Below are 48,256 nucleotides of genomic sequence, written 5' to 3' on the forward strand. Positions count from 1 at the left end.
CCGCCGGGGCCGATTCACCGAAGGTGTCGATGCCGACCACGGCGCCTTCCAGGCCGACGTACTTGTACCAGAAATCGGTGACGCCGGCCTCGATGGCCACGCGCGGTACGCCCTTGGTCAGGACGCTGGCCTTGTAGGCTGCGTCCTGGCGGTCAAATACTTCCGTCGCGGGCATGGAGACCACGCGCACGGCGATGCCCTCGGCGGCCAGCGCGCTGGCGGCGGCCACGGCCAGTTCCACCTCGGAACCGGTGGCGATCAGGATGGCTTGGGCGTCGGCCACGTCGTTCAGCACATAGCCGCCGCGCGCGATGTTGGCGATCACGGATTCCGAACGCTCCTGGTATGGCAGGTTCTGGCGCGAGAAGATCAGCGTGCTCGGACCGTTCTTGCGCTTGATGGACTCGCCCCAGGCGACCATCGACTCGACGGTGTCGCACGGACGCCAGTTGTCCAGGCCCGGGATCAGGCGCAGCGACGAGACGTGTTCGACGGATTGGTGGGTCGGGCCGTCCTCGCCCAGGCCGATGGAGTCGTGGGTGAACACGAACAGCGAACGCTGTTTCATCAGCGCGGCCATGCGCAGCGCGTTGCGGCTGTAGTCAGAGAAGGTCAGGAAGGTGGCGCCGAACGGGATGTAGCCGCCGTGCAGGGCGACGCCGTTCATGATGGCGGCCATGCCGAACTCGCGCACGCCGTAGTTGATGTGGTTGCCCGGCTTGCCGGAACGAACGGCGATGCATTCCTTCCAGTTGGTCAGGTTGGAGCCGGTCAGGTCGGCCGAGCCGCCCAGGAATTCCGGCAGGATCGGGGCCAGGGCCTGGATCGCGTTCTGGCTGGCCTTGCGGGTGGCGATGGTTTCCTTCTTCTCGACGCAGGCGGCGATGGCCGCCTGCAGCGCCTGGTCGAAGTTGCCCGGCAGTTCACCGGCCATGCGGCGCGCCAGTTCGGCCGCCTCGGCCGGGAACTGCGCCTGGTAGCCTTCCAGCTTGGCGGTCCACTCGGCCTCGTGCCTGGCGCCCGCCTCCTTGGCGTCCCAGGCGGCGTACACGCCTTCCGGCACTTCGAACGGGGCGGCGTCCCAGCCGATGTACTCGCGCACGGCCGCGACTTCCTTGTCGCCCAGCGCGGCGCCGTGCACCTTGTCGCCGCCCTGCAGGTTGGGCGAACCCTTGCCGATCACGGTCTTGCAGCAGATCAGGGTCGGCTTGTCGGCCTGTTTCGCGGCGGCGATGGCGGCGGCCACGGCGGCCACGTCATGGCCGTCCACGTCGCGGATCACGTTCCAGCCGTAGGCCTCGAAGCGTTTCGGGGTGTCGTCGGTGAACCAGCCCTCGACCTTGCCGTCGATGGAGATGCCGTTGTCGTCGTACAGGGCGATCAGTTTTTTCAGGCCCAGGGTGCCGGCCAGCGCGCACACCTCGTGCGAAATGCCCTCCATCAGGCAGCCGTCGCCGACGAAGGCGTAAGTGTAGTGGTCGACGATGTCGAAGCCCGGCTTGTTGAACTCGGACGCCAGCAGCCACTCGGCCAGCGCCATGCCGACCGCGTTGGCGATGCCCTGGCCCAGCGGGCCGGTGGTGGTTTCCACGCCCGGCGTGATGTCCACTTCGGGGTGGCCCGGGGTTTTCGAGTGCATCTGGCGGAAGGACTGGATGTCGTCCATCGTCACCGCGTAGCCGGCCAGGTGCAGCAGCGCGTAGTGCAGCATGGAGCCGTGGCCGTTGGACAGCAGGAAGCGGTCGCGGTTCACCCATTTCGGATTGGTCGGGTTGTGGCGGTGATGACCGCTCCACAGCGCCACGGCGATCTCGGCCATGCCCATCGGCATGCCTGGGTGGCCGGAGTTGGCCTTTTGTACAGCGTCCATTGCCAGTGCGCGGATCGCGTTGGCCATTTGAGTGGTGGGGAGCGTAGTCGTCATCGTGGTGATTGCGGAAGGTTTGGAATCGGTTGCAACGGGGTTAGGGCCGGCTTGCTAGAACCAAGTATTTTACCAGACCATCGGCCCGGAGCTTAAAATTGCGCTAGAAAACCAACCAAGCGCCACCGTTCCAGGACCACCATGCCCCGTTTTTACTGCCCCGCCCCGCTCGCCATCGGCCTGACCATCGACCTGCCGGAGGCGGTCGCCCACCACGCGCACGTGGTGCGGCTGGCGCCGGGCGACACGGTCACGCTGTTCAACGGCGAGGGCGGCGAGTACACGGCGGTGCTGGCCACGGTGGATAAACGGCGCGCCAGCGCGGAGGTCAAGGCCCACACGGCGCGCGACGCGGAGTTGCCCTACGCCATCACCCTGGCCCAGGGCTTGCCCGAGGGCACCAAAATGGACTGGATCATCGAAAAGGCGGTGGAACTGGGCGTGGCGGCGGTGCAGCCGCTGGCGGCGCGGCGCTGCGTGGTGCGGCTGTCGGGCGAGCGGGCCGAGAAGAAGCTGGCGCACTGGCGGGGCGTGATCGTGGCAGCCAGCGAGCAAAGCGGGCGCAACCGGCTGGCGCACCTGGCGCCGGTGGAGGACTTCAAGGACTGGATAGTCCAGCAGGACCTGCACAAGCGCGTGATCCTGACGCCGCGCGCCGGCGAGTCGCTGGCCGACTGGGCGCGCCACCAGCCGCCGCAGGCGCTGACCATCATGGTCGGGCCGGAGGGCGGCTTCAGCGCGGAGGAGGAGGACATGGCGCTGGCCCACGGCGCCCTCGCCCTGGCCATGGGCCCGCGCATCCTGCGCACCGAAACGGCCGCGCTGGCGGCGCTGGCGGCCCTGAACGCGGCCTGGGGCGGCATGTGATCCTGGGTTAAAATACGCGGTTTTTCACCCCTGCCCGATAACTACCGGCACTGGAACCCACATGCTACGACTGAACGAAGTAAAACTCCCGCTCGACCATACTCCCGAACAATTGACCGCCGCCATCCTGGCGCGCCTGGGCGTGGGCCCGGAACAGATGACGGGCTACACCGTCTTCAAGCGCAGCTACGACGCGCGCAAGAAATCCGCCATCGTCCTGATCTACTCGATCGACGCGGAAACCACCGACGACGCCGGCATCCTGGCGCGCAACCAGCGCGACACCCATTTGATGCCGTCGCCGGACACCAGCTATAAATTCGTCGCCCGGAACGTCAACGCCGACGGCGCCCAGCCGCGCCCGGTGGTGATCGGCATGGGTCCCTGCGGCCTGTTCGCCGCGCTGATCCTGGCGCAGATGGGCCTGAAACCCATCGTGCTGGAGCGCGGCAAGATGGTGCGCGAGCGCACCAAGGACACCTTCGGCTTCTGGCGCAAGCGCGAGCTGAACCCCGAGTCGAACGTGCAGTTCGGCGAGGGCGGCGCCGGCACCTTCTCGGACGGCAAGCTGTACAGCCAGATCAAGGACCCCAAGCACTACGGCCGCAAGGTGCTGACCGAGTTCGTCAAGGCCGGCGCGCCGGAGGAGATCATTTACGTCAGCAAGCCGCACATCGGCACCTTCCGCCTGGTGAAAATGGTGGAGGCGATGCGCGAGGAGATCGTGTCGCTGGGCGGCGAGATCCGCTTCGAGCAGCGCGTGGCCGACGTCGAGATCGAGGAGCGCGACGGCCAGCGCCAGGTGCGCGGCCTGCTGCTGGCCAGCGGCGAGCGCCTGGCCACCAACCACGTGGTGCTGGCCATCGGCCACAGCGCGCGCGACACCTTCGAGATGCTGTACCAACGCGGCGTGTACATCGAGGCGAAACCGTTCTCGATCGGCTTCCGCGTCGAGCACCCGCAGTCGCTGATCGACCAGTGCCGCTTCGGCCCCAACGCCGGCCACCCCATCCTGGGCGCGGCCGACTACAAGCTGGTGCACCACGCCTCCAACGGCCGCGCCGTGTACAGCTTCTGCATGTGCCCGGGCGGCACGGTGGTGGCGGCCGCGTCCGAGCCGGGCCGCGTGGTCACCAACGGCATGAGCCAGTATTCGCGCAACGAGCGCAACGCCAACAGCGCCATCGTGGTCAACATCTCGCCCGAGGAGGACTATCCGGGCCACCCGCTGGCCGGCATCGAGTTCCAGCGCCGGCTGGAGGAGAAGGCGTTCGAGCTGGGCGGCGGCAACTACAACGCGCCGGGCCAACTGATGGGCGACTTCGTCGCCGGCCGGCCGTCGACCGCGTTCGGCGCGGTGGTGCCGTCGTACAAGCCGCAGGTGACGCTGACCGACCTGGCCACCATCCTGCCCGAATTCGCCGTGACGGCGCTGCGCGAGGCCTTCCCGGCGTTCGACAAGCAGGTCAAGGGCTACTTCAAGGCCGACGCGGTGCTGACCGGGCTGGAGACGCGCACCTCGTCGCCGATCCGCATCAAGCGCCGCGACGACGACTTCCAGAGCCTGAACACGCGCGGGCTGTTCCCGGCCGGCGAGGGCGCGGGCTACGCCGGCGGCATCCTGTCGGCGGGCGTGGACGGCATCAAGGTGGCCGAGGCGGTGGCGCTGTCGATGGCGGCCGCCGGGAAATAAAAAGTCAGTCCCGCCGCAGCGGCAGCTTGATGTGGAAGCGGCAGCCCCGCTCCACGGCCGCGTCCACCGCGACGTGGCCGCCCATCTGGTGCACGATGGTGTAGACGATGTGCATGCCCAGCCCCGAGCCGCCCTGCCCCCGCTTGGTGGTGAAGAAGGGTTCGAACACGCGCTCGCGCACGCCGGGCGCCAGGCCGACGCCGTCGTCGGCGAAATCCATCAGCAGCCACGGCTGGCCGTCCACGTCGGCGACGCGGGCGCCCACCGTCACCAGGCCCGGCCCGCCGTCCGGGTAGCCGTGCTTGGCCGAATTCATCAGCAAGTTGGACAGGATTTGCGACAGCTTGCCGGCCGGCAGGCGCGGCCGCAGCAGCGGATCGATGTCCAGCGCCACGCCGATGGTTCCCTTGCGCAGTGCCGGGCTGTGCGCCGACACCACGCCTTGCACGTAGTCGTGCAGCGCCAGTTCCGTGACGTGCTCGGCGCCCTGGTCCACCGCCAACTGCTTGAAGTTGCCGATCAATTCGGCCGCGCGCGCCAGGTTCTGCTCGATCAGCGAGGCCGCGCCCTGCAGGCGCGTGGCCAGCGCCACCATGTCCGAACGGCTCACCTTGGGGCTGTTCAAGGTGGCTATCATCTGCCGCGCGAAGTCGGCCATGCCGGAGGCGGCCGTCACCGCCACGCCGATCGGCGTGTTGACCTCGTGCGCCACGCCGGCCACCAGCGCGCCCAGCGCCGCCATCTTTTCCTGCTCCACCATGCTGGCCTGCGCCGCGCGCAGCGCCTCGGTGCGCTGCTGCACCTTCAGCTCCAGCAGCGCCTCCCGGTCCTGGTGCTGCAGCTCTGCCGCGCAGCGCGAGGCGAAGATGGACAGCAGCGACAAGGCCAGCAGCCGCTTGTTCTCGGCCATGGGCTTGGTGTCGATGGCCGACAGGATGCCCAGCGTCTTGCCCTCGGTGTCGATCATCGGCATGCCGATGTAGCTCTCGGCGCGCATGTCGACCAGCAGCGTGTCCCGCGGATAGTCGGCCTGGATGCCGCAGGCGTGGAAGCACATGGTCTGGTCCGTCACGTCCTGGCAGGGGGTGTGCATCAGGCTGTATTCCATGTTGTCGATGTGCCGGTCGCCGGCCCACACGGCCAGCGTGCGGATGCCCTCGCCGCCGTCGGCCATGGCGATCACGCGGCCGGCGATCACGTAGGTGACGTCCAGCACCTCGGCCAGGTCCCGCACCAGCATGCGCATGAACTCGTCGCCGCGCAGGCGCGAGGTGGACGCGGTGATGGAGCGCAGCGCCGCTTCCGCCAGCAGGCGGCCATCGTGTTCGTCGAATACGGCGGGACTGCTCATGGCGTCTCCAGACTGGCAAGGGGCAAGCGGGGCAAGGGGCGCGGCGGCGGCTACTCGTAAAGCCGGCGCAGTTCGGCCTCCCGCGCCAGCAGCAGCAACGCCAGCGCGGGGTCGAAGCGCTTGCCGCTCTCCGCGCGCACCTGCTCGAGCGCGTGCTCCAGCGGCCAGGCGGGACGGTAGCAGCGCGGGCTGACCATGGCGTCGACGAAATCGGCCAGCGCCACGATGCGGCCGGCCATGCTGATGCGCTCGCCGCTCAGGCCGCGCGGATAGCCGGCGCCATCCCAGCGCTCGTGGTGCTCGTGGGCGATGGCGGCGGCCAGCTTGAGCACCGGCTGGGGCGAACCGGCCAGCATGGCGCGCCCGGCCTCGCAGTGCCGGCGCATGACGCCCCATTGCGCGTCGTCCAGCGGGCCCGGCGTGTTGAGCACGTCGTCGGGCACGGCGGCGTGGCCGACGTCGTGCAGCGGCGCCGCCAGGCGCAGCCGCCGCGCGGCGCCCGGCGCCAGCCGCGCCGCGTCCGCCAGCATGGCGGAGATCGCGCCGACCCGCCGCACGTGGGCGCCCGGCGCCGCCGAGCGGCGCTCGAGCGCCTCGCCCAGGATGGCGACCGTGGCCTCCTGGGTGGCGGCGATCTCCTCGCGCTGCAGCAGCTTCTCGTAGGTGATGGCGACATTGGCCGAGAACATGCCCAGCAATTCGCGCTCCTCCTCGCCGATCGGCTCGGAGAACGCCATGTACAGCAGGCATTCGTTGTCCTCGCGGGTGCGGTAGTAGCAGGCGTAATGGCGGTCGCCATGGTGGTCGCGCCGCTCGCGCATGCAGCGGATGAAGGCTTGGCGCACCGGCAGCGGCAAACGGTCCAGCGTTTCGTCCACCCGCAGGGCGGCGTAGGCCGGCGTCACGGCCAGCACCCTCAGGCCGGCGTCGGTGCGGGCGGCGGCGTAGGCGTCGACGCCGCCGCGGACGTCGCCGCCGCCCTGGCGGCTGGCGCACACGCCCTCGCCGTCGTGGCCCAGCAGCGCGCTGGCCTGCTCCAGCACGGCCGAGCAAAAGCCGCGCAGGTTGTCCGAGTCGCACACCTGGGTGATGGCGTCGATCGAGCGGCGCAGGCCGGCGCGCGCGCGCTCGAGCCGCGTCAGGTCGCGGTAGGCGCGCAGCGCCGAATAGAACACGGTGCTCAGCTTGGCATGCGTGAGGTCGGTCTTTTCGCGGTAGTCGTTGATGTCGTAGGTCTTGAGCACGTAGGCCTGCGGCGCCTGGCCCGGCTGCCCGGTGCGCAGCACGATGCGCACCATGCCGTTGCCCAGTTCCTCGCGGATGTGCTTGACGAGGTCCAGGCCGGCGTGCTCGCTCTCCATCACCACGTCCAGCAGGATCAGCGCGAACTGGTTGGGGCGGGACAGCGCGGCGCGCGCCTCGGCGGCGCTGTAGCAGTGGGTGAAGCGCAGCGGCCGGCCGTCGAAGGTGAAATCGGACATCACCAGCTGCGTCACCTGGTGCACCGACACCTCGTCGTCGACGACCAGGACCTGCCAGGCCGGCGAAGGGGCGGGCGCGCCGGCGGGCGCGGCGTCGTCCTCGAACAGCATGTCGTCGTCTTCGGTCATGGTGCTACCTCTTGGGGGCACTCTTATGGGCATCCTTAGCATGGATTGTACATCCAGCCATTGTCCAGGATCACATGTCCGACGCAAGATTTAATTGCTCCGCGACATGACGGGGGCAGGCTCACAGCCAGCCGGCGCGGCGGAAGCGGCGGTACAGGTAGGCGCAGACGGTGGCCATCAGGCCCAGCGCCGCCGGATAGCCGTACCGCGAATCGAGCTCCGGCATGAACTTGAAGTTCATGCCCCAGATGCCGGCGAAGGCCGTCATCACGGCGAAAATCGCGGCCCAGGCGGCCAGGCGCTTGTTGACCTCGCCGTCGTCGATGGCCACCATCGACAGGTGCACCTGGATCGCGGTGGCGATGGTGTCGCGGATGGTGTCCAGGCTGGCGTTGATGCGGTGCAGGTGGTCGTGCACGTCGCGGAAGTATTCCTGGGTGCCGGCGCAGACGGCGGGCACGCGGCCGCCGTGCAGCTTGCCGATCGCGTCCAGCAGCGGCGCCACCGCGTGGCGCAGCGTCATCGCCTTGCGCTTGAGCGCGTACAGGCGGGCCACGTTGGCGCGCTTGGCGGTCTCGTTGAAGATGCTGTCCTCGATCCGTTCCAGTTCGGTTTCCATCTCGTCGACGATGGGGAAGTAGCGGTCGACCACGGCGTCCATCAGCGCGTACAGCACGAAGGCCGGGCCCTGCTTGAGCAGGTGCGGCTCGCGCTCGGCGCGCGCGCGCACGCCGAGGAAGTCGCGCGCGCTGTGCTGGCGGTTCGACAGCACGTAGTTGGGGCCGACGAAGATGTCGACCTCGCCGACCACCAGCTCGTCGCCGTGCTGCTCGACGGTCTTGACCACCGCGAACAGCGAGTCGCCGTATTCCTCGATCTTGGGCCGCTGGTGGCCGCGGCAGGCGTCCTCGATGGACAGGTCGTGCAGGCCGAACTCCTCCTGCATCTTGGCCAGTTCGGCGGCGTCGCCGTCGCGCAGGGCGACCCAGACAAAGCAATCGCCGCGGGCGATGTAGTCGCTGATGTCCTCGACTTCGACATCGGCCATCTTGCGGCCATCCTGGTAGGCGACACAGTTGATCAGCATAAGCGTTCCCGGCGGTAAAGCCGAGAGCTTAGCACGCCGGCCGCCGCCCGGCCGGCCGCTAGTGGGTCACTAGTCGTCCTTGGCGCCGTCGATGCCGAGCTCGGCGATCTTGCGCGTGATGGTGTTGCGGCCTATGCCCAGGCGCACCGCCGCGTCGTTCTTGCGGCCGTGCGTGTGCTTCAAGGCGGTGCGGATCAGCGCCGATTCGAATTGCCGGCCCAGCACGTCCATCACGTCCTGCTGGCCGCCGGCCAGCATGCCGGCCGCCTGCAGTTCCAGCAGCGCCAGCCAGCCGTCCGGACCGCCGGCCGCCGGCGGCGCCTCGCCGACCGGCAGCGTCACCACGGTGCCGTGGTGCGACAGGCTGCTGTGCTCACTGGCGTGGTAGGCCAGCGAGGCCGGCACGCCCTGGCTGGACGCGCCGTTGGCGTGGCCGCCGCCCTGCTCCTGGGTCAGTTCCAGCGGCAAGTCCTTCACCTCGACGGTCTGGCCGGGGGCCATCACGGTGATCCAGTTGCACAGGTTTTCCAGCTGGCGCACATTGCCGGGCAACTCCAGGCCGCACAGGAAGTGCAGCGCCGCGTCGCTCATGCGCTTGGCCTCCACGCCCAGCTGCTTGGCGCTCTGCACCAAAAAGTGGCGCACCAAAATGGGGATATCCTCGCGCCGCTCCCTCAAACTGGGCAGACGCAGGCGGATCACGTTCAGGCGGTGATACAAATCCTCGCGGAACAGGCCGTCGCGCACGCGCTGCTCCAGATTCTGGTGCGTCGCCGTGATCACGCGCACGTTGGCCTTCATCGGCTGGTGCCCGCCGACGCGGTAGAAATGGCCGTCCGACAGCACCCGCAGCAGCCGCGTCTGCAGGTCGAAGGGCATGTCGCCGATCTCGTCGAGGAACAGGGTGCCGTTCTCGGCCTGCTCGAAGCGGCCGCGGCGGGTGGTCTGGGCGCCGGTGAAGGCGCCGCGCTCGTGGCCGAACAGTTCGGATTCGAGCAGGTCCTTGGGGATGGCCGCCGTGTTCAGCGCGATGAAGGGCTGGGACGCGCGCGGGCTGTGCTTGTGCAGCGCGCGCGCCACCAGTTCCTTGCCGGTGCCGGACTCGCCGGTGATGAGCACCGTGACGTTCGATTGCGACAGGCGGCCGATGGCGCGGAACACCTCCTGCATGGCCGGCGCCTGGCCCAGGATCTCCGGGGTTTCCGCCGGGCCCGATTCCACGCTGGCCTCGCGCAGGCTCTCGTCCAGCGCGCGCCGGATCAGCTCCACGGCCTTGTCGATGTCGAACGGCTTGGCCAGGTATTCGAAGGCGCCGCCCTGGAAGGCCGCCACGGCCGAATCCAGGTCGGAAAACGCGGTGATGATGATGACCGGCAGGCCGGGAAAGCGCGACTTCACCAGCTGCAGCAAATCGAGGCCGGAGTCGCCCGGCATGCGGATGTCGGACACCAGCACCTGCGGCGTCTCGTGGTCCAGCGCGGCGATGGCGTCGCGCGCGTTGGCGAAACTCTTGGTGGCGAGGTTTTCCCGCGCCAGCGCCTTGCCCAGTACCCAGCGAATCGATTCGTCGTCGTCTACTATCCAGATTGGCTTCATGTGTTCTCTTTGGTCCCGCAATGTGGATCTCTCAAGGGATCCGTCCCACGGATGGCGCCGAAGCCATTCATGGCAGCGGCAGCAATATCCTGAAGTCCGTAAATCCAGGCCGGCTCTCGCACTCGATCACACCCAGGTGCTGCTGCACGAAGGTCTGCGCCAGCGTCAACCCCAGGCCGCTGCCGCCCTCCCGCCCCGACACCAGCGGATAGAAGATACGGTCGCGGATCTGGGGCGAGATGCCCGGTCCATTGTCGATGATATGCAAGTCTAATGCCAGGTTGTAGCGGACCTTGGCCAGCGTCACCTGGCGCGCCACGCGGGTCTTCAAAATCAGCTCGGCGTCGCCCTGGACGATGCGTTCGGACAGGGCCTGCGCGGCGTTGTGCGCGATGTTGAGCACGGTCTGGATCAGCTGCTCCTTGTCGCCGCGGAACTCGGGAATGGAGGCGTCGTAGTCGCGCCGGATGCTGATCCCGACGGGGAACTCGGCCAGGATCAGGCTGCGCACGCGCTCGCACACCTCGTGGATGTTGACGTCGCCGACGATGTGCGGGCGGCGGTGCGGCGCCAGCAGGCGGTCGACCAGGGTCTGCAGCCGGTCCGCCTCCTTGATGATGACCTGGGTGTATTCGCGCAGCTCGGCCAGGTGCAGCGGCGGCAGCTCCATCTCCAGCAGCTGGGCCGCGCCGCGGATGCCGCCCAGCGGGTTCTTGATCTCGTGCGCCAGGTTGCGGATCAGCTCCTTGTTGACCTGGCTTTGGTCGAGGATGCGCTCCTCGCGGTCCAGCTTGAGCTGCTGCACGTTCTCGCGCAGCTCGATCAGCACGGCGCCGGGCGGCTCGTCCAGCGCCGACACCATGCTGTCGACCTGCAGCGGGTCCTTGCCGGCGCGCTCCAGGGTCAAGTCCTGGCGCAGGTCGGAGAACTTGTGCTCGCGCGCCTGCGCGATGATGTGCTGCAGCTCGTCCGGGTTGGTGAACAGCGCCGACAGCTTCTGGCGCGCCAGCGCCTTGAGCGAGCTCTCCAGCAGGTTCTCGGCGGCCGCGTTGATGTAGGTGATGTGGCCGTCGGCGTCCAGCAGGATCACGGCCGAGGCCAGCAATTCCATGCCGGCCAGCGATTGCGGCCGCACGATGGCGGCGGCCGCGCGGGCGATGTTGGTGACGAGGCTCATGGGCACTCCCCCTTAGATGGCAATCCGTGGGACCGCCCCTGGGTCAGCGGATGTTGGCGATCTCGCGCTTCAGGGCTTCCACATTCTTTTCCGAGCGGCTGATGCTGTCTTTCAGGTTGGCCACGCGTTCCTGGTATTTCGCGTAATTGCGCTCGTCGCCGCGCCGCTCGGGCTCGCCGCCGTTGAACTCGCGCTTGAGCTCGGTCAGCCTGGCCTGCTCGCCACTCAGCTCGTCCTGCAGGATCTGGCGCCGGTCGTTGTCGCGCGCCTTCTGCTCGCCGCTGTCGACGCGCGGGAAATCGCCCGGCGTGGCGGCCGGCGCGGGCGCCGGCGCGCGCGGGCGCTGGGCGCCCTCGACCCGTCTCGGCGCGGGCGCCGGGATCGCGCCCGGGATGTCCAGCGGCTTGCAGCCGGCGTGCTTCCGGGTGTCGGTCAATTCCTTGTGGCCGCCGGCGTCCACGCACAGGTAGATCTGCTGCGCCTGCGCCGTCGCCATCCCCGCGGCCCCGCTCGCGGCGAGCGTCAACGCTCGCAAAAAATTCCAGGTAGTCATGCCCCGACTATACAACATCCGCCAAAAAAAACGCGAGGAGAGCCGGGCTGTCCTCGCGTTCGGTGGTGCGCCGGTTGGCACCGGCGCAGTCGCTATTACAGCGAGTAGTACATGTCGAATTCGACCGGGTGCGTGGTTTGACGCATACGGGTGACTTCGGTCATTTTCAGTTCCAGGTAGGCGTCGATCATGGAATCGGTGAACACGCCGCCGCGGGTCAGGAACTCGCGGTCCTTGTTCAGCGCGTCCAGGGCCTCTTCCAGCGATGCGCAGACGGTCGGGATCAGCGCGTCTTCTTCCGGCGGCAGGTGGTACAGGTCTTTCGACGCGGCTTCGCCCGGGTGGATCTTGTTCTGCACGCCGTCCAGGCCGGCCATCATCAGCGCGGCGAAGCACAGGTACGGGTTCGCCAGCGGGTCGGGGAAGCGGGTTTCGATACGGCGGCCTTTTGGATTGGCCACGTGTGGAATACGGATCGAAGCCGAGCGGTTGCGGGCCGAGTAGGCCAGTTTCACCGGCGCCTCGTAGCCTGGAACCAGACGCTTGTACGAGTTGGTGCCTGGGTTGGTGATCGCGTTCAGCGCCTTGGCGTGCTTGATGATGCCGCCGATGTAGTACAGCGCGAAGTCGGACAGGCCGGCATAGCCGTCGCCGGCGAACAGGTTTTTGCCGTCTTTCCAGATCGACTGGTGCACGTGCATGCCGGAACCGTTGTCGCCAACGATGGGCTTGGGCATGAAGGTGGCGGTTTTGCCATAGCTGTGGGCCACGTTCCAGACCACGTATTTCAGGTTCTGGGTCCAGTCGGCGCGCTCGACCAAGGTCGAGAACTTGGTGCCGATTTCATTCTGGCCGGCGCCGGCCACTTCGTGGTGGTGCACTTCGACCGGGATGCCCAGCGATTCCAGGATCAGGCACATTTCCGAACGCATGTCCTGGAAGGAGTCCACTGGTGGCACTGGGAAGTAGCCGCCCTTGACGGTTGGACGGTGGCCGCTGTTGCCGCCTTCGATGTCCTTGTCGGTCGACCAGGAGGCTTCGTCGGAATCGATCTTGACCGACGCGCCGGACATGTCGATTTTCCACTTGACGGAGTCGAAGATGAAGAACTCTGGCTCGGGGCCGAAGTAGGCGGTGTCGCCCAGGCCGGACGATTTCAGGTAGGCCTCGGCGCGCTTGGCGATGGAGCGCGGGTCACGGTCGTAGCCCTTGCCGTCCGACGGTTCGATCACGTCGCACTGCATGAACAGCGTGGTTTCTTCCATGAACGGGTCGATGTTCGCGGTCGCTGGGTCCGGCAGCAGGATCATGTCCGAAGCTTCGATACCTTTCCAGCCGGCGATCGAGGAGCCGTCGAAAGCGTGACCGGATTCGAACTTGTCGATGTCGAAGTGCGACACGGGCACGGTCACGTGCTGTTCTTTACCACGGGTATCAGCGAAGCGGAAATCAACGAATTTGACTTCGTTGTCTTTAACCATTTTCAAGACTTCTGCGGCGGTCAATGCCATGCGTATCTCCTAGTGAAAAAGTGGGTCAGCCCACGCTATCGGTAGTGCGTGCGACTAGAAACTCGTGGAACTATAAAGCAGGAAGCGTGCCAACACAAAAGGAATTTCCTTATGCAACATGTTTCTTTCATTGTGCAGGCAACTGATCCTAAAATCGTTCGGGCCCCAAAACGCACTGTTTTTGCGCAATCTCAACACGGCACCAAAAAGGTGCAACCATTAAATTACGCACTTGTTTGGTGCTTTTTTGGGAATCCCCGGAAAAACGCATCACATTGGTGCAACGGCCCGGTGCGAACGATTCGGGCTACTATAATAAACGCAATATTGACACCTGGAGTGGGAAAAATCGCCATGAGCACCATTAATGACATCCTGGACCGCGCGCGCGGCCGCGACACCTCCCTGCCCTACGCCGGCGCCGTGACGCCACAGGAGGCGTTTGCACTGCTGCAGGCCGATCACGGCGTGAAGCTGATCGACGTGCGCACCAATGCGGAGCGCGACTGGGTGGGCCGGGTGGCGATCCCGGAAACCCAGCATGGCGCGGTGCAGTGGAGCACGTATCCGGGCGGCGTGCCCAATCCGCAGTTCGTCGAGCAGCTGGCGGCGGCGGCCGGCAAGGACCAGGTGCTGCTGTTCCTGTGCCGTTCCGGCGTGCGCTCGCGCCACGCGGCCAAACTGGCCACCGAGCACGGCTATACGCAGTGCTACGACATCCTGGAGGGATTCGAGGGGGACAAGGACGCCGACGGCCATCGCAAGACCGTCGGCGGCTGGTGCAAGGCCGGGCTGCCGTGGACGGGGGCGTGACCCCCGTCCACGCCGGACGGCGGCCAAGGGGACAGACCCGCGATCACCGACGCTGACTCTGGCGTCAGCTTGTGGCGCGGAGGGTCTGTCCCCGGTTTGGCGATTACAGCGCGTAGTTCAGGCGCGCGTAGACGTAGCGGCCGGAACGGCCGAACGGCGAGTAGTTCGAGTACGGCGCGTTGCCGGTGGTGTTCAGCGCCGCCGGGTAGGAGTCCGGATACTGGTCGAACAGGTTGTCCGCCCCCACCGCCAGCGACAGCTTTTTGGTGAACGCGTAGCGTCCCTCCAGGTCCACCAGCGTCTTGGCGCCCAGCCAGAAGTCCAGCGCCGGCGTGGTTCCCGGGGCCAGGATCTTGCCGTAGCGCGTGGCGCGCGCGGTCACGCCGAACGGGCCGTGGGACCAGGTCGAGCTGGCGATCAGCTTGGTCTTCGGCGTGCCGTCCGTGAAGGTCAGCACGTTGACCCGGTCGAACAGCACCGGCGCCGGCGACAGCGCCGCCAGCTGCGCCGTGACCGGCACCTTGGTCACGTCGGTCTTGGTGTAGTTGGCGGCCAGCGTGAAGTCCAGCTTGCCGTAGCCGCCGGTCCGCACCGGCAGGCTGGTGACGATGTCGATGCCCTTGGTGGTGGTGTCCACGCCGTTGATGAAGAAGCGGCCGCCGCCCACGCCGATGAAGCCCTGCGAGGTCAGGTAGTTGCGCACATTGGCCGCCGTCAGGTTCTCGGACAGCACGATGCGGTCCTTGATCTTGATGTGGAAGGCGTCCGCCGTGATGTTGACCGCGCCCAGGCGGATCACCGAGCCGAGCGAGAAGTTGACCGACTTTTCCGCGTCCAGCGGCTTGGCGCCGAGCGCGATGGCGGCCGGGCTGCCCGGCTTGAAGGTGGTGATCTCGAACGGCACGCCGTTGATGAAGTTGGTCGAGGTCGAGGTGAACGACTGCTGCTGCAGCGACGGCGCGCGGAAGCCGTTCTGCACCGAGCCGCGCAGCGCGAATTCCTTGGCGAAGTCGTAGCGGCCGGCCAGCTTGCCGGAGACGCTGTTGCCGAAGTCCGAGTAGTGCTCGGCGCGCACCGCCACCGATCCCAGGAACTGCTTGGTCAGGTTGGCCTCCACGTCCACATAGGCGCTCAGCGCGCTACGGTGCACGTCGCTGGCGTCGGCCGGACGGAAGCCGGGGAACACCTGGGCGCCCGGCGGCGCCGGCGTGCCGTTGGCCAGCACCTGGCCGCCGTAGCGCCAGGAGTCGTCCTCGCCGGCGAACAGCTTGTAGCCCTCCCGGCGCGCCTCGGCGCCCACCGCCACGTTCAGCGGCGAGGACAGGCCGGCCTCGAACTGGCGCACGCCGGACAGGTTGAAGGTCAACTGGTCGTAGGAGAAGCCGCCGGCGTAGAACGCGGTCTTGCTGGACGGGCCGATCGAGCGGTTCAGCGTGTTCTCGATGGTGTAGGCCATCTTGTTCTTGCCGTAGCCCAGCGAGGCGTCCATGTCCCAGTCGCCGATGGACCAGGTGACGCCGCCGGTGGCGCTGTGGTCGTCCACCTCCGGCGCGATGATGGGCAGGAAGCCGTTCGGGTAGATGGCGATGATGTTCTGGTCCTGCAGCGCGCGGCGGAAGAAGCCGGCCGACTGCGCCTCGCGCTTCTGGTAGCTGCTCCAGCCGTACAGCTTGACGCCGCCCTCCAGATTGTAGCCGGCGTTGGCGAACACGGTCGACTGCCGCATCTCGGGCTCGCCGTACCAGGCGTTGAAGCGGTTGATGGTGGCTTCGCGCGGGTCGAAGGCGCCGTTCACCAGCGGGTATTGCTGGCGCACGTCGTAGCCGCTGCGCTCGGTGTGCTCCTGGTCCTTGTACTCGGCGGCGATGGTCAGGTGGCCCGCCTCGCCCAGCTCCAGGCCCTTCCAGCCGCTGACGGTGGCGGTGCCGCCGTCGTGGCGCTTGCGGGAGGTTTTCGCGTCCCAGGTGGCGCCGGCCGGCAACGCGCCGGCGATGAAATCGTACTCGGTGCGGCGCTCGCCGTAGCCGGCGGTGAATTCGCCGCCGGAGCGGTCGGTGCGCAGGCGCAGGTTGACCACGCCGGCGATGGCGTCCGAGCCGTACTGGGCGGAGGCGCCGTCGCGCAGCACCTCGATGTTCTTGATCATCGCCGACGGGATGGTGTTCATGTCCACCGACGAGGAGCCGCGGCCGATGGTGCCGTTCAGGTTCACCAGCGAGGAGGTGTGGCGGCGCTTGGAGTTCACCAGCACCAGGGTCTGGTCCGGCGCCAGGCCGCGCAAGGTGGCGGGACGCACGGTGTCGGTGCCGTCGGCCAGGCCTGGGCGGGGGAAGTTCAGCGACGGCAGCGCCACCGACAGCGCCTGCGCGATTTCCGGCACGCCGCTGTTCTTGATGGTGTCGGCGCTGATGATGTCGACCGGCGAGGCGGTGTCGAGCGCGGTGCGGTTGGCGACGCGGGTGCCGGTCACCACCACGGTGGCCGAGGGTTCAGCGGGGGCCGGGGTGTTCTGGGCACCGGCGGCGGAGACGAACAGCGAAGCGACGGCAAGCGCGATCCCTTGCATTTTTGGCGCGGTATTTCTCTGCATTGCAACCCCTAGATGGTCTGATGGAAAAGAAATATTGCGTTTCCACAAATGCAAAGTCAAAAGAAATCCGCGTCACACTATCAAACGCGTAGCGAATGTTTTCGAGAAACAACAGATTCAGGAGTGAATTAAGTAGTTTTACTTACGCGCTTTCGGGGGCCGGCGCGGCCTCGGCGCCCAGGTGGGCGAGGATGCGCTGGCGCACCAGGTTGATGTGGCCGCGCAGGCCGTACAGCTCGTCGGCGAAGGCCAGCGGGATGGAGATCTGGTTGACCGTGTCCTCGATCTCGTTGAGGCGCGCCAGCTGTTCCGCGTGGATGCGCGCGCGCGCGTCGGCCGGCGCGGCGGCCAACGCCTGCTCCACCGTGCGCAGCTGGCCGTACCAGCGGAACACGCGCGAGCGGATGCGCCACACGTACAGCGGCGGCACCACCTTGGACAGCGGCAGGATCAGCGCGCCCAGCGCCACCACCACCACCCACATGCGGTCGAAGAAATTGGCCAGCCAGAAGCTCATATAGCGCTGCAGGAAGGGCGGCCCGTCCTTGTAGAACTTGGCCGCCTCGTGCGCCAGCGGGATCTCGGTGTAGCGCGGCGAGGGGAACTGGCCCTGCTGCTGGAACCAGCCGGCGCCGCCGTGGATCTCGCCGGCGGCCTGCACGAACAGGTCGACCAGGGCCGGATGCAGGTCCTCGCGCGCGACCAGGGTGGCGGTGGGCGCGATCAGGTGGTAGTCCTTGGCGGGCAGGTCGCGGCCCAGGTCGACGATGCCGCGCGGCAGCACCGCGTGCGCCAGGAACGGCAGGCGGCGCGCGTAGGCCTCGGCCTGGGCGAAGTCGAACAGCTTGATGCCGGGCGTGATGAGCAGCATCTGCACCAGCGGCGCGTCCGGCGCGGAGCTGAACACCAGGCCGTCGATGCGCTTTTCCAGCAGTTCCACGGTGGCGGGCGTGTTCTCCAGCGCGCTCAGTTTCAAGTCCTCCGGTTCGACGCCGTTGGCGGCCAGCACCTGCTTGAACATGCGCGGCACGCCGCTGCCCTCGGGCCCCAGGTTGATGCGCAAGCCCTTCAGCCGCGTCAGGTCGGCCACCTTCACGTCCTCGCGCAGGAACAGCCAGACCGGCTCCGTGAACAGGCTGCCGATCGACACCAGGTTGCGGCGCTGGGCGTCCTCCTGCGTGATGGAGCCGCTCTGCACGAAGCCGATGTCGACGCGGCCCGCGTTCAGGCGCTGCAGGTTCTCCAGCGAGCCCTGCGAGGGCCGCAGTTCCACCTTGATGCCGTGCCTGCCCAGCAGCTCGGCGTATTTCTTGCCGAACACCTCGTAGGCGCTGTTCTCCTGGCCGGTGGACAGCGTCACCACGCGCGGCGGCGCGGGATCGACCAGCAGGTAGGCGGCGAAGCAGGCGGCGGCAATGGCCAGGATGGTGGGGCCGGCCGTGACGAGCAGGTCGCGCGGCGAGAAGCGGGTGAACGCGAGGATCTTGGACATGTGGTGGCGCATGGGTTTCATGGGGCACCACGATGCCAGCACATGGTCGATTATGCAAGGCCGCGTGAAAGGGGACAGACCCGCGTTCCGCCCCTCGGGCCAAAGCCAAGGTGCGTGGCGCGGAGGGTCTGTCCCCGGTTTGGCTGCCCCCGGCGTCAGGCGCCGCAGGCGCGCGGCGGGGCTTTCGGCGCGGCGGCGGCGTTGCCGGCCGGGTTGTGCGAGACGGCGATCACGCCGCTTTTCGGCGGCGCGTCCGGCTCGATCAGCGGCATCAGGCTGGGCGCCAGCACCGCCAGCAACTGCACCGGCAGCGCGCTGGTGAAGTCGTAGTTCTTCGATTCCGGCCCGTGCACATAGGCCGTCATGCTGCCGTAGAAGCGCTCGCCGATGTTGAACACGAAGGTGGCCGAGCGGTTGACGAAGCGCGACTCGATCAGCCGCCCGCCGCCGCCGTACACCTCGAAGCGCTGGTCGCCGGTGCCGGTCTTGCCGCCCACCGGGATCACGGTGCCGTCCGACATCACGAAGGCCGTCTTGGCGCGCTTGGCGGTGCCGTCCGACACCACCTCCTTGATCACGTCGGCCACCGCGCGCGCCACCTCGGGCGCCAGCACCTGCTCGTTGCTGGTGGGCTTGCCGCGCTTGACCAGGGTCTCGTACGGCGTGCCGGCGGCGAAGTGCAGCGAACTGATTTTCTGGCTGGCCTTGCGCACGCCGCCGTTGATGATGATGCCCATCATCTCGGCCAGCGCGGCGGGACGGTCGGCCGACGCGCCCAGCGTGGTCGCGTACGACGGCACCAGCGACTCGAAGGGGTAGCCCATTTTCTTCCACTGGCGGTGGATGGCCATGAAGCTTTCCATCTCGACCAGGCCGGCGATGCGCTTGTCCTGCGCGTGCTTGCGGTGGGTCTTGAACAGCCACTGGTAGACCTCCTGGCGCTCCTTCTCGGACGCGGCCACCGCCTGCGACAGCGTGGCGCCCTCGTTCTGGCGCAGGTAGGCCACCAGCCACAGCTCCAGCGGGTGCACATTGGCCAGGTAGCCGCGGTCGGCCAGCGACCACTTGTCCATCGCGTACTGCTCGAACATCTTGGCGGCGCGCTCGTCGCCGACCTCGTTCTGCGACGGCAGGTTGTCGTTCAGGAAGGCGCTGAACTCGGCCGGCGTGGCCCGCGGGTACAGGGTGCGGTGGATGTTGGCCAGGCGCAGCGGCGTGGGCCGGATGCCGCCCACCAGGATCTTGTCCAGCTCGGCGGCCGGCTTGCCCTTGTACTTGGCCCAGAAGCGGTACATGAACTCCTTGCCCTCCTTGTCGGCGAAGCGCGCCAGGTACTCGGCGCGGCGCGGATCGTCGGCGTCGGCCAGCAGCGAGGCCGACGAGCCCGGCGCCTGGAACATGTAGTACTTGACGACGTCGCGCATCAGGCGCACGAACACCAGGTTGGTCGAGCGGCGCAGCGCCTCGCGCACGGACAGGATGCGGCCGTTGTCCTCCTTCGAGAAGTTGCCGAAGGTGTGCACCCCGCCGCCGGTGAAGAAGCCCTCGCCCGGGTTGCCCGAATACTTGCGCTCGAGCGCGGCCTGCAGCATGGCCGGCAGGTCGCGCTTGCTGGCCGGGTCCAGGAAGTAGGCCACGGCCCACTGGCTCAGCTTGTCCTGCGGCGCCAGCGTCGTCTTGCGCAGCTGGTCCGGCGTCATGCCCTCGTAGCGCTTGTGCAGCTGGTCGACGATGTCCATATAGGTCACCAGCGTGCGCAGCTTGGCGGTCGAGCCCAGGTCCAGCTTGGCGCCCTCGTTGATGTCCAGCGGCTGGTCGAAGTTGTCGGTCTGCAGGCGCAGGTAGTTGGTGTGCTCGCCCTTTTCCAGCAGGGTGAAGCTGTACACCACGTTGGCCGGGTCGCCGTTGCCCAGCATGCCCTTGCCCGTCAGGCCGGCGGCCTTGGCCACCTCGGGGTCGCGCAGGTCGCGCAGCATCCGCGTCACGGCGCGCTGCGCCTGGGCGTCCAGCGTGCTGACCACCTGCAGGTCCAGCCGGTCCAGGTTGTACATGCGGTTGTCGCCCAGCAGCGTGGCCAGGTGGTTGCGCACCGAGTTCGAGGCCTTGCGCTCGACGAAGGACATGGACGGCGCGGCGGCCAGGCCGTTGCCGGCGGCCGGATGCAGGCGCTCCTTGAGCGCGGCGTCGCGCAGTCGCGGCGTGATGATGCCGGCCTGCGCCAGCACGCGCAGGTGGCTGTTGGCCAGGGTTTCCAGGTCGGCGTCGCCGTCGCCCAGGTAGTAGCTGGGGCGGCGCTGCGCGATGAACAGGCTGAGCGCCTCCTTGAACGCCAGCGCGCTGCCCGGCTGGTCCATCTTGCCGGCCAGCAGGCGGTTGACCTCGTTGAAGTCGCGGCCGTACCAGACCCACAGGCCGTCGCCGATGCCGTTCACCTCGCCGTAGCCGGGCTTGGCCGACAGCGGCACGGTGTTGAGGTAGTCGACCACGATGCGGCGCCGCGCCTCGGTGGTGTCCGGGCCGCCCTGGTAGGCGCGCAGCGTGGCCGAGACCATCTGCTGCAGCTTGTCCTTCATGGAGCCGGTGCGGCCCTCGGGCGAGTGGCGGTATTTCTCGATCTGCGTGGCCAGCGTGCTGCCGCCGGCGGCGCGCTGCCCGCCCGCCACGGTGCTGACGGTCTTCTCGAACACGGCCTTGCTGAGGCGGTCCCACTCGACCGCGGGGTTGCGGTTCGGATAGGTGGAGTCCAGCAGTTCGCGGTTCTCGATGAACAGCAGGCTTTGCACCAGCGCGGTGGGCGCGTCCTTGAAGCTGGCGTAGGTGCGCTCGGGATAGGTGGCCGAGAACAGCGTCTCGGCGCGGCAGTCGGCGATGTTCAGGCCGGTGCGCGTCTTTTCGCGGTAGGTGGTGAACACGCCCATGTCGTTCAGTTCCACCATCTTGGGCGAGAAGCGCGCCTGCGCGGCGATCTCGTAGTCGCGCGCCTTCAGCTTGCCCAGGTAGTCGGGCATGTTGGCGTAGCCCAGGCGCTCGTCGTAGGGGCTGTCGTGCGGGAAACGGATGGCCTTGCTGGGGCCCGGCTCGACCTTGTAATTGAGCTTGCCCACCAGGTTGGAGAAGAACCTGGCCTGCATGGCCGAGCTGCGCATCTCCTGCGCCAGCCACCACACGGCCAGCGACAGCAGCACCAGCATCAACAGGATGAAGGCGTTGCGCGGCCGCTTGCTCTTGCGCGGCGGCTCGGCGCCCTCGGGCGCGGCGGGCTGCGCGTGCGCCAGGTGCACCGCCTCGGGCGGATGGGTCAATGCGGAGGGCTGCGTCAACGGGGGAACGACGTGCAGGCGGTTGCTGCGTTTGATGCCCAGGGACGCGGCGCCTGCGCGCAATTTGCGCACCGCGCGCTCGACAAAACCGGGCCTGCTATTACGTGGATTGCTTAACATTTTGCTTCAACCGTCGTGTTTCAGTGGTACTGCTCTTGATCTCCATTGCACCACATCGGCGGCGCGCGCACGGGCCGCGCCGCACAAATATTGACGTAGTCGGGGGCTTTTTCGCAAAAAAACAACGACGGTCCAAACACCCCGTCACGCAAGCGTCACAAGCGCCGCAAGGGTTGTCGGCGTCATACGGGTTTGTACTCGGCCGCCAGGCTGTCCAGCCCCGCGCACAGCCGCGCGAAGGCGGCGGCCGCCTGCGCCGGCTCGCCCTTCACGCCCAGCTCGATGTGGCGGCGGGTGCGCGCGTCGCCCACGCTGGGCAGGCTGAACACCTTGATGCGCGGGTATTGCGCCTCCAGCGCCAGCATCAGCGGCGTCAGCGCCGACTCGGCGGCCTCGTACACCAGCACCGCGTGCTCGGCGCGCGGTTCGCGGTTGAACAGGTCGGCGTGGTGCGTGTCCAGCACCCATTCGATCATCGGCCAGGCCATCACGGGGAAGCCCGGCACGAAGTAATGCGTGCCCAGCGCGAAGCCGGCCACGTTGTTGTAGGGGTTGGGGATCAGCGCCGCGCCCTCGGCGAATTCGGCCATCTTCAGGCGGTGCAGGTTCTCCGGCGAGTCCAGGTCGGCCGTCTGGCCGGCCTCGCGCGCGTTCTGAAGGATGCGCTGCTGGATGTTGTCCTTGCCCCGCGGGTGCAGCGCCAGCGGCCGGCCCAGCGCGTCGGCGGCGGCTTGCCGCGTGTGGTCGTCCGGCGTGGCGCCGATGCCGCCGCAGGAGAACACGATGTCGCCGCCGGCGAAGGTGCGCCGCAGCGTGGCCGTGATGCGGGCCGGGTCGTCGCCCAGGTATTCGGCCCAGGCCAGCTGCAGGCCGCGCGCGGCCAGCAGCTGCACCACTTTGGGGAAGTGCTGGTCGATCCGTTTGCCCGACAGGATCTCGTCGCCGATGATGATCAATCCGATAGCCATGCCCTGCTCCCTTAAGGTTGCGCCGCCGCGGCCAGGGCGCGGTGCTGCGCCAGCGCCTCCAGGCAGTAATACTGGAACCACAGGCCGGTGAAGATGAAGATCAGCACGTACAGCCACAGCGACAGCGCGGCCAGGAAGGGGAAGAAGGCGATCGCCGCCGCCGTGCCCACCAGCCACACCACGCCGGGGATGGCGCCGGCCGCGCCGGAGACGACGCCGATCGCCATCAGCGGCCAGCGGCGCTCGCGCCGCAGCGCCTTCAACTCCTCCTCGCTGGCGTAGTCGGCCAGCGCGTCGTAGGCCATCACGCGGCTGGTCAACCAGCCCCACAGGCACACCTGCAGCGCCAGCGCGGCCGGCGGGAAGGCGTACAACGGCAGGGCCAGCAGCCAGACCAGGGCGAACAGCGCGAAGCCGCGCAGCGCCACGCCGACGCTGCCCAGGACGCTGCCGCCGTTCTTCATCTCCAGCTTGGGATAGTGGCGCCCGCCCACGTGGCGCACGATGAAGGGCATGGCCGCCACGCCGATGAAGACCAGCGCGGTCAGTATCATCAGCGGCACGATGGCCAAAATGGCCGCCAGCGGCACGATGAAGGTCTTCACGGCCGCCAGGCCCAGCGTGGTCAGCCAGCTGCTGCTGTAGCGGAACAGCTCGTAGTCGACGAACAAGCCCTGCAGGTAGTCCAGCAGCGGCTGCCAGCCGAGGTAGAGCACCAGCCCCCACAGCAGCAGCGACAGCAGGAAGGGCACCACGCTGAGCAACAGCATCTTGCCGTGCAATTGGGACAACAGCGCGCGGCCGTAGGCGTTCAGTACTGCCTTCATCAATTCGGTTCCTTGCCAAAGTTGGCGATCATGCGCCGCAGGCCCAGCCACTGCTGGCGCCAGAAGCCGCGGCCGTAGTCGCGGCCCGGTATCGCCGCGCCGTCCGGCGCCGTTTGCGGCAGCTGGTCGCGGATGCCGGTGCGGGCGAATTCGGGCGAGAAGTTGGCGGTGCCGAACAGCATGTCCCAGTACGGGAACAGCACGCCGAAATTGCAGCCGCCCAGCGTGCCCTTGCCGCGCGACTCGTGCCCGATGCCGATCGCGTGGTGCAGCCGGTGGAAGCGCGGCGACACCAGCAGGCGCTCGCCGATCCGGCCGAAATGGATGCGCACATTGGCGTGCTGCAGGCTTTGCACCATGCGCGACAGCGACACCAGCAGCACGTATTGCGCGGGCGGCACGCCGATGGCCACCGCCACCAGGGCCATCACGGCGTCGCGCAGCAGGTCGTCCAGCAGGTGGTTGCGGTCGTCGCTCCACAGGTTCATGTTCATCTGGCTGTGGTGCAGGCCGTGCAGGCCCCACCACCAGTTGAAGTGGTGCGAGGCGCGGTGGTACCAGTAATCGACGAAGTCCAGCACCAGCAGGTAGAGCGCGAAGCTGGCCAGCGGGCCGATGCCGGGGAACAGGGTCTCCAGGTCGAAGGGGCGCACCTCGCGCATCCGCAGCCAGGCGTTGAAGCTGTCCATCAGCGGGTCCAGCGTGAAGAACACCAGCACCGGGAACAGGCCGACCCGCTGCAGCACCGTGTAGAGGAAGTCGTTCCAGCGCGCGCGCGGGTCGGTGAAGCGGTGCACCGGGATCAGCGCCTCCAGCGGGCGCAGCACCACGAACAGCAACGCCAGCTCGCACAGGCCGATCAGCAGCCACTCGGTGCCCTCGAAGGCCTCCTCGGTGATGTCGCCCAGGCCGAACTGGAAGATCAGCGGCTGCACGGCGGTTTCGAACAGCCAACCCTGGGCCGTGCCGAGCCAGTCGGAAAGGAATTGCATCATCGCTTGATCTGTATTTGGTAATCGGGGTGTTCGCGCAGCGTGGCGAAGCAAAAGCCGCGCTGCTTCAGGCCCGCGATCAGCGGTTCCAGGTTGGCCGGGGCCCACGGGTCCCGGCGCGACCAGATGCCCATGTGGGCCATGAAGATGTCGCCGCCGCGCAGTTCGCGCAGCGATTTCTCCAGCAACAGCGCGTTCGGCCAGGCGGCGCTGGACAGCTCGTCGCCGGAGAAGCCGGCCTGGGCCCAGCCCACGTGCGCGTAGCCGCAGGCCTTCGCGGCGGCCAGCGTGTTGGGCGAGACCTTGCCGCCCGGCGCGCGCCAGACGGGATCGAGCGGCCGCCCGGCCAGTTCCTGGAAGCGCCGGTCGACGCGCCGGATCTCGTCGCAGTATCGCCGCGCGTCCCAGGCCTGGCTTTGCCCGGCCGCCGCGCCGAACTGCGGCTTGACCCGCATCCCGCCGCCCGCCATGTCCTTTTGCCAGTACACGTGGTCGTAGGTGTGGGAGCCGAAGGCGTGGCCGTCGGCCGCCAGCGCGCGCCAGAACGGCGCCCAGGCCGCGTCCAGCGAGTGGTCGCCGCGCACGGTCTTTTCATTGGCGAGGAAGAAGGTGGCCTTGACGTGGTGCCGCCGCAGCGTGTCGGCGATCAGCTCGGCCTGGGACTGGCTGCCGGTGTCGAAGGTCAGGTAGACGGGTTTGTCGCAGGCGGGCGCGCCGGCGGCCCCGGCCGCGCTCAGCGCCAGGAGCAGGCCCAGGCCCAGGCCCGGCGCGGCGGGCGCGCGGCGGGCGCCGAAGCCGGCGCGGAGGCTGGCGGCCATGCCGCCCGATTGCAGCAGGCCGCGCATGGGTCGCTTAATTGCGGGCCGCCGCGTTGGCGAAGTAGACGCCATGCGGCGAACGGCCGACCGGGATCATCTTGACGATCTTGCGGCTCGGCAGGTCGATCACCGCCACCTTCTTGATCCAGCGCAGCGTGACCCACATGGTCTTGCCGTCGTCGGTGATCTCCATGCAGTCCGGGCCGCCCGGCACGTTGATGGTGCCGACGTTCTCCAAGGTCTTCTGGTCGATGATGTTGATGCTGTTCGAGACCCGGTTCGACACGTAGGTGTAGCGGTTGTCGCCCTGCGCGCGGAAGTTGTGGGTGCCGTCGCCGGCCTTGATGCGCTTGACCGTCTTCTGCGTGCGCCAGTCGATCACCTCGACGTAGTCGCTGCCCATGATGCCCACCAGCAGATGCTTGTCGTCCGGCGTCATGGCGATCCCGGCCGGCAGTTTGCCGACCGTCATGGTCCACTTGACTTCCTGCGTCTTCAGGTCGATGGCGCTGACCTGGTCGCTGCCCTGGCGGGTGATGAAGGCGGTGGTGCTCTTGGCGTCGAAGGCGATGTGGCTGGGCAGCTTGCCCATCGGGACGCGCTTGGACAGCACCAGGTTGGCGCCGTCGTATTTATAGATGTCGACCCGGTCCAGCCGCAGCGAGGTGGCGACGAACCATTTCTGGTCCGGCGAGAAGCCGATCTGGTAGGGGTCGAGGATGTCCTTGACGTGGCGCTGGATCTGGCCGGACTTCGGATCCAGGAAGATCAGCTCGTTACCCACCGCGCTGGCCACGATCAGGGACTTGTTGTCCGGCGTGGGCATCAGGTGGTGCGGTTCCTTGCCGACCGCGAAAGTCGACACGCTTTTGAAGGTGGCCTGGTCCAGCAACTGGACCGTGGCGTCGCGTGAGTTCAGAACCACCACGACGTTCGCCAGCGCGGGGGCGGCGGCGGATACCAGGCAGGCGCTGGCAACAACGATACGGCGGAGACTGCGGAACATGACTGGATCGCTTTAGGGGCCAAAACCCTATTTTAAGTGGAAACCGGACTGGCGTAGAAGCAATAGCCCATATTTTGCCGCCTTCCGCGACAAGGGCGTGGCGCCGTTGCGCCGCTGCGACTACAATTAATGGCTAACCAAACAATTCAAAGGAACATCATGTCCATTACCACCACCGCATCCGGCCTGCAATACGACGACGTCAAGCTCGGCGAGGGCGCCGAGGCGAAAGCCGGCCAGAACGTGACCGTGCACTACACCGGCTGGCTGCGCAACGACGACGGCAGCAAGGGTCCCAAATTCGACTCGAGCAAGGACCGCAACGACCCGTTCGAATTCGCGCTGGGCGCCGGCATGGTGATCCGCGGCTGGGACGAGGGAGTGCAGGGCATGAAGGTCGGCGGCACCCGCCAGCTGATCATCCCGGCCGAGCTGGGCTACGGCGCGCGCGGCGCCGGCGGCGTGATCCCGCCGAACGCCACCCTGATCTTCGACGTGGAACTGCTGGACGTTTAAGCGGCCGGCCCTACCTTACCCAGCCGCGGCGCATGGCGTCCTGCTCGGCCGCCGCGTCGAGCAGCTGGCCCGCGCTGCGCTGCTCCACCACCGCCTGCACCGCCGCCGGCACATCGACGCCGGCCGGCCGGGCCCCGCCCGCCGGGCGCGCCACCTGCTGCCAGACCGGCAGCTTCCACACTCCCCCGCTCCGGCAGGCCAGGCCCGCCATGTCCTGCGCGCCGCCGCTGGCGGTGAAGCTGCGGCAGTAGCCGCCGTCGGTGGCCACGAAGCTGGCGGCGATGCGCACGCCGCCGCCGTACACGCCGGCCGTGCCGCCCGGCGCCTGGTCCAGCGCCAGCGCCAGCCGGCCCTGCGCCACCAGCGCGCCGTCGCGCCAGGCCAGGCTGGCCGGCGATTGCTGGTCGGCCTGCCAGTCGCCCAGCAGATAGCGCCCGGCCGCCAGGCCCAGCACCAGCACGCCGGCCAGCGCGCCCCACTCCATCCACGACCAGCGCAGCTTGCGCGCCTTGCGGGCGGCCTGCTGCGTGGCGGCGCGGGTGGCGCGCACGTCGGCCAGCTGCACCACGGTGGCCGCGCGCCGCGGCGCGGCCATGCGCCGCCGGGCCTGGTATTGGGCCACGCGCCGCGCCAGCACGGCGTCGCGCCGCATGGCCGCTTCAAGGGCCAGCCGGGTCGCCTGGTCCAGTTCACCGTCGGCGTAGGCCATCAGAATGTCATCGGAAAAGCTCATGGTACGGTTCCTCGCTTACTCCGATCATACCCCCACCGGCGCCGCGCGTGCAGTCCCCCATGTGTAACAGCGCTTTTGAAAAGCGGCGGCAAAACGCGGCGGACCATAGCCCATATGGCTTACTTCGGCAAATTCTGCTGCGCGATTCTCACATCCAACAATAATTATGTGCTAATCTGCGCGCTCTATTAACCAAGGAGGTAGTAATGAAAAAAGGCGAATTGATTGCGGAATTTGCGAAGCGTACCGAGATGTCCGGCGCCGCCGCCAACGACGCAGTGAACACTCTGATTGCCATCGTTACCGAGCGTCTGAAAAAAGGCGACACGGTCGGCATCACCGGCTTCGGCACCTTCTCCGTCGCCAAGCGCGCCGCGCGCAAAGGCCGCAATCCCGCAACCGGCGAAGCGATCAAGATCGCCGCGTCCAAGACCCCCAAGTTCTCGGCTGGCGCCACGCTGAAAGCGGCAGTCAACCCGACCAAGAAGAAGTAAGAACCGGGAGTCAGGTCCGCGGCCGTCCGGCGGCGAACCTGGCGCCCCCTCCTCAGCAGGCGCCCATCAGGGCCAGCAGCACCAGCTTTTCAAACTCGGGCCCGAAGCGGCCGATCACATTGTCCGGGTCGCGCACCAGCGCGTCGTCCGTCACGATACCGAACTGCACCCCGCCGTTGTAGGACAGGATCGACACCCCCACGCCGATGTCGCCCGACTGCGGCACCCAGAACATCACCTGGTCCAGCTGGCTGCCCGCCAGGTAGAGCGGCGTCCGCGGCCCGGGCACGTTGCTCATCACGGCGGTGGCCTTGCGCGCGAAGAAGTTCTGGATCTCGTTCTGCACCTGCCTGGGCGAGGCGCCCAGCACGCCCAGCACCGACATGGCCACCAGCGCCGTGTAGCTGCCCTTCAGGTCGTTCATGCGCCGGCGCACCTCGAGCAGCCGCGCGACCGGATCCTCCATCCCCACCGGCAGCACCAGCGGCACCAGGCCGAAGGCGTTGCCCAGCTTTTGCTGGCCGCCGGCCTTGCGCAGGTTGACCGGCACCATCACGCGCACCTCGCATTCGTCGCCGATGGCGTCGCCGGCCGCGACCAGGTAGCCGCGCAGGGCGCCCGCCACGCAGGACATCAGCACGTCGTTGACCGAGCAGCCGTAGGCCTTGCTGATGGTCTTGACCTCGTCCAGCGGCAGCGGCTCGCTCCATGAAACATGTTTTTTTCCGTTCGGCTTGCCCTTCAACAGCGTGCGGCTGTCGTCCGCCATGGTGGTCAGCTTGACGGCGTCGGCGGTCAGCTGGGCGGCGGTGTGGCCGACGGCGGCCAGCCGCTCGCCCACCTTGTCCAACTCGGTCCACATGCTCATCGACTTCAGGAACATGGCCGACGACAGGTCGATCGCCTTCACGCTGGTGGCGGTGATGGGGTTCAGGATCTGCTCCCAGGGATTGGCCTCGGCCGCCTCCACCGCCGCCTTGGGCGGCTGCCGCGGGTGCGCGTCCGGGTGCTGGCCGAACATGGACATGAACACGCCCACCAGCGCCACGCCGTCGGCGATGCAGTGGTGGATGCGCACGATCAGCGCCTGCCGCACCTTGCCGTCCTCGCCGACGCAGTTGTCCACCAGGTGCATTTGCCACAGCGGCTGTTCCGGGTCCAGCGGGCGCTGCGACAGCTCGCCCACCAGGCGCTGCAGCGCCGGCTTGTTGCACCGGCCGTCGCCGGCCGCCAGCGCGGTGTGCACCACGTGCCGGTCCAGGTCCACCTCCAGCTCTTCCCACCACGAGCCGGCCAGGTCGGTCACCACCTTGCTGCGGAAGCGGCGGTAGGCCAGGAAGCGGGTCTCCAGCGCCTCCCTCAACCCGTCCGGCGCGATCGGCTGGCCCATCATGGCGACGCCGACGATCATCATCTGGTTGCCTTCGGAATCCATGCGCAGCCAGGCCGTATCCACCGTGGACATCTTCTTGCGGCTCAACGCAGACAGGGCTTTGGACAACATATTCGAGCTTCTCCTCTATAGAACGGCCGTACCGCAGTGTGGAATTTTTTGTATTATGTCGTCATCGCACGGACGTGCGCAAAGTTTCTTTAGTGATATTACTCTAGGAGAGTTTATGAGTCTGCAAGAACAATTCGATCAGGCGATGGCCGATTCCAAAAATCTGCCGGAGCGGCCTGACAACATGACCCTGCTGAAGATCTATGCGCTGTTCAAGCAGGGCTCCACCGGCGACGTGGAAGGTTCGCGTCCGGGCTTCACCGACATGGTGGGCCGCGCGAAATACGATGCGTGGGCCAATCTGAAAGGCACCAGCAAGGAAGAGGCGCAGCAGCAGTACGTCGACCTGATCGAGGAACTGAAGGGCTGATGCATCGGGGATGGCGAGGCGGCGGGCATGGCCCGCCGTTTTTCATGGCGCGCCGTTTTTCAGGCGCTCTTGGTCGCGCCGAAGATCTTGGCCATCTTCTCGGCGGCCTTGGCCTGGATCACCGGCGCGAACGCGCCGAACAGGAAGCCCAGCTTGATGACCATCTCGGCCTTGTGCTTGGTCAGCGTCAGCGAACCGTTGACGCCGCTGCGCTCGAAATGCAGCACGTCGCCCTCCCATTCGTACTCCAGGTCGAACTCAGCGGCGAGCTTTTGCGCGACCTGCTCGGCCGCTTCGCGGGCCTTTTTCGGCGTCAGTTTGTGTTCCTGAACGATATTGATGTCGGCCATCGTTTTTCTCTCCTTTACTGTGGCCGCGCCATTCTACCGCGGTGGACTGGCGGCAAGGCCGCCCCGGGGCGCATTTGCTTATTTGGAATGTATATAAGCCCGAATTGAGATTAGGGGCGAATTACCTTAAAATACAGTGCTTTGCTGTAGTGAGTGTTGCCTGATTTGCAGCACCGGCGGCGCCGCAACCAACACCTAGATAGGATAGTCATGACCCACGTTGTTACCGAATCTTGCATCAGCTGCCGCTACACCGATTGCGTAGACGTGTGCCCGGTCGATTGCTTCCGCGAAGGCCCGAACTTCCTGGCGATCGATCCGGACGAGTGCATCGACTGCGCCGTGTGCGTCGCGGAATGCCCTGTCAACGCCATCTTCGCCGAGGAGGACACCCCGGCCGACCAGGTGCAGTACATCAAGATCAACGCCGACCTGGCGCGCAACTGGCCTTCGATCACCAAGACCAAGGCGCCGCTGCCGGAAGCCGAGCAGTTCAAGGACGTCAAGGAAAAAGCCCACCTGCTGGTGCGCTGAGCCGCCGTCGGGCCCCGCGCGGGACGGCTTCCCCGGCCGTTCCGCCCGCCCGCGGTGTTCGTCCCGCGCCACACCTAAGATACGTCCTACACAAAAGCAGCTCGAACGCTGCTATTCTTGTTTCTCCTTCAGTATTATCGTTCCTACTACGGTTGAAGCCACCACGTAGGTACTTTCCGCTGGTTATCTCAAAATGCTTTACGTCATGTACAGATGTCCTATAATGGAACCATGATATTTATCAACAGGGCGCACCGCGCCTTGTTTTCGACCCGGGACTTTCTATGCTTTACCAACTCCATGAAATGCAGCGCACGTTCCTGACGCCACTGATGCAATGGGCGGACGCGTCGGCGAAACTGTTCAGCAACCCTGTCTCTCCCCTGGCCCACACGCCGTTTTCGCAGAGGATCGCAGCGGGTTACGAGCTGATGTACCGTTTGGGCAAGGATTACGAAAAACCCGAGTTCGAGATTGATAGCGTTACCGTTGCCGGAAAGGAAGTCGGCATCATCGAGCACGTGGTCATCAACAAGCCCTTCTGCCGCCTGATCCACTTCAAGAAAAACCTGGGCGACAAGGCCATGCGCGAGCTCAAGCAGCCCACCGTGCTGCTGGTGGCGCCGCTGTCGGGCCACCACTCGACCCTGCTGCGCGACACCGTCGCCGCCCTGCTGCAGGAACAGGACGTCTACATCACCGACTGGACCGACGCCCGCATGGTGCCGCTGTCGGCCGGACCGTTCCACCTGGACGACTACATCTTCTACGTGCAGGAATTCATCCGCCACCTGGGCCCGGACCTGCACGTGATTTCCGTGTGCCAGCCCACCGTGCCGGTGCTGGCGGCGATTTCGCTGATGGCCTCGGCCAAGGATCCGAAACTGCCGAAGACGATGACCATGATGGGCGGCCCCATCGATCCGCGCCGCTCGCCGACGGCGGTCAACAACCTGGCCACCGAGAAGAAGTTCTCCTGGTTCGAGAACACCGTGATCTACGCGGTGCCGCCCAACTATCCGGGCTTCGGCCGCAAGGTGTACCCGGGCTTCCTGCAGCACGCCGGCTTCATCGCGATGAACCCGGGCCGCCACGCGCAAAGCCACCGCGAGTTCTACATGCACCTGGTGAAGGGCGACGACGAGCCTGCCGACAGCCACCGCAAGTTCTACGACGAGTACAACGCCGTGCTGGACATGCCGGCCGAGTACTACCTGGACACCATCAAGACCGTGTTCCAGGACTTCTCGCTGCCGCAGGGCACGTGGAAGGTGGGCGGCCAGCTGGTGCGTCCGCAGGACATCACCAGCGTGGCGCTGTTTACCGTCGAGGGCGAGCTGGACGACATCTCCGGCGCCGGCCAGACCCAGGCCGCGCACGACCTGTGCAGCAACATCCCGCAGGACATGCAGCAAGACTTCGTGGCGCCGGGCGCCGGCCACTACGGCATCTTCTCGGGCCGCCGCTGGCGCGAGACGATCTGCCCCAAGATCAGCGAGTTCATCCGCAAACACGGCTAAGCGCCCCGCCCCATCGAAAACGCCCCTCGCGGGGCGTTTTTTTTGGCCGGCGCTCACTGCCGGGCCGGCGCCGCCTCGCCGATGCCGCGCCAGTAGTCGCGTTCTATCCTGGCCAGGTCGACCTCGCGGGCCGCCTCGCTGAAGGCCTGCTGCCGCCTCAAGCCCTCCTCCGTGCGCTGGAAGCAGACGTGCACCGGGCGCTCCCTGAACAGATGCTCGGCGATGACGACGCGCTCGCGTTCGGCCTTGGTGTAGCGGCCGCCCGCCATCAGGTAGCGCAGCATGTGCTTTTCCACCACGATGGCCGAAAAGCGCCGGCCCAGCAGTTTGCGCAGGTTGATCTCGTCGCTCACGCCCTCCTCCACCTTCAGCACGCCGGCGCGGACCAGGCCGTCGAACTGCTCGCCGTTCGAATAGCCGGCCACGGTGCCGACGCGCACGCCGCGCAGGTCCGCCAGCGTGGCCGCGGACACCGGCTCGTCCCGCAGGAAGGCCAGCACGGTCTGGCGGCTGCCGATGGCGCTGGAAAAATGGCACAGCTGCTCGCGCTCGGGGGTGCGGAACATCGCCACCACGCCGGCGTAGCGCCGGTCGTGCAGGCCGAACTCCATGGCCCGCTTCCACGGGAAATAGTCGATCTGGGCCATGTGCCCCATGCGCTCCAGCACGGCGCCCAGCAAGGCCCCGGTGAGGCCGTTGTCCGGCAGCGCGCTGCTGAAAAAGGGCGGCCACTCCTCGGTGGCGAAACGCATCACCGGCGCCCCCGAGCCGGGCGCCGGAGCGGTCAACAGCAAACCCGCGCAAAGCCCCAACAGCCGTAACAGCTTCAAGCATCCCCCTTGTCGTGTTGAAAACCCTCGGCAGATTATCCTCCCACAAAACCCCGGCAGCGGCAAAGATTTGTTGCCCGGCCCTATGGCGCGCAAGGTTTTTCCGTGCGGCGCGCGCGGATGTCGGATAATGGCGTATTACCATCAGCCATCCGCCCAATCCACCGCCGTGCCTACCGCCCCACCCCCGTCCCTCGCCGACCGCATCGAAGACGCGCTGCCGCAGACGCAGTGCACCAAGTGCGGCTACGACGGCTGCCGTCCCTACGCCGAGGCCATCGCGGCCGGCGCCGCCGGCATCAACCAGTGCCCGCCGGGCGGCGCCGAGGGCATCGCCCGGCTGTCGGCCGTCACCGGCCATCCCGTCATTCCGCTCAATCCCGTCAACGGGCTGGAACGGCCGCGCGCGGTGGCCTACATCGACGAGTCGCTGTGCATCGGCTGCACCTTGTGCATCCAGGCCTGCCCGGTGGACGCCATCGTCGGCGCGGCCAAGCTGATGCACACGGTGGTGCCGGAGCTGTGCACCGGCTGCGACCTGTGCGTCGATCCCTGCCCGGTCGACTGCATCGTCATGCACCCCGTCACGGAGACGACCGGCTGGCGGGCGTGGACGCAGGCCCAGGCCGACGCGGCGCGCGAACGGCACGACTTCCGCGCCATGCGGCTGCGCCGCGAGCGCGCGGAGAACGACGCCCGGCTGGCGGCCAAGGCGGCCGAGAAGATGAAGGCGGTGGACGCGCTGGACCCGGCCACGGCGGCCGACCAGGCCGAGAAGGAACGCAAGCGCGCCATCATCGCCGCCGCCATGGAACGCGCGCGCCTGAAGGCGGCCGAGAACAAAGCACCCGAATAAACACACGGACACATGAACGCAGCCAAGCGCCACGAAATCTTCAGCCGCCTGCGCGCGGCCAACCCTTCCCCCAAAACCGAGCTGGAATACAGCACGCCGTTCGAGCTGCTGATCTCCGTGCTGCTGTCGGCGCAGGCGACCGACGTCGGCGTCAACAAGGCCACGCGGCGGCTGTACCCGGTGGCGAACACGCCGCAAGCCATGCTGGAGCTGGGGCTGGACGAATTGACCGACCACATCAAGACCATCGGCCTGTACAAGACCAAGGCGAAGAACGTGCTGGCCACCTGCCGGATCCTGATCGACAAGCACGGCGGCGAGGTGCCGCGCACGCGCGAAGAGCTGGTGGAATTGCCGGGCGTGGGGCGCAAGACGGCCAACGTGGTGCTCAACACCGCGTTCGGCGAGGTGGCGATGGCGGTGGACACGCACATCTTCCGCGTCTCCAACCGCACCGGCATCGCGCCGGGCAAGAATGTCGACGTGGTCGAGGAAAAGCTGATGAAGTTCGTGCCGAAGGAGTTCCTGCTGGACGCGCACCACTGGCTGATCCTGCACGGCCGCTACACCTGCGTGGCGCGCAAGCCGCAGTGCTGGAACTGCATGATCGCCGACCTGTGCGAGTTCAAGGCCAAGACCCCGGCCCCGCCCACCGCGTGAATCCAACTGCTGACGCCGCTTTGGGGTCAGACCCCAAGCGGCGTCAGCAGTGATTACAGCAGCACCATGTTGTCGCGGTGGACCAGCTCTTTTCCTTCCAGGAAGCCGAGGATGGCCTCGATCTCGGCCGAGGGCCGGCGCATGATCTTGCGCGTCTCGGCGCTGGTGTAATTGGACATGCCGCGCGCCACCGCGCTGCCGTCCTCGGCCACGCAGGTGATCACCGCGCCGCGGCCGAACTCGCCCTTCACGCCGATCACGCCGATCGGCAGCAGCGACTTGCCGTCCTGCGTCAGTTTCTGCACCGCGCCCGCGTCCAGCACCACCTGCCCCGCCGTGTGCAGGTGGTCGGCCATCCATTGCTTGCGCGCCGTCAGGTGGCCGGTCTGCGCGGCCAGCTCGGTGCCGATGGCCTCGCCGTTGGCCAGGCGCGTCAGCACGTCCTCCTCGCGGCCGAAGGCGATCACCGTGTGCGCGCCGGACTTGGCGGCGCGCTTGGCGGCCAGGATCTTGGTCAGCATGCCGCCCCGTCCCAGGCTGGAGCCGGCGCCGCCGGCCATCGCCTCCAGCGCCAGGTCGCCGGCGCGGCCGTGCGTGATCAGGTGGGCGGCCGGGTCCTTGCGCGGGTCGGCGCTGTACAGGCCGCGCTGGTCGGTCAGGATGATCAGGGCGTCGGCCTCGATCAGGTTGGCCACCAGCGCGCCCAGCGTGTCGTTGTCGCCGAACTTGATCTCGTCGGTGACGACGGTGTCGTTCTCGTTGATGATGGGCACCACGCCCATGCGCAGCAAGGTGGTCAGCGTGGAGCGGGCGTTCAGGTAGCGCTCGCGGTCGGCCAGGTCGGCGTGCGTCAGCAGCACTTGCGCCGTGCCCAGTTGGTGGGCGCGGAAGCTGGTTTCGTAGATCTGCGCCAGGCCCATCTGGCCGACGGCGGCGCAGGCCTGCAGTTCGTGGATGTCGGTGGGGCGCTTCTCGAAGCCCAGGCGCAGCATGCCCTCGGCGATCGCGCCGGAGCTGACCAGCACCACCTGCTTGCCCAGCGCGCGCAGCGCGGCGATCTGGGCCGCCCAGCGGGCGATGGCGTTGTGGTCCAGGCCGCGGCCGTCGTTGGTGACCAGGGACGAGCCCACCTTGATGATGACGCGGGTGGCTTTCTGTATAACGGAATTCATGGGGCGGCGGTTCTCATCTCAAATCGCAGGGGTGCCTGCGCAAATCCCGGCCGGGCCGGGGTGTGCTTCGCTTGATTTCGAAGGGTGGGGACCCTGCCTTGCCGGGCCGTCAGTCCATAATCTTGAAGCGGGGATCGTCCGGGTCGATCGAGGAGATGCCGCGCGCCTCCTCCGTCATCTGGACTTCCTCGTTGCGCTGCTCGGTGTGCTTCTTCTCTTCCAGGTGCAGGTAGATGGCGTTCACCAGCTCCTGCGTGCCCTCGTGGCTCAGCGCCGAGATCTCGAACACCGGGCCCTTGAAGCCGAACTTCTTGACGAAGTCCTTCACGCGCTGCTTGCGCTCCTCCTCGGGCACCACGTCCAGCTTGTTGAGCACCAGCCAGCGCGGCTTGTCCACCAGCGCGGCGTCGTACTTCTTCAATTCCTTGACCAGGGCCTTGGCTTCCTTGACCGGGTCGACGTCGGTCTCGAACGGCGCCAGGTCGACGATGTGCAGCAGCAGGCCGGTGCGCTGCAGGTGGCGCAGGAACTGGTGGCCCAGGCCGGCGCCCTCGGAGGCGCCCTCGATCAGGCCGGGGATGTCGGCGATGACGAAGCTCTTCTCGTGCGACACGCGCACCACGCCCAGGTTCGGGTGCAGCGTCGTGAACGGGTAGTCGGCGATCTTCGGCTTGGCGTTGGACACGGCCGAGATGAAGGTGGACTTGCCGGCGTTCGGCATGCCCAGCAGGCCGACGTCGGCCAGCACCTTCAGTTCCAGGCGCAGCTCGCGGCGCACGCCCTCCTTGCCCTCGGTCTTCTGGCGCGGCGCGCGGTTGGTCGACGTCTTGAAGTGGATGTTGCCCCAGCCGCCCTCGCCGCCCTGGGCCAGCAGCTCCATCTGGCCGTGCTCGGTCATGTCGGCGATGATGTCGCCGTTGACCTCGTCGATGATCAGGGTGCCGACCGGCATGCGCAGGACGATGTCGTCCGCGCCCTTGCCGTAGCAGTCCGAGCCGCGGCCCGGCTCGCCGTCCTTGGCGCGGTGCATCTTGGAATAGCGGTAGTCGACCAGGGTGTTGACGTTGCGGTCAGCCACGGCCCAGATGGACCCGCCCTTGCCGCCATCGCCGCCGTCCGGCCCGCCGAACGGGCGGAACTTCTCACGGCAGAAAGATGCGCAGCCGTTGCCGCCGCTGCCGGCGATGACTTCAATTCGTGCTTCGTCGATAAACTTCATAGTGTGCCGCCTGAAAACTAAAAAGGCCCTACCGTTGGCAGAGCCTTTCGATGGAAGGCTTGCGCCTTACAAGGGGTGGTGTGGCGTAAGGGTTACGCTGGCACCACGGTCACGAACTGGTGCGAGTCCGGGCCTTTGACAACGAACTTCACCTTGCCGTCCACCAGGGCGAACAGGGTGTGGTCCTTGCCGGTGCCGACGCCTTCGCCGGCGCGCACCGGGGTGCCGCGCTGGCGAATGATGATGCCGCCCGCGTTGATCGACTGGCCGCCGTACACTTTAACGCCGAGGCGCTTTGATTCCGAGTCACGGCCGTTGCGGGTAGTACCGCCGCCTTTTTTGTGTGCCATTTATAGCTCCTAAATTAGCTGAAAAATTAGACGACGATTAGCCGTTGATCGAAACGATCTGGATTTCGGTGTAGTTCTGGCGATGGCCCTGATGCTTCTGATAGTGCTTACGACGACGCATCTTGAAGATCTTGACCTTGTCGTGACGACCTTGGGAAACTACTTTCACCTGAACCGTTGCACCCGCGACGAGGGGCGTGCCAAACTTGATGGCTTCGCCCGCGCCTACCGCGAGAACTTGATCGATGGTGAGTTCGGAACCAATGTCAGCAGGTATCTGTTCTACTTTGAGTTTTTCGCCAGCGACAACTTTGTATTGCTTGCCACCGGTTTTTATGACCGCGTACATGATTTGAAACCTCATCAAATGTTTAAAAAAATCTGCCCGCCTGACACGGCTAACTGGTGTGTGGAACGGGGAGAACCTGCGATTATACACAAAACGAAATTTCGCGTCAAAGACTTCCCAACCCGGCCGCCGCCATGGTATGTCGGCCACGCGCGGGCGGCTTGCCGCGCAACCATGCCGGTCCGGCAATCGCCACCGGCGCCGGGGCATGTCGTATAATCGCGGCACCTCTACTAGCCCCCCGCAGGTTTGCCTTGTCCGCCGCCACCCAAAACGCCACCCAAAACAACATCACCCACGCCATCGCCTCCGACATGGACGCGGTGAACACGGTGATACGCCAGCGCCTGCACTCCGAGGTGCCGCTGGTGAATCAGATCGCGGAATACATCATCAGCGCTGGCGGCAAGCGCATCCGCCCCGTGCTCGTGCTGCTGGTCGCCAACGCCTACCAATACCAGGGCGCGGCGCACCACGAGCTGGCGGCGGTGGTGGAATTCATCCACACCGCGACACTGCTGCACGACGACGTGGTCGACGAATCGTCGCTGCGCCGCGGCCGCGCCACCGCCAACGCGCTGTTCGGCAACGCCGCCTCGGTGCTGGTGGGCGACTTCCTGTACTCGCGCGCCTTCCAGATGATGGTCGCGCTCGACAGCATGCGCGTGATGCGCATCCTGTCCGACGCCACCAACGTGATCGCCGAGGGCGAGGTGCTGCAGCTGCTGAACATGCACGACCCGGACGTGGGCGAGGAGCGCTACCTGCAGGTGATCCGCTCCAAGACCGCCAAGCTGTTCGAGGCCGCCGCCGAGCTGGGCGCGCTGATCTCGGGCGCGACCGACGCGCAGATCGCCGCCGCCGGCGAATACGGCCGCTCGCTGGGCACCGCCTTCCAGCTGATCGACGACGTGCTGGACTACGCCGGCGACGCCGCCGAGATCGGCAAGAACGTGGGCGACGACCTGCGCGAGGGCAAGCCGACCCTGCCGCTGATCTGGCTGATGATGCACGGCACGGAAGAGCAGCGCCAGCTGGTGCGTTCCTGCATCGAGAACGGCGACGAGCAGCACTTCGACACCATCCTGGCCGCGATCACCGGCAGCGGCGCGCTCGACTACACGCGCCGCGCCGCCGAGGTGGCCGCCCGGCGCGCCACGGACGCCATCGCCGACCTGCCGGACAGCGTCTACAAGGACGCCCTGCTCCAGCTCGCCCGCTTCGCCGTCGACCGCACCCACTAAACGCCTCCCCCCAAAAAAGCGCCCAGGGCTATTATTCCCGCGAAGGAATAATAGCCCTGGGCGCTTTTTTGCCTGCGGCAAGCGTTTCCGCGCCCGCGCGGCGGCGCCGCCCCGGGGCGACGCCCCTGTGGCGCCCCTTCGGCGCTTAAATAGCCCTGGGCGCTTATTGCCGGGCGGGAAAAAGCGCCCTGGGCGCTTTTCTGGGTTACAGGAGGTCTTGGACCAGCGCGGGGGGACGGCACAGGCGCACGCCCTTGGGCGTGACGACGAAGGGGCGGTTGATCAGCGCGGGATGGGCCGTCATGGCGTCCAGCAGCGCGTCGTCGCCCAAGGCGGGGTCGGACAGCTTCAGCTGCTCGTACAGCTCGCCCTTGTCGCGCATCGCGCCGCGCACGGTCAGGCCGGCCCCGGCGATCAGCTCGGCCAGGCGGGCGCGCGTCGGCGGGTGCTGGACGTAGTCGATGATCTCCGGCTCGATCCCGGCTTCGCGTATCAGCGCGAGCGCGCCGCGCGAGTTGCTGCATGCGTTGTTGTGGTAGATGGTGACGCCCATGGCTGCCCTCTCGTGTTCGAAGGCAGCCATGCTAGGCCAATCGCCCGCCCGGCGCAAGCCGGACCCGCGTCAGAATCGCACGAAGCTGGCGTCGTCGATCCCCATCTCGGCCAGCGCGGGACGCTGGACCGGCGCGGGACGCTTGCCCCGCGGCGGCGCCTTTTGCGCCGCCTCGCGCCGCGTGATGGAGCCGGCCACCTGGAAGAAGGCCACCGCCTGCTGCAACTGCTCGGCCTGCCCGCTCATCTCCTCGGCCGTGGCCGCCAGTTGCTCCGAACTGGAGGCGTTCTGCTGGGTGGTCTGGCTCAACTGGCCGACGGCGGCGTTGATCTGCGCCACGCCGGACGATTGCTCCTCCGACGCGGCCGTGATCTCCTGCACCAGGTCGGAGGTGCGCTTGATGCTGGGCACCATCTCGTCCAGCAGCTTGCCGGCCTTCTGCGCCAGCGCGACGCTGCTGGCGGCCACCTCGCTGATCTCCTGCGCCGCCACCTGGCTGCGCTCGGCCAGCTTGCGCACCTCGGCCGCCACCACCGCGAAGCCCTTGCCGTGCTCGCCCGCGCGCGCCGCCTCGATCGCCGCGTTCAGGGCCAGCAGGTTGGTCTGGTAGGCGATGTCGTCGATGATGCCGATCTTCTTGGCGATCTGCGTCATCGCCTCCACCGTCGATTTCACGGCCGCGCCGCCCTCCACCGCCTCGGACGAGGCCTTGCCCGCCATGCCGTCGGTGACCTTGGCGTTCTCCGTGTTCTGCGCGATCGACGCCGTCATCTCCTCCACCGAGGCGCTGGTCTGCTCGACGCCGGCGGCCTGCTCGCTGGCCGCCTGCGACAGCGATTGCGCGGTGGCGCTGATCTCCTCGGAGGCGTTGGCCAGCGACACCGCCCCGCTGCTGACCTCGGTGAGCACGGAGGCCAGCTTGTCGACCATGGTCTTCATCGCGAACAACAGGCTGGACTGGTCGCCCGGTCGCAGCGCCACCTGCACCGTCAAGTCGCCGCGCGCCACCTCCTGCACGATGCGCGCCGCGTAGGCCGGCTCGCCGCCGATCTGCGCCAACAGCTTTTGCACCATCTGCTGCATCGAATACAGCAGGCTGCTCTGGTCGCCCGGGCGCAGCTTGACCTCCACCCCGAAATTGCCCTGCGCCACCTCGTGCACGATGCCGGCCGCGTAAGCCGGCTCGCCGCCCAGCTGCTGCAGCAGCCTGCGCGTGATGACCACGCCCGCCGCCACCACCAGCGCCAGCGTCAGCGCCGCGATCAGCAGCGCCTGCGTGGTGGCGCTGGACTTGGCGACCACCGCCGCCTCCGCCTCCCGCTTGCCGATGTCGGCGTTGTACTGGCGGTGCGCCTCGAACGCGTCCCACACCTTGGCCAGCGTCGTCTGGTTGGCCAGCACCAGGTCGCGCGCCTGCTCCGCCTTGCCGGCGCGGGTCAGCTCCATGGCCTTGGCGCGGATGGCCTCGTATTCCGCCATCGCGCCGCGGTCGGCGGCCAGCAGGGCGCGGTCCCTTTCGTCGCTGACGAATTCCTTCTCGTACAGCGCCAGCGACGCCTCCACCGCCTTGGCGTTGGCGTCCATCTTGCGTTCCCACTCCTCGGCCTTGACCTTGTCGGTCAGCGCCATGTACTGCCACAGCTGGGTGCGCAGCAGCGCCAGCGAGGCGAAGCCCTTGTCCAGCCGCAGGATGCTGGGCACGACATTGACGTTGGCGTAGTTGGTGACGGTGTAGACCTTGTCGGTCTGGTACAGGCCGAGGCCGGCCAGCGACAGCAGGCCCAGCACGACGATGCCTATCAATAGCGAAAGACGTTGAACGATGGTCATGACGGCGACTCCTTGCGGATGGCGGACGGCGCGCCGGGATGGCGCGCCGGATCGGGACGAAGGGAACGAATGGGGGCTTGGGGGGCTAGGCCTCGGCGCCGCTGGCCTGCGCCATGGCCTCCAGCTCGGACACCGACAGCACCTGGTCGGTGTTGAGCAGGATCACGAACTTGCCGTTGACCTTGCCCATGCCGGCGATGAACTCGCTGCGGATGCGGGCGCCGAACTGCGGCGCCTTCTCGATCTCGGAGTGGGCGATGTCGATCACGGCGTTGACCGCGTCCACCATCACGCCCACCACCTGCTGCTCGCCGTCCGCGTCGATCTCGACGATGACGATGGCGGTGCGCTTGCCGATCTGCGTGGCCGGGCGCCCGAAGCGCGCCGCCAGGTCCATCACCGGCACCACCGCGCCGCGCAGGTTGATCACCCCGCGCACGCATTCGGGCATCAGCGGCACTGTCGTCAGGCCGCTGTATTCGATGATTTCCTTGATCGCCAGGATGCCGATGGCGAACACCTCGCCGCCCAGCATGAAGGTCAGGAATTGCGCCGTGTCCTCGACGACGGCCGGAGCGCCGCCCCGGCCCGCGTGTGCCAATGCTGTCATGACTATCTCCTTGGTTGAATTCGCTTCGCGCCCGGGTTCAGGCCGCCAGTTGCGGCGGCTCGCCGACCGGGCCCGGCCCGCCGCCGTTGCCGCTGCCGGAACTGACGATGGCCGGCACGTCCAGGATCAGCGCCACGTCGCCGCTGCCCAGGATGGTGGAGCCGCTGATGCAGCGCAGCTGGCTGAACATGCGTCCCAGCGGCTTGATCACGGTCTGGAACTCGCCCTGCAGCGCGTCGACCACCAGGCCGACGCGCTGGCCCGCGTGCTTGACCACCACGATGCTCTCGCGCCGCGGCGGCGGCGTGGTCACGCCGAACAGCGCGCGCAGGCGGATGAAGGGCAGCACCTGGCCGCGCAGGTTGGTGTAGTCGTGCCCCGGCTCGGCGGCGAACTCGATGCACTCGTCGATCATGTCCAGCGGCACCACGAAGGTCGAGTTGCCCAGGCCGACCAGGAAGCCGTCGATGATGGCCAGCGTCAGCGGCAGGCGCACGGTGACCGTGGTGCCCAGGCCGGGCGCGCTGTCGACCGTGACGGTGCCGCGCAGCGCGGTGATGTTCTTCTTCACGACGTCCATGCCGACGCCGCGGCCGGACAGGTTGGTGATCGCCGCCGCCGTCGAGAAGCCGGGCTCGAAGATCAGGCCGTAGATCTCCTGGTCCGACAGCTTGCGCTCCGGGTCGACCAGGCCGCGCTCGATGGCCTTGGCCAGGATGCGTTCGCGGTCCAGCCCGCCGCCGTCGTCGCTGACCTCGATGACGATGCTGCCCGAGTCATGGAAGGCGTTCAGGCGCACCGTGCCGCGCAGCGGCTTGCCGCGCTGCGCGCGCAGCTCGGCCGCCTCGATGCCGTGGTCGATGGCGTTGCGCACCAGGTGGGTCAGCGGGTCGCCGATCTTCTCCACCACGGTCTTGTCCAGTTCGGTGTCCTCGCCGCTGACGGCCAGGCCGATGTCCTTGCCGATCTCGCGCGCCACGTCGTGCACCACGCGCTGGAAGCGGTTGAAGGTGGCGCCGATCTTCACCATGCGCAGCTGCAGCGCGGAATCGCGCACCTGCTCGACCAGGTCGCTCAGCATCGAGGTGCATTCCAGCAGCTCGCTGTTGCGCACCTGGCGCGCGATCAGGTTGGCCGACGCGCCCACGATGATGAGCTCGCCCACCAGGTTGATCAGCAGGTCCAGCTTGTCGGCGTCGACCCGGATCGAGCGGCTCTCGGCCGGCTTGGGCTCGCCCGTCTGCTTCTGCTTGGTGAGCGCGGCCTCGACAATGGCGGGCTCGGCCTTGCCCTGTCCCACCAGGATCGCGCCCAGCGGCGGCGCGGCGGCCGGCGAGCCGCCGGCCTGGGCCTGCGTGTGCAGCGCCGTGTCCAGCTCGCGCTGGGTGATGCAGCCGCAGCGCACCAGGATCTCGCCCAGCAAGCTCTTCTGCTCGGGCAGTTCCTCGATCACGCGCAGGTAGTCGTCCAGGCGGCTGCGCGGCGGCAGGATGCGCAAGGTGCAGGAATCCTGCACGAATTCGAACACGCCCTCGATGGCGGTCTTGTCGGCCTCGGTCTCCAGCGCGATCTCGAAGCCGAGGTAGCAGGTCTCGGGGTCCATCTGCTCGGCCGGCGGCAGCTTGTCGGCCAGCGTGACGATGCCGACCACGCGGCCGATCTGGCCCAGGTAGCGGATGAAGGACAGCGGGTCCATGCCGTCGCGCAGCACGTCCGGCCCGAAGCGCAGCGACAGGTGCCAGGCGTCGTGGTGGTTGCCGGGCTCGCCGATGCGCTCGACGCCGGGATGGGCCGCGCCGGCCACCAGCGCGCTGGCGCCGCCGCCGTGGCCGGGCTCCTCGGTCACGCCCATCTGCGCGCGCAGCTGGGTCAGCAGCGGCGCGCCGGCGGCCAGCATCTCGTCGTCGGCCTCGGTCTGGCCGGCCTCCAGCGCGGCGATCATGCCGGACAGGTGGTCGCAGCACGACAGCAGCAGCACGATCAATTCGTCGGTCAGGGCCAGCTTGCCGTCGCGCACATCGTCCAGCAGGCTTTCCACCACGTGGGTGAAGGCGACGATGTGGTCCAGGCTGAACAGCCCGGCCGAGCCCTTGATGGTGTGGGCGGCGCGGAAGATGGCGTGGACCGCGTCGTCGCTGCCGCCCGCCTGCTCGGCGTTGAGCAACGCGTTTTCCATGTCCTCCAGCAATTCCCGGCTTTCCAGGATGAAGGTTTGCAGCGCGAGATCCAAGTCCATCGTCCAACCTCCCAGCGGGGTAGTCTCAGGCGCGGCCGGCGGCCGCGCGGGGAGCGATCAGCAGCGCGTCGCCGAACCACGCGCCCAGGTCCAGCAGTTCGAACACCTCCAGCACCGCCGGGCTGTGGCCGACCAGGCGCAGCTCGCGGTGCTCGGCGCGCGCGGTCTGCTTGGCCAGCATCAGCACCTGCAGGCCGGCGCTGTCGACCTCGGTCACGCCGGCCAGGTCCACCTCCAGCGTGGCGCAGCGCTGCAGCTCGCCCTGCAGCAGCGTCTTCAGGTCGCCCGCGCGGTAGATGTTGAGTTCGCCGTCGATGGCGACCTTGCCGGTCTGGCCCGCCGCGCTCATGGCAGCACCAGTTTCTGCACGGCCCCGAGCAGCACCTCGGGCTTGAAGGGTTTGACCACCCACGCCTTGGCGCCGGCCGCCTGGCCCTCCTTCTTCTTGGCCTCCTGCGACTCGGTGGTCAGCATGATGACGGGCGTGAACTTGTAGTTCGGCAGCTGCTTGATTTCCTTGACGAAGGTGATGCCATCCATGTTGGGCATGTTGACGTCGCACACCACCAGGTTGATTTTCTGGCCCGTCAGCTTGGATAGGGCGTCGAGGCCGTCGCGCGCCTCGACCACGTCGTATCCCGCTCCCTTGAGCGCGATGCCGACCACCTGACGCAGCGAAGCCGAATCATCGACCACCATAATGGTTTTTGGCATAGTATCTTCCTAGAAAAAGGTGACTTCATCGGAGGCCTTCGCGGTCGCGGCCTCGCCGCGATGGACCGCGTGTTCCTCCGCCATCGCATACGTCTTTTCCAGCTCGCCCAGCAGCTCGGCCGCCTCCGGCGCCCGCAGCCCCTCGCCATCCTGGTAGCGGCGGCGATTGTCGTCAAACAAGCCCGGCAGCATTTCCATGTTGTGGTGCACATGGCCCAGCACCTGCGACACGCGGTCCTGGAACTGCAGCTGCACCAGCGCCTCGCCGACCTCGTGCTTGATGGCCATGCTCTCCTGCTTGAGCAGCTCGGAGGACTGGGTCATCGCGTCGGTGACGTTGCGGAACTCGCGCAGCACCGCGCCTATCGTGCCCTCGGATGATTTCATGGCTTGGTCTTCGGCGTCGCTCGATTCGGTGGCCGCGTGACAGGCGGAAACAATGGCCGCGCTGATCTTGCCGACCCGGTCGCTGATGCTGCGGCCCGTCTCGGCCGAGCGGTTCGACAGGTTGCGCACCTCCTGGGCCACCACGGCGAAGCCGCGGCCGGCAGGACCGGCGCGCGCCGCCTCGATGGCCGCGTTCAGCGCCAGCAGGTTGGTCTGGGCGGCGATGCTGGCCACGCCCTCGGCCATGTCGCGCAGCTCGCGCGTGAACTGCTCCAGTTCGCGGATGCGCACCAGCATCGCGTGCTTCGATTGCAGCGCCGATTTCATGATCGCCACCACGTCGCCGAGCTGGCTCTCGCTGTGCGAAAACACCTTGGCCAGCGAGGCGTCGCCGCTCTCGGCGGCGGCCGCGTTGGACAGGTGCAGCGCGCTGTCGAGCTTGTCGACGATGCCGGAGAAGCGGCTCGCCAGTTCGGCCACCGCGTCCTCCATCTGCGCGCGCGACGATTCGATGTGGCGGCACCACACGGGCAACACTTGTTCGGAGAAGGCTTGCCGGCCGTCGAGATAGCCCTCGATGTCGTCGCGTCCGCCGGCCGATTGCGCGCTCATTTGCAGCCAGGCGAAGGCGCCGAAGGCGAGGAAGGCGGCGGCGCCCACGATGGCCAGCCAGCCGCCGCCTGGCCAGAACAGCGCCATCAGGGCGCCAGCGATTGCGAGTATGGCCGGATACAGGCGGCCGCCGGTGTTTTGGAGTAGCGAGTTCAACGGGATTCTTCTCCGGTTCGATCAGACGCAAGGCAAGGTCTGTCCACTGCCAGTCCATTCTATCCAAAAAGGAATTAGCGGTTTGCAATATCACGGGGGGCGGACGAAAAAACCACGCTTGCAAGAAGAGAGTGCCGCGCAAGCGGACTGGTCAACATTCCACCTGGGCATTCTTGCCAAATGCGTAAAGATCTGCTGTAATAACCACCTACACCGTCGGGGTGTAGCTTAGCCCGGTAGAGCGCTACGTTCGGGACGTAGAGGCCGGAGGTTCGAATCCTCTCACCCCGACCAAAAAATCCTTTAAAAACAAGAGCTAAAAAAATATTACGGACGGTCAAGTGCTACATTAGTAGTACAACAGGGGACCTCGAAAAACTCTCTCAGCCATGGCATTATGCCAATGCCTCTAACCTGATGCCCCTGCCATGATGAAACCCAACCTGTTTGCCCCCCCCAGGAGCGTGAAGCCAAGCTGACCAAGCTGGGTGACACGCTGCAAGTGCTGGAGCGGCACGCCGACTTCGCGGCGCTCGCTGCCGCAGTCGACCAAGCGGCACCGCGACCAAGCCGCGAACGCGGCGGACGCCCGCCCTTTCCCACGGAAGTGATGGTGCGGATACTGCTGATCCAGCAAATGTTCAATCTGTCCGATGAACAGATGGAATTCCAGTTGCTGGACCGCCTGAGCTTTCAACGCTTTGCCGGACTGCGCGACGCCAGCCAAATTCCGGACCGCACCACGATCTGGACCTTTAAAGAGCGGCTGATCCAGGCGGGCGCCAGCGAGAGCGTCTTCGAGGCCGTCAACCGGCAACTGGCCAGCCATGGCTACATTGCGCATGGCGCTCAAATGATCGACGCGAGCATCGTCCCGGCCCCCAAACAATCAATCTGCAAGGAAGAAAAGGAAATCATGCATGAAGGCGCGATGCCGATCGAGTGGAAACCAGCCAAACGCCGCCAGAAGGATATCGAAGCGCGCTGGACCAAATGGAATGGACGCCTCCCTCCTGGTGGTTAGTTGGTGAGGCCAGGTTGCGGCGGCGGGAAACGATTGACACTGCGCATATCTGACGGCGCCGGTTGTGCCAGGGTGGTTCGATCGAAGATCGACCACCAAGGAGAGCGACATGAACAATAGCACCCCCATTGTCTACGGCATCGACATTGCGAAGAACGTTTTTCAGCTGCAGTGGGTCGATCCGCAGACTGGTGAAGTATTCAACAAGCAAATCAAGCGTGCTGCCTTCCTGGCGCACTTTGCGAACCGTGCGCCGTGCCTGATCGGAATGGAAACCTGCGGCGGTTCCCAGCATTGGGCCCGGCGCCTGATCGAAATGGGGCATAAAGTGAAACTCATGCCCGGCAAGACGGTCAAGGCATTTGCTGCGGGTAACAAAAGCGATGCTGCCGATGCACGAGCAATATGGCTGGCGACGCAGCAGTGCGGCGTGAGGGCGATTGCGATCAAGACGGAGGAGCAGCAGGCCGTACTCGCTCTGCACAGGATGCGCCAGCAACTGGTGAAGTTTCGCACTATGCAAATCAATGGACTGCGCGGATTGCTGACGGAGTATGGCGAGGTGATGGCTGTGGGGAGGACTGCGCTGGACCGGGCCATTGTCAGCGTTTTGGCCACGCTTGCCGAGCGTCTGCCGGCGGTTTTGATCGACACACTACGCGAGCAGTGGGCCATGTTGGCTAAGCTGGACGAGCAGATCGCGCAAATTGAAAGAAGGCTGCTGGCGTGGAAGAAGCAGGATAAAGCTAGCAGCATGATCGCGGATATCCCGGGTGTTGGCCTGCTGACAGCGACGGCCGCGGTGGCGACAATGGGCGACGCGAAAGCATTCAAATCGGGCCGCGAATTCGCGGCTTGGCTCGGCCTGGTACCAAGGCAGACGGGGAGCGGAGGTAAAGTGCTGTTGCACGGAATCAGCAAGCGTGGCGACACCTATTTGCGTATGCTACTGATCCAGGGAGCCAGGTCAGTGCTAACCCGCGCAAAAGAACCGAACGCGTGGGTGCAGTCGATCAGTAGCAGAAGACCGTTCAACGTTGTGACCGTGGCGCTGGCAAACAAAATGGCAAGGACGATCTGGGCGCTGCTGGCACATGACCGAACGTACGACAAAGGCT

General features: G+C 66.9%; 44 protein-coding genes and 1 tRNA gene (1 of these 45 running past the window's edge). 14 read left to right on the forward strand and 31 right to left on the reverse strand.

Going from position 1 to position 48,256, the window contains the following annotated elements; translation table 11 throughout:
* On the reverse strand, positions 1 to 1,924 hold the 5' portion of the coding sequence (gene tkt / locus BM436_RS26780; RefSeq protein ID WP_093558591.1) for a transketolase. 74 nt of this gene lie to the left of the window's left edge; only the first 1,924 of its 1,998 coding nucleotides appear in the window; it begins with the start codon at positions 1,922 to 1,924; the stop codon falls past the left edge of the window.
* A gap of 141 nt (positions 1,925 to 2,065) precedes the next feature.
* Here tkt and BM436_RS26785 point away from each other — a divergent pair, with 141 nt between their 5' ends.
* Both BM436_RS26785 and BM436_RS26790 read left to right on the forward strand, forming a co-directional pair.
* Complete coding sequence (locus BM436_RS26785; protein WP_093558592.1) at positions 2,066 to 2,791, forward strand: 16S rRNA (uracil(1498)-N(3))-methyltransferase; 726 nt, start codon at positions 2,066 to 2,068, stop codon at positions 2,789 to 2,791.
* A 61-nt stretch (positions 2,792 to 2,852) separates the two neighbouring features.
* Entirely contained in the window at positions 2,853 to 4,484 is a 1,632-nt protein-coding gene (locus tag BM436_RS26790) for an NAD(P)/FAD-dependent oxidoreductase (RefSeq protein ID WP_093558593.1), read from the forward strand.
* Between the two features lie 4 nt (positions 4,485 to 4,488).
* Here the strand turns inward: BM436_RS26790 and BM436_RS26795 are convergent, their stop codons facing one another.
* From BM436_RS26795 to glnA, 7 genes are all read right to left on the reverse strand, one after another.
* Positions 4,489 to 5,835: a sensor histidine kinase gene (locus tag BM436_RS26795; RefSeq protein ID WP_093558594.1), complete on the reverse strand. Its 1,347-nt coding sequence runs from the start codon at positions 5,833 to 5,835 to the stop codon at positions 4,489 to 4,491.
* A gap of 50 nt (positions 5,836 to 5,885) precedes the next feature.
* On the reverse strand, positions 5,886 to 7,445 hold the full coding sequence (locus BM436_RS26800) for an HD domain-containing phosphohydrolase (protein WP_177307532.1): 1,560 nt from the start codon (positions 7,443 to 7,445) through the stop codon (positions 5,886 to 5,888).
* A gap of 121 nt (positions 7,446 to 7,566) precedes the next feature.
* Positions 7,567 to 8,532 carry a magnesium/cobalt transporter CorA gene (corA, locus tag BM436_RS26805; RefSeq protein WP_093558596.1) on the reverse strand — a complete coding sequence of 322 codons (966 nt, stop codon included), beginning with the start codon at positions 8,530 to 8,532 and terminating at the stop codon, positions 7,567 to 7,569.
* Between the two features lie 69 nt (positions 8,533 to 8,601).
* A complete protein-coding gene (gene ntrC, locus BM436_RS26810; RefSeq protein WP_093558597.1) occupies positions 8,602 to 10,128 on the reverse strand; it encodes a nitrogen regulation protein NR(I) in 1,527 nt (508 codons plus the stop codon).
* A gap of 67 nt (positions 10,129 to 10,195) precedes the next feature.
* Positions 10,196 to 11,305 carry a nitrogen regulation protein NR(II) gene (glnL, locus tag BM436_RS26815; protein WP_093558598.1) on the reverse strand — a complete coding sequence of 370 codons (1,110 nt, stop codon included), beginning with the start codon at positions 11,303 to 11,305 and terminating at the stop codon, positions 10,196 to 10,198.
* A 43-nt stretch (positions 11,306 to 11,348) separates the two neighbouring features.
* Positions 11,349 to 11,801, reverse strand: coding sequence for a DUF4124 domain-containing protein (locus BM436_RS26820; RefSeq protein WP_229490758.1), 453 nt, complete (start codon positions 11,799 to 11,801; stop codon positions 11,349 to 11,351).
* Between the two features lie 152 nt (positions 11,802 to 11,953).
* Complete coding sequence (glnA, locus tag BM436_RS26825) at positions 11,954 to 13,369, reverse strand: type I glutamate--ammonia ligase (RefSeq protein WP_093558600.1); 1,416 nt, start codon at positions 13,367 to 13,369, stop codon at positions 11,954 to 11,956.
* 354 nt (positions 13,370 to 13,723) lie between these two features.
* Here glnA and BM436_RS26830 point away from each other — a divergent pair, with 354 nt between their 5' ends.
* Positions 13,724 to 14,182: a rhodanese-like domain-containing protein gene (locus BM436_RS26830; RefSeq protein ID WP_093558601.1), complete on the forward strand. Its 459-nt coding sequence runs from the start codon at positions 13,724 to 13,726 to the stop codon at positions 14,180 to 14,182.
* A 103-nt stretch (positions 14,183 to 14,285) separates the two neighbouring features.
* Here the strand turns inward: BM436_RS26830 and BM436_RS26835 are convergent, their stop codons facing one another.
* The 8 genes from BM436_RS26835 to BM436_RS26870 form a co-directional block, all read right to left on the reverse strand.
* Entirely contained in the window at positions 14,286 to 16,772 is a 2,487-nt protein-coding gene (locus BM436_RS26835) for a TonB-dependent receptor plug domain-containing protein (RefSeq protein WP_093558602.1), read from the reverse strand.
* A gap of 142 nt (positions 16,773 to 16,914) precedes the next feature.
* Entirely contained in the window at positions 16,915 to 18,264 is a 1,350-nt protein-coding gene (locus BM436_RS26840; protein ID WP_093558630.1) for a TAXI family TRAP transporter solute-binding subunit, read from the reverse strand.
* Positions 18,265 to 18,419: 155 nt separating this feature from the next.
* Positions 18,420 to 21,545, reverse strand: a complete 3,126-nt coding sequence (locus BM436_RS26845; protein ID WP_229490765.1) for a transglycosylase domain-containing protein — start codon at positions 21,543 to 21,545, stop codon at positions 18,420 to 18,422.
* 341 nt (positions 21,546 to 21,886) lie between these two features.
* Positions 21,887 to 22,672 (reverse strand): competence/damage-inducible protein A, encoded by a 786-nt coding sequence (locus BM436_RS26850; RefSeq protein WP_093558603.1) that lies wholly within the window; start codon positions 22,670 to 22,672, stop codon positions 21,887 to 21,889.
* 11 nt (positions 22,673 to 22,683) lie between these two features.
* Positions 22,684 to 23,499 (reverse strand): EI24 domain-containing protein, encoded by an 816-nt coding sequence (locus tag BM436_RS26855; RefSeq protein WP_093558604.1) that lies wholly within the window; start codon positions 23,497 to 23,499, stop codon positions 22,684 to 22,686.
* A complete protein-coding gene (locus BM436_RS26860) occupies positions 23,499 to 24,494 on the reverse strand; it encodes a sterol desaturase family protein (protein WP_093558605.1) in 996 nt (331 codons plus the stop codon). Before BM436_RS26860 ends, BM436_RS26855 begins: the two co-directional genes overlap by 1 nt.
* Positions 24,491 to 25,309 carry a polysaccharide deacetylase family protein gene (locus tag BM436_RS26865; protein ID WP_093558632.1) on the reverse strand — a complete coding sequence of 273 codons (819 nt, stop codon included), beginning with the start codon at positions 25,307 to 25,309 and terminating at the stop codon, positions 24,491 to 24,493. The genes BM436_RS26860 and BM436_RS26865 overlap by 4 nt, the downstream gene beginning before the upstream one ends.
* A 34-nt stretch (positions 25,310 to 25,343) precedes the next feature.
* Complete coding sequence (locus BM436_RS26870; RefSeq protein WP_093558606.1) at positions 25,344 to 26,315, reverse strand: YVTN family beta-propeller repeat protein; 972 nt, start codon at positions 26,313 to 26,315, stop codon at positions 25,344 to 25,346.
* Between the two features lie 159 nt (positions 26,316 to 26,474).
* On the opposite strand from BM436_RS26870, the gene BM436_RS26875 reads away from it, so the two are divergent.
* Positions 26,475 to 26,831, forward strand: a complete 357-nt coding sequence (locus BM436_RS26875; protein ID WP_093558607.1) for an FKBP-type peptidyl-prolyl cis-trans isomerase — start codon at positions 26,475 to 26,477, stop codon at positions 26,829 to 26,831.
* Between the two features lie 10 nt (positions 26,832 to 26,841).
* On the opposite strand, the gene BM436_RS26880 is transcribed toward BM436_RS26875, so the two are convergent.
* Positions 26,842 to 27,564 carry a hypothetical protein gene (locus BM436_RS26880; RefSeq protein WP_093558608.1) on the reverse strand — a complete coding sequence of 241 codons (723 nt, stop codon included), beginning with the start codon at positions 27,562 to 27,564 and terminating at the stop codon, positions 26,842 to 26,844.
* Between the two features lie 206 nt (positions 27,565 to 27,770).
* Between BM436_RS26880 and BM436_RS26885 the strand changes: the two genes are divergently transcribed.
* Complete coding sequence (locus BM436_RS26885; RefSeq protein WP_050409188.1) at positions 27,771 to 28,058, forward strand: HU family DNA-binding protein; 288 nt, start codon at positions 27,771 to 27,773, stop codon at positions 28,056 to 28,058.
* Positions 28,059 to 28,110: 52 nt separating this feature from the next.
* Here the strand turns inward: BM436_RS26885 and BM436_RS26890 are convergent, their stop codons facing one another.
* Positions 28,111 to 29,562 carry a wax ester/triacylglycerol synthase family O-acyltransferase gene (locus BM436_RS26890; protein ID WP_229490762.1) on the reverse strand — a complete coding sequence of 484 codons (1,452 nt, stop codon included), beginning with the start codon at positions 29,560 to 29,562 and terminating at the stop codon, positions 28,111 to 28,113.
* 115 nt (positions 29,563 to 29,677) lie between these two features.
* Between BM436_RS26890 and BM436_RS26895 the strand changes: the two genes are divergently transcribed.
* The gene (locus BM436_RS26895) at positions 29,678 to 29,932 is read left to right on the forward strand and encodes an acyl-CoA-binding protein (protein WP_093558609.1); all 255 of its coding nucleotides are present in this window, start codon (positions 29,678 to 29,680) and stop codon (positions 29,930 to 29,932) included.
* Positions 29,933 to 29,991: 59 nt separating this feature from the next.
* Here the strand turns inward: BM436_RS26895 and BM436_RS26900 are convergent, their stop codons facing one another.
* On the reverse strand, positions 29,992 to 30,282 hold the full coding sequence (locus BM436_RS26900) for a polyhydroxyalkanoic acid system family protein (protein ID WP_093558610.1): 291 nt from the start codon (positions 30,280 to 30,282) through the stop codon (positions 29,992 to 29,994).
* A gap of 210 nt (positions 30,283 to 30,492) precedes the next feature.
* Here BM436_RS26900 and fdxA point away from each other — a divergent pair, with 210 nt between their 5' ends.
* Both fdxA and BM436_RS26910 read left to right on the forward strand, forming a co-directional pair.
* Positions 30,493 to 30,816, forward strand: coding sequence for a ferredoxin FdxA (gene fdxA / locus BM436_RS26905; RefSeq protein WP_093558611.1), 324 nt, complete (start codon positions 30,493 to 30,495; stop codon positions 30,814 to 30,816).
* A gap of 284 nt (positions 30,817 to 31,100) precedes the next feature.
* Positions 31,101 to 32,336, forward strand: a complete 1,236-nt coding sequence (locus BM436_RS26910) for a polyhydroxyalkanoate depolymerase (protein ID WP_093558612.1) — start codon at positions 31,101 to 31,103, stop codon at positions 32,334 to 32,336.
* A gap of 53 nt (positions 32,337 to 32,389) precedes the next feature.
* On the opposite strand, the gene BM436_RS26915 is transcribed toward BM436_RS26910, so the two are convergent.
* Positions 32,390 to 33,088 (reverse strand): substrate-binding periplasmic protein, encoded by a 699-nt coding sequence (locus BM436_RS26915; RefSeq protein ID WP_093558634.1) that lies wholly within the window; start codon positions 33,086 to 33,088, stop codon positions 32,390 to 32,392.
* Positions 33,089 to 33,296: 208 nt separating this feature from the next.
* Here BM436_RS26915 and rsxB point away from each other — a divergent pair, with 208 nt between their 5' ends.
* Both rsxB and nth read left to right on the forward strand, forming a co-directional pair.
* Positions 33,297 to 34,022, forward strand: coding sequence for an electron transport complex subunit RsxB (gene rsxB, locus BM436_RS26920; protein ID WP_093558613.1), 726 nt, complete (start codon positions 33,297 to 33,299; stop codon positions 34,020 to 34,022).
* Between the two features lie 12 nt (positions 34,023 to 34,034).
* Entirely contained in the window at positions 34,035 to 34,682 is a 648-nt protein-coding gene (nth, locus tag BM436_RS26925) for an endonuclease III (protein WP_093558614.1), read from the forward strand.
* A 53-nt stretch (positions 34,683 to 34,735) separates the two neighbouring features.
* Here the strand turns inward: nth and proB are convergent, their stop codons facing one another.
* From proB to rplU, 4 genes are all read right to left on the reverse strand, one after another.
* Complete coding sequence (gene proB, locus BM436_RS26930; protein WP_093558615.1) at positions 34,736 to 35,854, reverse strand: glutamate 5-kinase; 1,119 nt, start codon at positions 35,852 to 35,854, stop codon at positions 34,736 to 34,738.
* 109 nt (positions 35,855 to 35,963) lie between these two features.
* Positions 35,964 to 37,073, reverse strand: a complete 1,110-nt coding sequence (gene obgE, locus BM436_RS26935) for a GTPase ObgE (protein WP_093558616.1) — start codon at positions 37,071 to 37,073, stop codon at positions 35,964 to 35,966.
* Between the two features lie 92 nt (positions 37,074 to 37,165).
* Entirely contained in the window at positions 37,166 to 37,423 is a 258-nt protein-coding gene (rpmA, locus tag BM436_RS26940; RefSeq protein ID WP_093558617.1) for a 50S ribosomal protein L27, read from the reverse strand.
* A gap of 37 nt (positions 37,424 to 37,460) precedes the next feature.
* On the reverse strand, positions 37,461 to 37,772 hold the full coding sequence (rplU, locus tag BM436_RS26945) for a 50S ribosomal protein L21 (protein ID WP_093558635.1): 312 nt from the start codon (positions 37,770 to 37,772) through the stop codon (positions 37,461 to 37,463).
* Positions 37,773 to 38,026: 254 nt separating this feature from the next.
* Between rplU and ispB the strand changes: the two genes are divergently transcribed.
* Positions 38,027 to 39,016 carry an octaprenyl diphosphate synthase gene (gene ispB / locus BM436_RS26950; RefSeq protein WP_093558618.1) on the forward strand — a complete coding sequence of 330 codons (990 nt, stop codon included), beginning with the start codon at positions 38,027 to 38,029 and terminating at the stop codon, positions 39,014 to 39,016.
* A 205-nt stretch (positions 39,017 to 39,221) separates the two neighbouring features.
* On the opposite strand, the gene arsC is transcribed toward ispB, so the two are convergent.
* From arsC to BM436_RS38560, 7 genes are all read right to left on the reverse strand, one after another.
* Positions 39,222 to 39,599 carry an arsenate reductase (glutaredoxin) gene (gene arsC, locus BM436_RS26955; RefSeq protein WP_307666163.1) on the reverse strand — a complete coding sequence of 126 codons (378 nt, stop codon included), beginning with the start codon at positions 39,597 to 39,599 and terminating at the stop codon, positions 39,222 to 39,224.
* 39 nt (positions 39,600 to 39,638) lie between these two features.
* Entirely contained in the window at positions 39,639 to 41,399 is a 1,761-nt protein-coding gene (locus BM436_RS26960; RefSeq protein ID WP_093558620.1) for a methyl-accepting chemotaxis protein, read from the reverse strand.
* Positions 41,400 to 41,484: 85 nt separating this feature from the next.
* The gene (locus tag BM436_RS26965; protein ID WP_093558621.1) at positions 41,485 to 42,009 is read right to left on the reverse strand and encodes a chemotaxis protein CheW; all 525 of its coding nucleotides are present in this window, start codon (positions 42,007 to 42,009) and stop codon (positions 41,485 to 41,487) included.
* A 37-nt stretch (positions 42,010 to 42,046) separates the two neighbouring features.
* Entirely contained in the window at positions 42,047 to 44,245 is a 2,199-nt protein-coding gene (locus tag BM436_RS26970; RefSeq protein WP_093558622.1) for a chemotaxis protein CheA, read from the reverse strand.
* Between the two features lie 25 nt (positions 44,246 to 44,270).
* A complete protein-coding gene (locus tag BM436_RS26975; protein ID WP_093558623.1) occupies positions 44,271 to 44,594 on the reverse strand; it encodes an STAS domain-containing protein in 324 nt (107 codons plus the stop codon).
* Positions 44,591 to 44,959, reverse strand: coding sequence for a response regulator (locus BM436_RS26980; RefSeq protein ID WP_093558624.1), 369 nt, complete (start codon positions 44,957 to 44,959; stop codon positions 44,591 to 44,593). Before BM436_RS26980 ends, BM436_RS26975 begins: the two co-directional genes overlap by 4 nt.
* Positions 44,960 to 44,968: 9 nt before the next feature.
* Positions 44,969 to 46,114 carry a methyl-accepting chemotaxis protein gene (locus BM436_RS38560; RefSeq protein ID WP_307666166.1) on the reverse strand — a complete coding sequence of 382 codons (1,146 nt, stop codon included), beginning with the start codon at positions 46,112 to 46,114 and terminating at the stop codon, positions 44,969 to 44,971.
* 217 nt (positions 46,115 to 46,331) lie between these two features.
* Here BM436_RS38560 and BM436_RS26990 point away from each other — a divergent pair.
* The 3 genes from BM436_RS26990 to BM436_RS27000 all read left to right on the forward strand — a co-directional run.
* Positions 46,332 to 46,408, forward strand: a tRNA-Pro gene (locus BM436_RS26990).
* A 208-nt stretch (positions 46,409 to 46,616) separates the two neighbouring features.
* Entirely contained in the window at positions 46,617 to 47,138 is a 522-nt protein-coding gene (locus BM436_RS26995) for a transposase (protein WP_218164933.1), read from the forward strand.
* A gap of 109 nt (positions 47,139 to 47,247) precedes the next feature.
* The coding region (locus tag BM436_RS27000; protein ID WP_093558625.1) for an IS110 family RNA-guided transposase at positions 47,248 to 48,256 on the forward strand (1,009 nt) is incomplete at its 3' end.

The sequence above is a fragment of the Pseudoduganella namucuonensis genome, assembly GCF_900116645.1.
Taxonomy (GTDB): domain Bacteria; phylum Pseudomonadota; class Gammaproteobacteria; order Burkholderiales; family Burkholderiaceae_D; genus Rugamonas; species Rugamonas namucuonensis.

Bases quoted from the DNA above. Each gene is read 5' to 3' on its own strand.
- BM436_RS26890 (WP_229490762.1), bottom strand. From the start codon at position 29,562: ATGTTGTCCAAAGCCCTGTCTGCGTTGAGCCGCAAGAAGATGTCCACG.
- BM436_RS26785 (WP_093558592.1), top strand. From the start codon at position 2,066: ATGCCCCGTTTTTACTGCCCCGCCCCGCTCGCCATCGGCCTGACCATC.
- BM436_RS26850 (WP_093558603.1), bottom strand. From the start codon at position 22,672: ATGGCTATCGGATTGATCATCATCGGCGACGAGATCCTGTCGGGCAAA.
- proB (WP_093558615.1), bottom strand. From the start codon at position 35,854: ATGAATTCCGTTATACAGAAAGCCACCCGCGTCATCATCAAGGTGGGC.
- arsC (WP_307666163.1), bottom strand. From the start codon at position 39,599: ATGGCTGCCTTCGAACACGAGAGGGCAGCCATGGGCGTCACCATCTAC.
- BM436_RS26885 (WP_050409188.1), top strand. From the start codon at position 27,771: ATGAAAAAAGGCGAATTGATTGCGGAATTTGCGAAGCGTACCGAGATG.
- glnL (WP_093558598.1), bottom strand. From the start codon at position 11,305: ATGAGCCTCGTCACCAACATCGCCCGCGCGGCCGCCGCCATCGTGCGG.
- BM436_RS26855 (WP_093558604.1), bottom strand. From the start codon at position 23,499: ATGAAGGCAGTACTGAACGCCTACGGCCGCGCGCTGTTGTCCCAATTG.
- fdxA (WP_093558611.1), top strand. From the start codon at position 30,493: ATGACCCACGTTGTTACCGAATCTTGCATCAGCTGCCGCTACACCGAT.
- rplU (WP_093558635.1), bottom strand. From the start codon at position 37,772: ATGTACGCGGTCATAAAAACCGGTGGCAAGCAATACAAAGTTGTCGCT.
- BM436_RS26840 (WP_093558630.1), bottom strand. From the start codon at position 18,264: ATGTCCAAGATCCTCGCGTTCACCCGCTTCTCGCCGCGCGACCTGCTC.
- BM436_RS26980 (WP_093558624.1), bottom strand. From the start codon at position 44,959: ATGCCAAAAACCATTATGGTGGTCGATGATTCGGCTTCGCTGCGTCAG.
- BM436_RS26860 (WP_093558605.1), bottom strand. From the start codon at position 24,494: ATGATGCAATTCCTTTCCGACTGGCTCGGCACGGCCCAGGGTTGGCTG.
- BM436_RS26820 (WP_229490758.1), bottom strand. From the start codon at position 11,801: ATGGCGACGGCGCAGGCGCAGCAGATCTACCTGTGCGTGGACGCCGGC.
- BM436_RS26795 (WP_093558594.1), bottom strand. From the start codon at position 5,835: ATGAGCAGTCCCGCCGTATTCGACGAACACGATGGCCGCCTGCTGGCG.
- BM436_RS26970 (WP_093558622.1), bottom strand. From the start codon at position 44,245: ATGGACTTGGATCTCGCGCTGCAAACCTTCATCCTGGAAAGCCGGGAA.
- BM436_RS26975 (WP_093558623.1), bottom strand. From the start codon at position 44,594: ATGAGCGCGGCGGGCCAGACCGGCAAGGTCGCCATCGACGGCGAACTC.
- BM436_RS26835 (WP_093558602.1), bottom strand. From the start codon at position 16,772: ATGCAGAGAAATACCGCGCCAAAAATGCAAGGGATCGCGCTTGCCGTC.
- BM436_RS26895 (WP_093558609.1), top strand. From the start codon at position 29,678: ATGAGTCTGCAAGAACAATTCGATCAGGCGATGGCCGATTCCAAAAAT.
- BM436_RS26910 (WP_093558612.1), top strand. From the start codon at position 31,101: ATGCTTTACCAACTCCATGAAATGCAGCGCACGTTCCTGACGCCACTG.
- BM436_RS26915 (WP_093558634.1), bottom strand. From the start codon at position 33,088: ATGCGTTTCGCCACCGAGGAGTGGCCGCCCTTTTTCAGCAGCGCGCTG.
- BM436_RS26875 (WP_093558607.1), top strand. From the start codon at position 26,475: ATGTCCATTACCACCACCGCATCCGGCCTGCAATACGACGACGTCAAG.
- BM436_RS26865 (WP_093558632.1), bottom strand. From the start codon at position 25,309: ATGGCCGCCAGCCTCCGCGCCGGCTTCGGCGCCCGCCGCGCGCCCGCC.
- BM436_RS26790 (WP_093558593.1), top strand. From the start codon at position 2,853: ATGCTACGACTGAACGAAGTAAAACTCCCGCTCGACCATACTCCCGAA.
- rpmA (WP_093558617.1), bottom strand. From the start codon at position 37,423: ATGGCACACAAAAAAGGCGGCGGTACTACCCGCAACGGCCGTGACTCG.
- BM436_RS26900 (WP_093558610.1), bottom strand. From the start codon at position 30,282: ATGGCCGACATCAATATCGTTCAGGAACACAAACTGACGCCGAAAAAG.
- BM436_RS26965 (WP_093558621.1), bottom strand. From the start codon at position 42,009: ATGACAGCATTGGCACACGCGGGCCGGGGCGGCGCTCCGGCCGTCGTC.
- BM436_RS26880 (WP_093558608.1), bottom strand. From the start codon at position 27,564: ATGAGCTTTTCCGATGACATTCTGATGGCCTACGCCGACGGTGAACTG.
- ntrC (WP_093558597.1), bottom strand. From the start codon at position 10,128: ATGAAGCCAATCTGGATAGTAGACGACGACGAATCGATTCGCTGGGTA.
- nth (WP_093558614.1), top strand. From the start codon at position 34,035: ATGAACGCAGCCAAGCGCCACGAAATCTTCAGCCGCCTGCGCGCGGCC.
- BM436_RS26800 (WP_177307532.1), bottom strand. From the start codon at position 7,445: ATGACCGAAGACGACGACATGCTGTTCGAGGACGACGCCGCGCCCGCC.
- BM436_RS26960 (WP_093558620.1), bottom strand. From the start codon at position 41,399: ATGACCATCGTTCAACGTCTTTCGCTATTGATAGGCATCGTCGTGCTG.
- glnA (WP_093558600.1), bottom strand. From the start codon at position 13,369: ATGGCATTGACCGCCGCAGAAGTCTTGAAAATGGTTAAAGACAACGAA.
- corA (WP_093558596.1), bottom strand. From the start codon at position 8,532: ATGCTGATCAACTGTGTCGCCTACCAGGATGGCCGCAAGATGGCCGAT.
- BM436_RS26870 (WP_093558606.1), bottom strand. From the start codon at position 26,315: ATGTTCCGCAGTCTCCGCCGTATCGTTGTTGCCAGCGCCTGCCTGGTA.
- obgE (WP_093558616.1), bottom strand. From the start codon at position 37,073: ATGAAGTTTATCGACGAAGCACGAATTGAAGTCATCGCCGGCAGCGGC.
- BM436_RS26830 (WP_093558601.1), top strand. From the start codon at position 13,724: ATGAGCACCATTAATGACATCCTGGACCGCGCGCGCGGCCGCGACACC.
- rsxB (WP_093558613.1), top strand. From the start codon at position 33,297: ATGGCGTATTACCATCAGCCATCCGCCCAATCCACCGCCGTGCCTACC.